The following is a 57671-nucleotide window of genomic DNA, read 5'->3' as shown; positions in this document are numbered from 1 at the left end:
AGATCGTCGACGGTCGCCGCGAGTGGTATCACGTCACTCGCCACTTCAACCGGGACGAGATGGTCGCCCAGGCGAAACTGGCCTACGACCTGAAATGGTACTTCCCGGCGATCCGCACCATCAGCCAGGCCAAGTATTGGGACGACCTGGATATTCGCTTCCCAATGGCCTACCGCGACACCCTGGTGCGTGAAGCCAAGGTTCGCGGCCTGCATTCAAGCTGGGTGTTCGCCATCACTCGACAGGAAAGTGCCTTCATGGAAGATGCGCGCTCCGGTGTTGGCGCCAGCGGCCTGATGCAGTTGATGCCGGCCACCGCCAAGGAAACCGCGCGCAAGTTCAACATCCCGCTGGCCTCGCCCAAGCAAGTGCTGAACCCGGACAAGAACATCCAACTGGGCGCGGCGTACCTGAGCCAGGTTCACAGCCAGTTCAACGGCAACCGCGTCCTGGCCTCCGCCGCCTACAACGCCGGCCCTGGTCGGGTGCGCCAGTGGCTGCGCGGTGCCGACCACCTGAGCTTCGATGTCTGGGTCGAAAGCATCCCCTTCGACGAAACCCGGCAATACGTACAGAACGTGTTGTCGTACTCGGTGATCTACGGCCAGAAACTCAACTCGCCGCAACCGCTGGTGGACTGGCATGAGCGCTATTTTGATGATCAGTGAGTGGGCAGCAGCAAGCCATAGGCTTCAAGCGGCAAGTTGTTCCTGAAAAAATGCCCGCATCTTTCGATGCGGGCATTTTTTTGCTCGGTTGCAGACCCTGTGGGAGCGAGCCTGCTCGCGATAGCGGAGTGACAGTCGACCTCATGGTTACCTATCTGCCCCTATCCCGAGCAGGCTCGCTCCCACATTGGTTTCGGCTCAGCAGGCTCACGGAACAGAATCACCCTGCTGATTGAACTGCAACGCTGCCAATCGCGCATACAACGCGTTACTGGCCACCAGTTCCTGATGGGTGCCCACGGCGACTACTTTGCCCTGATCCATCACCGCGATCCGGTCGGCATTTTTCACCGTGGCCAGGCGGTGGGCGATGACCAGGGTGGTGCGATTTTTCATCAGGCTGGGCAGCGCTTGCTGGATCAAGTGTTCGCTTTGCGCGTCGAGGGCGCTGGTGGCTTCGTCCAATAGCAGGATCGGTGCGTCCACCAACAGCGCTCGGGCGATGGCCAGACGCTGGCGTTGACCGCCGGATAACCCCAGACCGCCGTCACCCAGGTGGGTCTGGTAACCCTCCGGCATTTTTTCGATGAAATCGTGGGCATGGGCGATCTGCGCGGCTTCGCGCACCTGCTCGGACGTCGCCTCGGGGTTGCCGTAGCGGATGTTCTCTTCAACCGTGCCGAAAAACAGCGCCGGGTTCTGCGAAACCAGGGCGAAATGGCGACGCAGGTCCAGTGGATCGAGCTGGGTCAGCGGCACATCATCGATGAGAATCCGCCCTTGCGTCGGGTCGTAGAAGCGCAGGAGCAAGTCATACACCGTGGATTTCCCGGCACCGGACGGCCCGACCAGGGCCAGGGTCTCGCCAGCCTGGACACTCAGGTCCAGGCCGTCGACCGCATAGCTGTCCGGCCGGGACGGATATGAGAAGCGCACGCCTTCGAGACGTAAATCACCCCGTACCCGCTCAGGCAGAGTCACCAGGCCAGAAACCGGCGGCTGGATGATGTTTTCCGAGCGCAGCAATTCGGCAATGCGCTCAGCCGCACCAGCCGCCCGCTGCAACTCGCCGATGACTTCGCTCAGGGTGCCGAAAGCGCTGCCGACGATCAGGCTGTAGAACACAAACGCCGCCAGCTCACCGCCGGAAATCCGCCCGGCGATCACGTCCATGCCCCCGACCCAGAGCATCACCCCCACCGCCCCCAGCACCAGCACGATCACCAGTGTGATCAGCCAGGCCCGCTGGGCGATGCGCTTGCGGGCGGTGTCGAAGGCCTGCTCCACGGTCACGGCAAAGCGCCGTTCATCCTGGACCTGATGGTTGTAGGCCTGCACGGTTTTGATCTGGCCGAGAGTCTCGGAGACGTAGCTGCCGACATCGGCAATGCGGTCCTGGCTCTGGCGCGACAGGCTGCGCACCCGCCGCCCGAATATCAGGATCGGCGCCAAGACCAACGGCAGCGCGATCACCACGATACTGGTGAGTTTGGGGTTGGTGATGAACAACAACACAATGCCGCCGACCACCATCAAGGCGTTGCGCAAGAATAGCGACAACGACGAGCCGATCACTGACTGCAACAAGGTCGTATCGGCGGTCAGGCGCGACTGGATTTCCGAGCTGCGGTTGTTTTCGTAAAAGCCCGGGTGCAGGTACACCAGATGGTTGAAGACCTGCCGGCGGATATCGGCTACCACTCGCTCGCCAATCCAGGACACCAGGTAGAAACGGGAAAAAGTGCCGATCGCCAATCCCACTACAAGCACCATGAACAGGCCAATGGACTGGTTGAGCAGGTGCGGGGAGCGCGTCATGAAGCCCTGGTCCACCAGCAACCGGATGCCTTGCCCCATGGACAAGGTGATTGCGGCGGTGACGATAAGGGCCAATAAGGCGCCAGCAACCTGCTTGCGATAAGGAGCAATGAAGCCACTGGCCAGGCGTATGGCACGGCGTTGTTGGGAAGAGAGCATCAGAAGCATCCGATAATGCAGCAGGAAATGGACCGCCCGGCGACACCGAAGCGCAGCGGAACTTGGTTGAATCAGAATGAGTCAGGTTAAATATGACCGTAGCGACTAGAGGCTAGATGTTATCGGTCTAAAGTCTGGCTGGAAACGCGACCGTGTTTCTGATTGAGTGGAGCTGTCGCCATGAACCTACAAGGAGTGTCATGGCTCGGTCACCTGGCGACACTAAAATAGGCACACAACCTGATGAGGAGACAGGCCATGTCCTTGCAACACAGCAGCGACGACAAGATTCAAGTGATCCGCACGCAACCGGACCAGTCTCTGGGCTGCTCGTTCATCGACGCCCAAGGGCGCGAAGTACCGATCACCGAAGACATGATCCAGAAAGCCTGCAGCGAGCTGGAAAAACGACTGGTCAAGCCTGCCGAACAAAAGTGATACAGCCCGTCTTCATTGAACCCGACCATGATGTCGGGTTTTTTATGCCCGCGCCTTTGCGGGCTCCTGTGACCTGGAGCAAGCTCCCTCGCCACAAAAGCGATCCACGATTAAAGGCTGGTGGCGCCCAGAGCGCTCAAGATCTGTTGCAACGCCGGCGACTGCCCCTCGATGCGAACCTTCAGGCTGTCGATCTCCCGACGCGGCGGATAATGCTTGCGCAGGGCATCGAAAGCGCTGCGTTGGTCGCTGACCGTTCCCACCAGGCTGCGACGAAAATCCGCGTCGTCACGACGTGGGTCATACACGCCACGGCACAACATCGCCAGCGCCCAGGCCGGATCAGTGTCAGCGTCCAGCGTGATGCCGCCCAGCCATGGCCGGGGCAGCAGATCGCTCAACCGGACCGCAACCGGTTGCTCGAGGAATGCGCACAAGGATTCGTAGATCTGCGCCGTACCACGCTGGCGACCATCGAGGCTGTAGCCGGCAATGTGCGGGGTGGCGATCACGCACAGGTCGGCCAGATCCGCATCCACGCTCGGCTCATGCTCCCAGACATCCAGCACCGCTTGCAGGTCTTCGCGCTCCAGCAGCACCTCGCGCAGCGCTGTGTTGTCGATCACCGGTCCACGGGCTGCGTTGATCAGCCAGGTACCGGGCTGGAGCCGGCGCAGGCGCTGCTCATCGAACAGGTGCCAGGTCGGTTGCGCGCCGTCGCGAGTCAACGGTGTGTGCAGGCTGATCACATCGCACTGCTCGATGATCTGTTCCAGACTCACGTAGTCGCCGCCTTCGGCAGCCTGACGGGGTGGATCGCAGACTTTCACCGTCCAACCCAGGCCCTTGAGCACCTCAACCAACCGCCCGCCCACCTGCCCGGCACCGACCACGCCAAAGGTGCGTTGCTTGAGGTCCGCGCCTTCGATTTCAGCCAGGGTCATCAGGCTGCCCAGCACGTAGTCCACCACGCCACGGGCGTTGCAACCCGGTGCGCTGGCCCAACGAATACCGGCCTCGGCGAAATAATCCAGATCCAGGTGATCGGTGCCGATGGTGCAGGTGCCGACGAACTTCACCTTGCTGCCTTCCAGCAGCGTGCGGTTGACCTGGGTGACGGAGCGCACCAGCAACACATCGGCCTGCTCGACCATTGTCCGGTCAATCCCCCGGCCCGGAACCCGGCGGATCTCGCCAAACCCTTGGAAAAACGCATCGAGCAGGGGAATATTTTCGTCGGCGACGATCAGCATGGCAGAGCTCCTTTGGCGGGATGGGCAGTGTAGGCGTTCCTCGAGTCGATGGGCCAGCCCATTACTTCAGTGATTGATGTTGTGGCGAGGGAGCAAGCTCCCTCGCCACAACAGCATTCGCATGGCTAAGCGAGCGATTACAAATCCACAACACAGGTTTTTTCCTGACCACTGCGTCAAGGCGTAGAATGCGCCGCCTCGCGCTTATTTTTTCGGACGTTTCGCCTGTGAATCCTGTGATCGACCACGCCACCACCCTCTCCCGCCCGGCCCGGGTTCGCCTGGAGCTCAAGACGCTCCTGGCCCTGGCATTGCCGATCATGGTGGCGCAGCTGGCGACCACTGCCATGGGCTTTGTCGACGCGGTGATGGCCGGCCGGGTCGGACCACGGGACCTGGCGGCGGTGGCACTGGGCAATTCGATCTGGGTGCCGGTGTTCCTGTTGATGACCGGCACACTGTTGGCCACCACGCCGAAAGTCGCCCAGCGCTTCGGCGCCGGCACGTTCGACGAGATTGGTCCGCTGGTGCGCCAGGCGTTGTGGCTGGCGCTGGTGGTGGGGTTGATTGCCACGCTGGCGCTGCTCGGCGCCGAACCGATCCTGCACATCATGAACGTGGACCCCGAACTGATCGGTCCTTGCATGGAGTACCTGCAAGGCATCGCCACCGGCCTGCCGGCGGTGGCGCTGTATCACGTGCTTCGCTGCTTCAGCGACGGCCTGGGCCGAACGCGACCGGCGATGGTCCTGGGTTTGTGCGGGCTGGCGCTGAACATCCCGCTCAATTACATCTTCATTTACGGGCATCTGGGCCTGCCCGCCATGGGCGGCGTCGGTTGCGGCTGGGCCACGGCCCTGGTGATGTGGTTCATGGCCCTGGGCATGGCCGGTTGGGCGCGCTGGGCGCCGGCCTACCAGTCGAGCCGGCTATTCAACCGCTTCGACTGGCCACAATGGACCGTCATCAAGCGCCTGCTGGGTATCGGCCTGCCGATTGGCATCGCGGTATTTGCCGAATCGAGCATTTTTGCAGTGATTGCCCTGCTGATCGGCAGCCTCGGCGCCACCGTGGTGGCCGGGCACCAGATCGCCCTGAACTTCAGCTCTCTGGTGTTCATGATTCCCTATTCGTTGGGCATGGCTGTGACGGTGCGGGTCGGCCAGGCCCTGGGCCGGCGCCAGCCGCGCGAAGCGCGCTTCGCCGCCGGAGTCGGCATGGGTACGGCGCTGGCGTATGCCTGCCTGTCGGCGAGCCTGATGTTCTGGCTGCGCGGGCCCATCGCGGCGATCTATACCGGCGATCCGGTGGTGATCGAAGTGGCGTCGATGTTGATCGTCTATGCGGCGTTGTTTCAGTTTTCCGACGCGATCCAGGTCACGGCGGCGGGCGCGTTGCGCGGCTACCAGGACACCCGGGTGACGATGATCCTGACGCTGTTCGCCTACTGGGGCATTGGCCTGCCCGTGGGTTACATCCTGGGCCTGACCGACTGGCTCGGCACCGCCAGCGGTCCGAGCGGGTTGTGGCAGGGCCTGATCGTGGGCTTGAGCTGCGCAGCGCTGATGCTGTCGATCCGCCTGACACGCAGCGCACGCAAGCAGATCCGCATCAGTCGTTCGGCGGACTAAGCGAGCTTCTTGCGGATCCAGTAGCGGTAGGTGCCATCGACCTCGTCCTGGGCCACCAGTTCGTGGTCGAGGAACACACAGAACTTGGGAATGTCGCGACGGGTCGAGGGGTCGGTGGCAATCACCTTCAACAGCCCGCCGGGCATCAGGTCGCGGATGTGCTGGTGCAGCATCATCACCGGCTCCGGGCAATTGAGGCCGGTGGCATCCAGCGTGCCGTCGACCGGCGTATCGTTCATTTCACTCATGTTCTACTCCTGAAACTGGCGGGCATTGTCGCGCAATGTCGGTGCAAGGTCACCTCTGGCTTAACACTGCCCCCTGTGGGAGCGAGCCTGCTCGCGATAGCGTCGGGCCACCCAACATCGATGTCCACTGATGCACCGATATCGCGAGCAGGCTCGCTCCCACAGGGATTTCATTGCCTTTCAAGCGCTAGCGGGACTTGGGCTTTTTGGCGTCCAGCCGCCGCAGATGGCACGTCACTTCCTCACGGTCGTGGTACAGCTGCTTGCAGCCGATCTCGACCTTGATGCCCCGGGCCTTGAAGCCGTCGGCGATACGTTCGAGCAGGCGCTTCACTTCGGCGTAACGCTGCTTCATCGGCAGCTTGAGGTTGACCACCGCCTCGCGGCAGTGCCCTTCGCCGATCCACTCTTCCAGCATCGCCGCATTACGCGCCGGCTTCTCGACGATGTCGCAGACCATCCAGTCCACCGGCTGCTTGGGCTTGAACGTAAAGCCGTCCGCCATCAGATGCTGCACCAGGCCAGTGTCCATCAGGCTTTCGGCCATCGGCCCGTTGTCGATGGCCGTCACCAGCATGCCGCGGTTGACCAGTTGCCAGGTCCAGCCGCCCGGCGCGGCGCCTAGGTCCACACCGGTCATGTCGCTGTGCAGGCGCTCGTCCCACTGATCCCGAGGAATAAAGTGGTGCCAGGCCTCTTCAAGCTTGAGGGTGGACCGGCTCGGCGCCTCCCGAGGAAATTTCAGGCGTGGAATGCCCATCGGCCACATGGCCGAATTATCGGCCTGCGCCAGGCCCAGGAAGACTTCGCGACCGCTCTTGAAGGTCAACAGCAGGCGTGGCTTGTACGGGTCATCCACCAGTTTGCCGGCGCCGGTCAGCGCCTTGCGCAGCGGCCCTTCGAATTTCTTGCAGAAGTTCGACAGCTCTTTACCGTCATTGGTGTCCACCACCTCCAGCCACAAGCTGCCGCAGGTCGGGAAGGCGCTCATGTGGGCCAGGATGACACTGATGCGGTCGGTTTCCGGCAGATCGATGAAGCTGCCACGCGCCCACTGGCGCGGAAAAATCAGCTCGGCGAAACGCTGGCCGCGCATCAGTCGCTCGGCGCCGTCGTCTTCGGTACAGACAAATTCGGCGCAGGCGCTGGCCGGCTTGGCCTTGGCGTAGCCGGCCACGTTCAGCCGTGCGGCGTGTTCGGCGATCTCGGAACAGACCTCGCCTTCGAAGCCTGGTCGGCAGTGCATGAAAAGCGTGTTCATTGAAACTCCGTAGCAAAGCCTGTCACGAAAACCGGCGCATGATAGCGGAGTTCGGAACCCCAAACCCGCTCGTAGAGTCCAGTGATTAGTCATACGCTCAAAACAGGGCTAGGTTAAAGGCTCTGTCCGTCCCGTCAGTCCGTAGCCGTGCGGACTCAAAGGAGTCATTTCAATGCCGTCCCTCGATAGCCTGAAAACCCTTAAAACGCTGCAAGTCGACGCCAGGATTTACCACTATTTCAGCCTGCCCGACGCTGCCCGAAGCCTGGGAGACCTGGACCGGTTGCCCATGTCCCTCAAAGTGCTGCTGGAGAACCTGCTGCGCTGGGAAGATGAAAAAACGGTCACCGGCACCGATCTCAAGGCCCTCGCCGGCTGGCTGAAGGAGCGTCGTTCCGACCGGGAAATTCAATACCGTCCTGCTCGGGTACTGATGCAAGACTTCACCGGCGTCCCGGCCGTGGTCGATCTGGCCGCCATGCGCGCCGCCATGGAAAAGGCCGGTGGCGATCCGCAGCGGATCAACCCGCTGTCACCCGTGGACCTGGTGATCGACCACTCGGTGATGGTGGACAATTTCGCCAGCAGCCAGGCGTTCGAACAGAACGTCGACATCGAAATGCAGCGCAACGGAGAGCGCTACGCCTTCCTGCGTTGGGGCCAGAGCGCCTTCGACAATTTTAGCGTGGTGCCGCCGGGCACCGGCATCTGCCACCAGGTCAACCTCGAATACCTGGGCCGCACCGTGTGGACCAAAGAGGAAGACGGACGGACCTATGCGTTCCCGGACACCTTGGTGGGCACCGATTCCCACACCACCATGATCAACGGCCTCGGTGTACTGGGCTGGGGCGTCGGCGGGATTGAGGCCGAAGCGGCCATGCTCGGCCAGCCGGTGTCGATGCTGATTCCAGAAGTCATCGGTTTCAAACTCATCGGCAAGCTGCGCGAAGGCATCACCGCCACCGACCTGGTGCTGACGGTCACCCAAATGCTGCGCAAGAAAGGTGTGGTGGGCAAATTCGTCGAGTTCTATGGCGACGGCCTTGCCGACCTGCCGCTGGCCGACCGCGCCACCATCGCCAACATGGCCCCGGAATACGGCGCCACCTGCGGTTTCTTCCCGGTGGACGACGTGACCCTGGACTACCTGCGCCTGTCCGGACGTCCGACCGAAACCGTGAAGCTGGTGGAAGCCTACTGCAAGGCTCAGGGCCTGTGGCGGCTGCCCGGCCAGGAACCGGTATTCACCGACACGCTGGAACTGGACATGGGGAGTGTCGAGGCCAGTCTCGCCGGGCCCAAGCGTCCTCAAGACCGGGTCTCACTGCCGAATGTCGGCCAGGCTTTCAGCGACTTCCTGGGCCTGAACGTCAAACCCACCAGCAAGGAAGAAGGCCGCCTGGAAAGCGAAGGCGGCGGTGGGGTCGCGGTAGGCAACGCCGATCAGGTGGGGGAAAGCGAATACGAGTTCGAGGGCCGGACCCATCGCCTGAAAAACGGCGCAGTGGTGATTGCGGCCATTACCTCTTGCACCAACACCTCCAACCCCAGCGTGATGATGGCCGCCGGGCTGCTGGCGAAAAAAGCCGTGGAGAAAGGCCTGACCCGTAAGCCGTGGGTCAAGAGTTCCCTGGCGCCAGGTTCGAAGGTGGTCACCGATTACTACAAGGCCGCCGGGCTGACCGAGTACCTGGACAAACTGGGTTTCGATCTGGTGGGTTACGGTTGCACGACCTGTATCGGCAACTCGGGGCCGTTGCCCGAGCCGATCGAAAAAGCCATCCAGAGCGCCGACCTGACGGTGGCCTCGGTGCTGTCGGGTAATCGTAACTTCGAAGGCCGCGTGCACCCGTTGGTAAAAACCAACTGGCTGGCGTCGCCGCCCCTGGTGGTCGCCTATGCCCTGGCCGGCACGGTGCGCATCGACATCAGCAGTGAACCGCTGGGCAACGACCGCGACGGCAACCCGGTGTACCTGCGCGATATCTGGCCCAGCAGCCAGGAAGTCGCCAACGCGGTGGCCCAGGTCAACACCAGCATGTTCCACAAGGAATACGCCGCCGTGTTTGCCGGTGATGAGCAATGGCAGGCTATCGAGGTGCCGCAAGCCGCGACTTACGTCTGGCAATCGGACTCAACCTACATCCAGCACCCGCCGTTCTTCGAGAACATCAGTGGGCCGCCACCGGCCATCAACAATGTCGAAGGCGCACGAATCCTGGCTTTGCTCGGCGACTCGGTGACCACCGACCACATCTCTCCGGCCGGCAATATCAAGACCGACAGCCCGGCCGGCCGTTATCTGCGCGAACAGGGCGTGGAGCCCCGGGACTTCAACTCCTACGGTTCAAGACGCGGCAACCATCAGGTCATGATGCGCGGCACCTTCGCCAATATCCGGATCCGCAACGAAATGCTCGGCGGCGAAGAAGGCGGCAATACGATCTACATCCCCAGTGGCGAGAAAATGCCGATCTACGACGCCGCCATGTCGTATCAGGCCATGGGCACGCCCCTGGTGGTGATCGCCGGACAGGAATATGGCACCGGCTCGAGTCGGGACTGGGCCGCCAAGGGCACCAATCTGTTGGGGGTCAAAGCGGTGATCGCCGAGAGCTTCGAGCGCATCCATCGCTCCAACCTGGTGGGCATGGGCGTGCTGCCGTTGCAGTTCAAGCTCGATCAGAATCGCAAGAGCCTGAACCTCACCGGCAAGGAAACCCTGGACATCCTGGGCCTGAGCGACGTCGAACTGACGCCACGCATGAACCTGCCACTGATCATCACCCGCGAGGACGGCCGCCAGGAGCGGATTGAAGTGTTGTGCCGGATCGACACCTTGAATGAAGTGGAATATTTCAAGGCTGGGGGGATTTTGCACTACGTCCTACGGCAATTGATTTCAGAATAAAAAGAAGCGTCTTACGAAAACACCGCCTGTTAATAGGCGGTGTTTTCGTATGGGTCTGCCTATAATCCCGCCGGTCCTGCCATCACCATCGCCACAAACGGTTCTTCAGTCTCAAAGGATGTGATATGCCTGCCCTGCCCTGGCCATACCTGGCCTTCCTTTCCATCGGCTATGCCTTGGCCCTGGCCTTCGGCCATCTGGCCTGGACTGCTGCGATCTCGGTCGCGCTGCTGCTGTTCGCCGGGTATGCGGTGCGCCAGCAGCAGACACCGGTCGGGCAGTTTCTCGGCCACGCCCTATTTGTGGTGATGGCCCTGGCGTTGGCCTTGCACTGGATGCCGGGTTTTTTCAATGGCCGGGCAATCGCGCCGCAACGTTTTACCGACGATGCCGTGCCGTTTGCCATGTACCTGAACCAGGACAAGCCACTGATCGGCTTCTGGTTACTGCTGGCGTGTCCCTGGATCGTCGGCAGGCGCTCGTTTCGCCTGTCGCTACAGGCCACGGCCCTGGGGCTGACCCTGAGCGCCGTGCTGGCGCTGGGCGGGGCGATGCTGCTGGGAATGATCCATTGGGCACCGAAGTGGCCGGAGTCGGCCTGGATATGGGTACTCAATAATCTTTTATTGGTGACGTTGGTGGAGGAAGCGCTGTTTCGTGGCTACATTCAGGGTGGCCTGAGCCGACGCTTCAAACATCTGAACTATGGCGACAATCTGGCATTGGTCCTGGCCTCGCTGCTGTTCGGCCTGGTGCATGCCGGGGCGGGATGGCAATGGGTGTTGCTGTCGGGCATGGCGGGGGTCGGTTATGGCCTGGCTTATCGCTTTGGTGGGCTGGGCGCGGCGATTGCCGCCCACTTTGGCCTCAATCTGCTTCATTTCGCCCTATTTACCTACCCGATGCTGGCGTGATACCGACCGGAAAAATAACTTCAATAAAAACCTGACGGCGCCGACAACCTTTCAAAGCCTTGCGGATCTACACACCATGCGTAACAACCAGCCCGTCACACAACGCGAAAGGACCTTCCCGGCCCAACAACGTCTGATTTCCACTACCGATGCCAAAGGTGTGATCACCTATTGCAACGACGCGTTCGTTGAAATCAGCGGGTTTTCCAAGGAGGAACTGATCCGCTCGCCCCACAACCTGGTACGCCATCCCGATGTGCCGTCGGCCGTGTTCGCCCATATGTGGAACACGCTCAAACAAGGCTTGCCATGGATGGGTATCGTCAAGAATCGCTGCAAGAGCGGTGACCATTACTGGGTCAACGCCTATGTCACCCCCGTGTTCGAAGGTAACCAGGTGATCGGCTACGAGTCGGTGCGGGTCAAGCCCAGCGCCGAGCAGATCAGCCGGGCCGAAGCGCTCTATCAACGCATCAATCAGGGCAAGCCGGCGATCCCGCGCAGCGACAAATGGTTGCCGATCCTGCAGGACTGGCTGCCGTTTATCCTGGTCAGCCAGTTGAGCTTCGTGGTTGGTGCGTTTCTCAATTCCTCCTGGGGCTTTGCCCTGGCTGCCGTGCTCTCGGTGCCCCTGGGCCTGATGGGCCTGCAATGGCAACAGCGCGGGATCAAGCGCCTGCTGCGTCTGGCCGAGCAAACCACCTCCGACCCGTTGATCGCCCGGATGTACACCGACAGCCGGGGCGTCCAGGCGCGCCTGGAGATGTCGATCCTCAGCCAGGAAGCTCGCCTGAAAACCTGCCTGACCCGGTTGCAGGACACTGCCGAACACCTCAACGAGCAGGCGCGGCAGTCGAACTCGCTGGCCCATAACAGCTCCAGTGGGCTGGAACGCCAACGAGTGGAGACCGAACAGGTGGCCACCGCCGTCAACGAGATGGCCGCGACGACCCAGGAAGTCGCCAGCCACGTGCAACGCACCGCCGACGCCACCCAGGAAGCCAATCGTCTGACCAGTCGTGGACGCGACATCGCCGGGGAAACCCGTGAAGCCATCGAACGTTTGTCGGTGGTGGTGGGCGAGACCGGGCAGACCGTGACCCAGCTGGCCAAGGACAGCGACGAGATTGGTGGCGTGGTGGACGTGATCAAAGGCATTGCCGACCAGACCAACCTGCTGGCCCTCAACGCCGCCATCGAAGCGGCCCGCGCCGGAGAGATGGGTCGCGGCTTTGCCGTGGTGGCGGACGAAGTGCGCCAACTGGCGCAACGTACCAGTGAATCCACCGGGCAGATCCACGCCCTGATCGCCAAGCTCCAGCAAACCGCCACCAATGCCGTGCAGACCATGGATGCCGGCCACCGCCAGGCTGAAGAAGGCGTGGCTCGGGTCATGGAGGCGGACGCGGCGCTGGTGGGCATCAGTGAAGCGGTGGCCAACATCACCGACATGACCACCCAGATCGCTGCCGCTACCGAAGAGCAGAGTTCGGTGGCCGAAGAGATCAGCCGCAACATCAGCAACATCTCGGAACTGGCCGACCAGACCTCGGGCCAGGCCCACAGCTCGGCGCTACTGAGCGAAGAACTGACCCGCACCGCCAATACGCAGTATTCGCTGGTGGAGCGGTTCAACCGCTGATAGAGGCCTGCCTCATGAAAAACCCGGACAGCGCAAGCTTCCGGGTTTTTTGTTGCCTGACAGGCCGCTATCGCGAGCAGGCTCGCTCCCACAGGGGGCCAAGGTTGCTCATTCAAAGGCATTCCAATTGTGGGAGCAGGCTTACTCCCTCAGGGGGTCAAGGTTGCTCATTCAAAGGCATTCCAATTGTGGGAGCAGGCTTACTCCCTCAGAGGGTCAAGGTTGCTCATTCAAAGGCATTCCAATTGTGGGAGCAGGCTTACTCCCTCAGAGGGTCAAGGTTGCTCATTCAAAGGCATTCCAATTGTGGGAGCAGGCTTACTCCCTCAGAGGGTCAAGGTTGCTCATTCAAAGGCATTCCAATTGTGGGAGCAGGCTTACTCCCTCAGAGGGTCAAGGTTGCTCATTCAAAGGCATTCCAATTGTGGGAGCAGGCTTACTCCCTCAGAGGGTCAAGGTTGCTCATTCAAAGGCATTCCAATTGTGGGAGCAGGCTTACTCCCTCAGAGGGTCAAGGTTGCTCATTCAAAGGCATTCCAATTGTGGGAGCAGGCTTACTCCCTCAGAGGGTCAAGGTTGCTCATTCAAAGGCATTCCAATTGTGGGAGCAGGCTTACTCCCTCAGAGGGTCAAGGTTGCTCATTCAAAGGCATTCCAATTGTGGGAGCAGGCTTACTCCCTCAGAGGGTCAAGGTTGCTCATTCAAAGGCATTCCAATTGTGGGAGCGAGCCTGCTCGCGATGAGGCCTTGATAGCCAGCAAGGAACCTACTGAAGAAACCCGGCCACCCTGCCCGCCGCCGCCTCCAAATGCTGCTCGTGACTAAACCCCGAGGCCTTCAGCGGTTTCAGATCATGATCCCCCGCCACCAGCCACATCACCTCGATACTCGGTGACAGCACGTAACCCTGCACCGCCTCGCGGTTACCCAAGGCATCGCGCTCGCCCTGGACGATCAAGGTCCGGGTCTTCAAGGCTGCCAAGTGCTCGACCCGCGGCTTCTCCGGTTTGCCCACCGCGTAGAAGGGATACCCCAGGCACACCAGGGCATCAGCTTTCAGCTCATCGGCCAGCAAACTCGCCATGCGCCCGCCCATGGACTTGCCGCCAATGGCCAACCGCCCAGCGACATAAGGCCGCACCGTGGCGTACACCTCACGCCAGCATTCCAGCAACTTGGGAGCCGGGTTCGGCGGACGTTTACCGCCGTCCAGGCGTCGTTGAGCCATGTAGGGAAACTCAAAACGCAACACGTTGATGCCATGCCCGGCAAGGCGCGCGGCCATTTCGTTCATGAACCCGCTGTCCATCGGCGCGCCGGCGCCATGGGCCAGGATCAGGGTCGGTGGCTCGGCGCTGACACCCGTTTGCGCCGCCGTCCATAGCCAACCGTGTTCGGCCACACATCGCGCCCATTGATCCCCGTCAATACTGGCCTTGTGCTGTTTGTCCATGCTTGCCTCGCTTTTAGTCTGCCTATAACTCCAGGCGAAGAATGCCGCGCTGCCTTGCGCAAGCGCTCACTTCGGCTGAACCGTGGATGGGGAACCATGAACACATCTATCAGTACCGCCTACAACTACAAGGTGGTCCGCCAATTCGCCATTATGACGGTGGTGTGGGGCATCGTCGGCATGGGGCTCGGGGTTTTTCTCGCGGCCCAATTGGTCTGGCCACAGCTCAACTTCGATTTGCCGTGGACCAGCTTCGGCCGCCTGCGCCCGTTGCATACCAACGCGGTGATCTTCGCCTTCGGCGGCTGCGCCCTGTTCGCCAGTTCGTTCTACTCGGTGCAACGCACCTGTCAGACACAGCTGTTCGCGCCGAAAATCGCCGCGTTCTGCTTCTGGGGCTGGCAATTGGTGATCCTGCTGGCGGCCATCAGCCTGCCGCTGGGCTACACCAGCTCCAAGGAATACGCCGAACTGGAATGGCCGATCGACATTCTGATCACCATCGTCTGGGTCGCCTACGCCATCGTGTTCTTCGGCACCGTGGCCAAGCGCAACACCAAACACATCTATGTCGGTAACTGGTTCTTCGGCGGGTTCATCCTGACCGTGGCGATCCTGCATATCGTCAACAACCTGGAATTGCCGGTGAGCTTCACCAAATCCTACTCGGTGTATGCCGGGGCCACCGATGCGATGGTGCAATGGTGGTACGGCCACAACGCCGTAGGCTTTTTCCTCACCGCCGGCTTTTTGGGGATGATGTACTACTTCGTGCCGAAGCAGGCCGAGCGTCCGGTGTACTCCTATCGGTTGTCCATCGTGCACTTCTGGGCGCTGATCACCCTGTACATCTGGGCCGGCCCGCACCACCTGCACTACACCGCACTGCCGGACTGGGCGCAGTCCCTGGGCATGGTGATGTCGCTGATCCTGCTAGCGCCAAGCTGGGGCGGCATGATCAACGGCATGATGACCCTGTCGGGTGCCTGGCATAAATTGCGCAGCGACCCGATCCTGCGGTTCCTGGTGGTGTCCCTGGCGTTCTACGGCATGTCGACCTTCGAAGGTCCGATGATGGCCATCAAGACCGTCAACGCCCTCTCCCACTACACCGACTGGACCATCGGTCACGTTCACGCCGGTGCCTTGGGCTGGGTGGCGATGATTTCCATCGGCGCGCTGTATCACATGATCCCGAAAGTCTTCGGCCGCCCCCAGATGCACAGCATCGGCCTGATCAACGCGCACTTCTGGCTCGCAACCATCGGCACCGTGCTGTACATCGCCTCGATGTGGGTCAACGGCATCGCCCAGGGCCTGATGTGGCGTGCGGTGAACGAGGACGGCACCCTGACCTACTCCTTCGTCGAAACCCTGGTGGCCAGCCACCCTGGCTTCATCGTACGGCTGGCGGGCGGGGCGATCTTCCTCCTCGGCATGCTGCTGATGGCCTACAACACCTGGCGCACCGTGCGGGCCTACCAGCCTGCCGAAGCCGCCGCTGCCGCGCAGATGGCTTGAGGAGTCCGCCATGAAACACGAAACAATCGAAAAAAACGTCGGCCTGCTGATGCTGCTGATGGTTCTGGCCGTGAGCATTGGCGGCCTGACCCAGATCGTGCCGCTGTTCTTCCAGGACGTGACCAACAAACCGGTGGACGGCATGAAGCCCTACACCGCCCTGCAACTGGAAGGTCGCGACATCTATATCCGCGAAGGCTGCGTCGGCTGCCATTCGCAGATGATCCGTCCGTTCCGCGCCGAGACCGAGCGCTACGGCCACTACTCGGTGGCCGGTGAAAGCGTCTGGGACCACCCGTTCCTGTGGGGCTCCAAGCGCACCGGGCCGGACCTGGCCCGGGTCGGCGCGCGCTACTCCGATGACTGGCATCGCGCCCACCTGTACAACCCGCGCAACGTCGTGCCTGAGTCGAAGATGCCGGCCTATCCGTGGCTGGTGACCCAAACGGTGGACAGCAGCCACACCGAAGGCAAGCTGCGCGCCATGCGCACCCTGGGCGTGCCGTACACCGACGACGACATCGCCGGCAGCGTGGCCTCGCTCAAGGACAAGACCGAGATGGACGCGCTGGTGGCCTACCTGCAAGTGCTCGGCACTGCCATCAAGAGCAAGAGGTGAGCCTATGTTTCTTGAAATGAGCACTGGAATGATCCGCGGCCTGGGCACGGTCGTGGTGTTCGTGGCCTTCATCGGCCTGACCCTGTGGGTATTCAGCAGCAAGCGCAACTCGGAGTTCGCCCAGGCGCGCCTGCTGCCATTCGCCGACGAGCCATCCGCCGACATCGCCAACCCCCAAGACCCTGCAACAAGGAGCACCCGGCCATGACCACCTTCTGGAGTACGTGGATCAGCGTACTGACCATCGGCAGCCTGATCGGTCTGACCTGGCTGCTGATCGGCACCCGCAAGGGCGAGACCAAGGGCAGCGTCGACCAGACCATGGGCCACAGCTTCGACGGCATCGAGGAGTACGACAACCCGCTGCCGCAGTGGTGGTTCCTGTTGTTCGCCGGCACTTTGGTGTTTTCCGTCGGCTACCTGGTTCTCTACCCGGGCCTGGGCAACTGGAAAGGCATCCTGCCCGGCTACGAAAATGGCTGGACCGGCGCCCATGAATGGGAAAAGGAAATGGCCAGGGCCGACGCCAAGTTCGGGCCGATCTTCGCCAAATTCGCCGCCATGCCGGTGGAAGAAGTCGCCAAGGACCCACAGGCCTTGAAGATGGGTGGCCGCTTGTTCGCCTCCAACTGCTCGGTCTGCCACGGCTCGGACGCCAAGGGTGCCTTCGGCTTCCCGAACCTGGCCGACAGCCACTGGCGCTGGGGCGGCAGTGCCGAAACCATCAAGGCCACCATCATGGGCGGTCGCATGGCCGCGATGCCGGCCTGGGGCGAAGTGCTGGGCGAAGCCGGCGTCAAGAACGTGGCCGCGTATGTGCGCCATGATCTGGCGGGCCTGCCGCTGCCGGCAGACAGCGGCGCCGACCTGCAAGCAGGCCAGCAAGCGTTCAACACCACTTGCGTTGCCTGCCACGGTGCCAACGGTAAAGGCACCGAAGCCATGGGCGCGCCAGACCTGACCTTGCCGGCCGGCTTCATCTACGGCACCAGCCTGGCGCAACTGCAACAGACCATCCGTCATGGCCGTCAGGGCCATATGCCGGCGCAGAATGAGCTGCTCGGCAATGACAAGGTGCAACTGCTCGCGGCTTACGTCTACAGCCTGTCCCACGCGGCGGGCGCCGAGCGTCTGCAAGCTGAACGCAAAAGCGAATAAATCCTGACCACGCGAACAGCCGCATCCATCTGGATGCGGCTGTTTCGTGCCCCTGCGCGACGCATTGTCGCACCCTCCCTTCGTCTTCCTTTCGGTTCCCCGGAATCAAGTCTAAGCTTGCCTCTGCGTGCGCTGGCGACTGCCGGTTTCAGGTCGACCCGACCCGATGCGTTCGACAATCGTTCGACAAAAAGGCCGCAAAGGCAGGTGAATACCGGCTGTTGCGACAGTTGCCTGGCATCACCCGAACGCTGTGCTCGAACACACCCCGTTACAACCGACCTGCCCCCCTCGCCTCTTTCCTTCGTTGCGACATTTTACCGAGGGCCAATTTTGTCCCTACTCAGCACATGGAAAGGCCGCAGAATCTGCTTTGGAAAGCATTGACCCAGGTCATGGCGCGTTGCAATGACCCCCCGCTTTCTCCATACTTGCGACCGATTTTTATCCTAATAAAACACCCAAACCGTGGAACCTTAGAATGAGCACAGCAATCAGTCCGACTGCTTATAACTATAAGGTAGTCCGCCAGTTCGCCATCATGACGGTGGTCTGGGGGATCCTTGGCATGGGGCTCGGTGTATTCATCGCCTCGCAACTGGTCTGGCCGGAGTTGAACTTCGATCTGCCATGGACGACGTTTGGACGCCTGCGCCCGCTGCACACCAACCTGGTGATCTTCGCCTTCGGTGGTTGTGCGTTGTTTGCCACTTCCTATTACGTCGTGCAGCGAACCTGCCAAACGCGACTGATTTCCGACAGCCTCGCCGCCTTCACCTTCTGGGGTTGGCAAGCGGTCATCGTCGGTGCGATCGTGACCTTGCCGATGGGTTTCACCACCACCAAGGAATACGCAGAGCTGGAATGGCCCCTGGCTATTCTGCTGGCCATCGTCTGGGTGACCTACGGTCTGGTGTTCTTCGGCACTATCGTCAAGCGCAAGACCAAGCACATCTATGTCGGTAACTGGTTCTACGGTGCCTTCATCGTCGTGACCGCCATGCTGCACATCGTCAACCACGCGTCCCTGCCGGTCAGCTTCTTCAAGTCCTACTCGGCCTACTCGGGCGCCACCGACGCGATGATCCAGTGGTGGTACGGCCACAACGCCGTGGGCTTCTTCCTGACCACCGGCTTCCTGGGGATGATGTATTACTTCGTGCCGAAACAGGCCGAGCGTCCGATCTATTCCTATCGCCTGTCCATCGTCCACTTCTGGGCGCTGATCACCCTGTACATCTGGGCCGGCCCGCACCACCTGCACTACACCGCGCTGCCGGACTGGGCACAGTCCCTGGGCATGGCGATGTCGATCATCCTGCTGGCTCCGAGCTGGGGCGGCATGATCAACGGCATGATGACCCTCTCGGGCGCCTGGCATAAGCTGCGCACCGACCCGATCCTGCGGTTCCTGGTGGTTTCCCTGGCGTTCTACGGCATGTCGACCTTCGAAGGCCCGATGATGGCCATCAAGACCGTCAACTCCCTGAGCCACTACACCGACTGGACCATCGGTCACGTACACGCCGGGGCCTTGGGCTGGGTTGCGATGATTTCCATCGGCGCGATCTACCACATGATCCCGAAACTGTTCGGTCGTGCGCAGATGCACAGCACCGGCCTGATCAACACTCACTTCTGGCTCGCCACCATCGGCACCGTGCTCTACATCGCCTCGATGTGGGTCAACGGCATCACCCAGGGCCTGATGTGGCGTGCAATCAACGACGACGGCACCCTGACCTACTCGTTCGTTGAAGCGCTGCAAGCCAGCCACCCTGGTTTCATCGTCCGTGCCCTGGGCGGCGCGTTCTTCGCCAGCGGCATGCTGTTCATGGCCTACAACGTGTATCGCACCGTTCGTGCCTCTGACCCGGCTGAAGCTGAAGCCGCCGCCAAGATCGCCGTAGTTGGAGCTCACTGATGAAGCACGAAACAGTAGAGAAGAATATTGGCCTGCTGGCCTTCTTCATGGTCATCGCCGTCAGCATCGGCGGCCTGACCCAGATCGTTCCGCTGTTTTTCCAGGACGTGACCAACAAGCCGGTCGAAGGCATGAAGCCGCGCACCGCTCTTGAACTGGAAGGTCGCGACGTCTACATCGCCAACGGCTGCGTCGGCTGCCACTCGCAGATGATCCGTCCGTTTCGCGCCGAAACCGAACGCTATGGCCACTACTCGGTTGCCGGTGAAAGCGTCTGGGACCACCCGTTCCTGTGGGGTTCCAAGCGTACCGGCCCGGACCTGGCCCGTGTGGGCGGTCGCTACTCCGACGACTGGCAGCGTGCGCACCTGTACAACCCGCGCAACGTAGTGCCTGAGTCGAAAATGCCGGCTTACCCGTTCCTCGTAGAAAACAAGCTCGACGGCAAAGACACCGCCAAGAAAATGGAAGTCTTGCGTACCCTGGGCGTGCCTTACACCGATGAAGACATCGCCGGTGCCAAGGATGCCGTGAAGGGCAAGACTGAAATGGACGCGCTGGTGGCCTATCTGCAAGGCCTGGGCACCATCATCAAAAGCAAACGGTGATTTAGATGGATATCGGGATGATTCGTGGCCTGGGCACCGTCGTCGTGATGGTGGCCTTTATCGGTCTGGCGTTGTGGGTGTTCAGCCCCAAGCGCAAGTCGGAGTTTGACGACGCGACCTTGCTGCCGTTCGCGGATGATCCCGAAGCCATCAAGCACGTCGAGCAAGCTTCTAGGAGTAACAAAGAATGACTACGTTCTGGAGTCTGTACGTCACAGTCCTCAGTCTGGGTACGATCTTCGCCCTGACCTGGCTGCTGCTGTCGACCCGTAAGGGCCAGCGCGCCGAACAAACGGACGAGACTGTTGGTCACTCGTTCGATGGCATCGAAGAGTACGACAACCCACTGCCTAAATGGTGGTTCATGTTGTTCGTGGGCACCATTGTCTTCGCCTTGGGTTATCTGGTGCTCTACCCGGGCCTGGGCAACTGGAAAGGCCTGCTGCCAGGGTATAACTATCTGGACACCGAAAAGCAGACCCCTTTCGCCAATGGCCAGACCGGCTGGACCGGCGTTCACGAGTGGGAAAAGGAAATGGCGCGTTCGGACGCCAAGTTCGGCCCGATCTTCGCCAAGTTCGCCTCCATGCCGATTGAAGAAGTCGCCAAAGACCCGCAAGCCCTGAAGATGGGTGGCCGCCTGTTCGCCTCCAACTGCTCGGTCTGCCACGGTTCCGACGCCAAGGGTGCCTACGGCTTCCCGAACCTGACCGACGCCGACTGGCGCTGGGGTGGTGAGCCGGAAACCATCAAGACCACCATCATGGGCGGTCGTCATGCCGTGATGCCGGGCTGGGCTGCCGTGGTTGGCGAGCAAGGTGTTGCCGACGTCTCCGCCTACGTGGTGACCAGTCTGCACGGCCGTAAACTGCCGGAAGGCGCCAAGGCCGACCCGGCCAACGGCCAGAAGCTGTTCGCAGCCAACTGCGTGGCCTGCCACGGTCCAGCCGGCAAGGGCACGCCTGCCATGGGCGCACCTGACCTGACGCACCCGGCCGGCTTCATCTACGGTTCGAGCTTCGCTCAGCTGCAGCAGACCATCCGTTACGGTCGCCAGGGCCAGATGCCTGCCCAGGCCGATCTGCAGGGTAACGACAAGGTCCACCTGCTGGCTGCGTACGTCTACAGCCTGTCTCATGGGGAACCGGCGCCAGCCGCCGATGCCCAGTAAGGCACACGCCTGATGTACCAAAGGCCCCGTCAACCCATGTTGGCGGGGCCTTTTTATTGGTGGGTATCCAGGAGCGAAGCTGTTTCACTTGCTCGCCTCCCACGCCAGTAGTAACGTGCCTACATTGTAGTTTATGAGGGCACTGCCATGTCCATCACGACCATTTCCAGCCGCGAATTCAACCACGACACAAGTGGTGCCAAAAAAGCCGCCCGCCAGGGGCCAGTCATCATCACTGACCGTGGCAAGCCGGCCCACGTACTGCTAAGCATTGAGCAGTACCAGAAACTGACCGGCATTGGCACCAGCATTGTCGAGTTGCTGGTCATGCCTGACGCGCCGGATATCGATTTCGATACCGAACGTGCCGTCATCACTCCCCGGCCAGTGGACCTGTCCTGATGTTTCTACTCGACACCAATGTCATTTCGGAACTGCGCAAGCCGCATGCAGATAAAAACGTACAGGCCTGGGCACGGAGCGTGTCCGCCCCCAACCTGTACGTCTCGGCAATCACCGTATTGGAGCTGGAAACTGGTGTAATGCGCTTCGAACGCAAGGATCCGGTGCAAGGCAGCCGCCTGCGCGCGTGGCTGGATAACCACGTCCTGCCCGCATTTTCCGGCAGGATCCTGGCGGTCGACCGCACCGTCGCGCTGCGCTGCGCTCGCCTGCATGTACCGGATCGCAACAATGAATGCGATGCACTGATTGCCGCCACGGCGCTGGTCCATGGCCTGACCGTGGTCACCCGCAATGTGAGTGATTTTCAAAGCAGCGGCGTGGCCTTGCTCAATCCATGGTCAAGCTAATATAACGTCGCGACGGACCATCAATTACCGCCAAGGAGATAGGCGCAATGGGCATCGAAACACTTCAGCGCGCAACGATGAGCCCCCAGCATGTCTGACGCGCTCTGGGCCGCTCGCCTGGGCGATGCACTGAACCACACCTCCATGATGGCCGACATTCTCGGCGGCGTGCTGGAAGTGGCGGCCAACATCGCCATCACCGCCCTGGCGACGGCAGCGGTGGTGGCCGCCACCGGCATCACCGTCGCCACGGGTGGCTTGGGTTGTTTCCTGCTCGGTGCGGTGGTGGGGGCGGTCGTGGGCATTGCCATGAGCAAGACCGGGGCCGACGAAGGCCTGAGCAATATCTGCGAAGGCATCGGCAACGCGCTCTTCCCGCCCACGGTGCAGGCCAACATCCTCACCGGCTCCAAGGACACCTTTACCAACAACATCCCCTCGGCCCGCGCCGCCGGAGCGGTTGTTTCCCATGTCGCGCCGGCCGGCACCGAACTGGACATGCCCGAGCCGGAAGAAGAAGCCGAGCCCAGTTACCTGGACATGGCCGGCAACTTCTTCTCGCAGATGTGGCGCCCCACCGTCGCCTCGCCCGCCCCCGGCACAGAGACTCGGCCGGAAGACCTGGTGATCTGCACCAAGCACCCACCGATGCCGCCGCAGTTCATGGCTGAAGGCTCGGACAAAGTCACCATCAATGGCCAGCCCGCCGTGCGCAGCGGCGACCGCAGCACCTGCGATGCGACGGTGGTCTCGGCCGGGTTGATTTCCCCGGACGTGACCATCGGCGGCGGCTCAGTGGTGGTGCGTGAGATTCGCAGCGGCAAGACCCCGGGCGTGGGGCTGGCGGTCACCGCGTTGCTGATGCTCAAGGGGGGCAAGGGCAAGTTCTTCAGCAAACTGCCGTGCATGCTGGCCGGTGGCGCGGCGTCGATGGCGGTCAGCAGCGCCATGGGCGCCGCGGCCAACGCCGCCATGGGTTCGTCGAACCCGGTGCATGCCGCCACCGGCGCCAAGGTGCTGGGCCGCGATGAAGAGCTGGACTTCGTTTTGCCCGGTGTTCTGCCAATCGACTGGCAACGCTTCTACAACAGCCGCGACGAGCGCCGCGAAGGTATGTTCGGTGCGGGCTGGAGCGTGGTCTACGAGGTGCAGGTGGAGATCCTGGCCCATCCCGAGGGCGGCGAGACCCTGCTCTACACCGACGAACAGGCCCGGCCCATCGACATGGGTTCGATCCCGTTGGGCGGCGCGGTGTTCAGTGCTGGCGAAGGCCTGGCCGTGCGACGTCATCTCAACGGGCAGTTGCTGATCGAAAGCGACGACGGTGTGTATCGCCTGTTCGAACCCACGCCGGGCCACACATCCCTGCTGCGCCTGAGCCAACTCGGTGACCGCAACGACAATCGCATCTTCCTCGACTACGACGCCGCCGGACGACTGATACGCCTGCGCGACACCTTCGATCTGGTGCAAGTCGAGCTGATCCGCGAGCGCGAACGCGTCACCCAGATAGAACGCCTCTACCCCGACCAACAGCGCGAAGTGCTGGTCAGCTACGCCTACGACACAGCGAACAACCTGAGCGAAGTACGCGACGCCACCGGCCAGGTGCAACGGCGTTTCAGCTACGACGCCGGCCAGCGAATGCTGGAACACCAACTGCCCACTGGGCTGCGTTGCTTCTACGAATGGGCCTTGGTCGAAGACCAGGAATGGCGCGTGGTCCGGCACTGGACCGACGAGGGCGACACCTACCAGTTCGACTATGACCTCAAGGCCGGTGTAACCCGCATTACCGACGGTTTGCAGCGCGTCAGCACGCGCCACTGGAACAGCCAACACCAGATCACCCGATACAGCGACAACCTCGGCCAGACCTGGCTGTTCGAGTGGAACGACGAACGCCAACTGCTCAGCGCCACCGACCCACAGGGCGGGCGCTATGAATACAGCTATGACGAGGCCGGTAACCTGATCGGCGAAACCGATCCGTTGGGCCGCAGTGATTCGACGTTATGGCTCGAGCACTGGGCGCTGCCGCTGGTGGACACCAATGCCGCCGGCCACAGCTGGAAATACCGCTACGATCAACGCGGCAACTGCACCGCCGAAACCGATCCCCTGGGCCACGTCACCCGCTACCGCTATGACGCCCACGGTCAGGTCATCGAAATCATCGACGCCACCGGCAAGCTTAAAAAGCTGCGCTGGAATCCGTTCGGGCAGTTGGTGGAGCACATCGATTGCTCGGGTTACCCGACACGGTTCAGCTACGACCAGCGCGGCTACCTGCAGACCATCACCGACGCCCTCGGCGAGCGCACCCAGTTCAGCTACGACGCCCAAGGCCGTTTGCTCAGCAGCCAATTGCCGGATGGCCGCACCGAACAGTACCAGCGCGACCTCGCCGGGCAGTTGACCGGCTACACCGACCCGGCCGGGCACACCACGCTCTACCAGCACAACCGTCGCGGTCAGGTCCGCCAACGCACCGACGCCCACGGCCGGCAGGTACAATTCGCGTACGACAGCTACGGGCGGCTGCAGGCGCTGACCAATGAGAATGGCGAGAGCTACCGGTTTGCCTGGGATGCGGGGGATCGGTTGGCCGAACAGCGCAACCTTGATGGCAGCGCCAAAGGCTACACGTACGACGTCCTCAACAACGTAAAACGAGTCGAAACCATCGCAGCGCCGCGAGGTGATCATCAGCCCAGTGAAAGGACCATTGTTCATCATCTCGAACGTGATGCCATTGGCCGGCTGACCACCCGAATCACACCTGATGGACAGTCCCGGTACAGCTATAGCCCGTTGAATCAGTTAATCGAAGCCACCGTCATCGCTAACGACGGCAACGAACAACGACTGGGCTTTGCTTATGACGCGCTGGGTTATCTGATTGAGGAGCAGAGTTCAGCGGGCGTTCTGAAGCATCACTACGACGAACTCGGCAACCTGATCCAGACCCACCTACCCGACGGCCGTTGGGTCAGCCGCCTGTACTATGGCAGTGGTCATCTGCACCAAATCAACCTCGACGGCCACGTCATCAGCGACTTCGAACGCGACCGGCTGCATCGAGAGGTGCTGCGCACCCAAGGCCAAATCAGCACACGGAGTGAATATGACCGTAGCGGGCGCTTACGCAGCCGCCAACGCCGGCATACCAGCCAGCCGTCGTTGATGCCTGCCGCAGATCAAACCCATTTTGAGTTTGATCCTGGCGACCACCTGGTGGCGCGCCTTGAACGGCAGCCAAAAGGTCAACAACGCCAATTGCTGCACTACGATGTGACCGGCCGCATCCTGGCAAGCCAGGGCACTCGACAAGGCCAGAATGAAACATTTTCCTTCGATGCCGCCGCCAATCTCCTCGACAGTTCACCTGGTACAGGTGGGCGGGTTACGCACAACCAACTCAAGCGCTATCAGGATAAGCACTATCGCTACGATGATTTTGGCCGAATGATTGAAAAGCGCAGTGGGCGACATGGCCTGCAGCGCTTCAGTTACGACTCGGATCACCGGCTGGTTGAAGTTCGAACCCAGAAATCCGACGGTGGAAACGTCGTCAGGATGCGCTACGACCCGTTGGGCCGAAGGATTGAGAAAACCGAACATGACGACAACGGGCGTCTCATCGCCCGCACGCGTTTCGACTGGGATGGCCTGCAATTACTCAAGGAACATAAAAATAGCCTGACCAGCCTGTACCTCTATATTGGCGACAGTCACGAGCCCTTGGCCCGGGTCGACGGCATCGGTGAACATCAACGCATCCGCTATTACCACAACGACCCCAATGGTCAGCCACAGGCCTTGACGGAAAGTGACGGCCATCCGCTATGGCACGCTCACTACCAGGTATGGGGCAATACCACTGATGAAGTCCGTGAGCCGTACTACATCGAAGAACAGAACCTGCGTTTTCAGGGGCAATACCTGGACCGGGAAACAGGCCTGCACTACAACACCTTCCGCTTCTATGATCCCGACATAGGCCGCTTTACCACGCCCGACCCCTTGGGCCTGGCCGCAAGCCTGAATCTTTATCGCTACGCACCGAATCCATTTACCTGGATCGACCCGCTGGGGCTTAAAGAGAATGAGATTATCCGGTACATGGGCGAGAGCGAAACCGTCTCGTCCAAGGCCGCCAACGGAGGCAAAGGCGGCTTGGTTCCGAATATCCGAGGAGAGAAAGCGGTCTGGGTCAACCAGGACAGTAACCCTGGATTCAACCCAGGCAATGAGAAGTATCGGGTAGTGGCCACCGTCAATAACGAAGGGGTCAGCATGCTCAATAACCACAAGGACATCTCTACCGTTGACTATAAAGAGACGGGCCTGAAAGATGGCGTGCTGTCCAAGACGAATGAGCCCAAGGCCAGAGGCATCGGTTTCCGATTATTGGATAAATTCAATAAAACCATTACGTCATTTCGTGTCGAGAAGAAAGGCCCGAACGGAAAATGGAAGACCTGCGGATAAAGCCAGATGGACATATTCGATCTTCTCTCATACAAGCTTGAAAATTTCCTGAACGTCCGGCCGTATCCGAAGGCGTTGGGTGCTGTTTTTTACAAAGAAGACGAGCCTTCGCTACTGAACGTCGTCGCGAAAAAACACAATGGCGCTCCCTTCAGCGTTAGCCGCTGGCGGGACTTGTTTTCCACCAGCGCTTTCGAAAAAGCCATGCTGAAGAACGGCTTCACGGAACCCGACTGCTACGCCCTCCTCCTGGTCCTGTCGCGCTTTGGCTACCTGCTTGAAATCGACAACCGTCAACGAACCAACAAGGAATATTTTATTTTCTTCTACCTGATCCAACTGATCAGCTTGAAGAACAGCACCCTGGATGCGGATGCGCGCCTCAGGAACTACATGCTTAGGTTCCTCCTCTTCGAATTGAGCATCGATGACGAGGCGTATCGTCGGTTCAGCATCGAGGGCAATCAGTTGATGATGGCGACCGATGGGCTGGGGTCCGTGGCTTTTCTGGATGTGATTGATGTGGTTTACAAAGCGATCAAGGCCGACAGCAGGAAAGAGCATCAACTGCTGAGTACGTTGAAAACGTTTCAAACAAGCACAGTCAGATTACTCAGCGAGCCCGACGATACCCATTACCGCTGCGCGATCAATGATCGTCACAGCGAGCTTATGTACCCCGACGTTTTTTTGCCCACCTATGCTCAGGACAGGCAAAAAATATTTGATGCTTTGATCGACGCGGTCAATCCGCTTCAGTCAACGGCAAACCTGTTCGTCTCCAATATGGTTGTGATGAATTACGCCTTTCACGTCCTGAAAGACAAGCCTCACGAAATTCTAAAACTGAAAAAACACGTCCGTGATGAAGCGCTGTTCGGCCAATTGCTGGAGGTGATCATCATGCGTCGGATGGCAGTCAACAAAGCTCTGTTCGAAAAAATTCCCACGGGGCACGATCTGTCCTTGATCAAGGATGAGCAAACCGCGTTCTACAACATTTTGTACCGCCGGTAGAAACTTGATGCATTTGTGCGCCTGACGCTTCTCTTTGCAGCGCACAAAAATAATCAGAGCCGGGATTCGGCTGTGCTCAAGAAAACCCTGGCGGCTAGATCAAATTGGGAAACAAGCAGTTCGATCTGGCGCTTGCGAACAAATGACCAGGCGCAGGTTAAGCGCAAATCCCCGTGGCGAGGGAACTTACCCCCGCTGGGCGGCGGAGCCGCCAAAAATAGTGGCACAAAACAATCAGGAGGGGCTGTCGAACGAGTCGGCAGGCCCTTGGTTTTTTCGCCAACGCCATGGAATGTCTATAGTCAATTGATCTGGGTCATGACTTGTTACATCCGCTACACCATTCTATGCAGAGTCCCAACGCGACCAAAGGTCGCACCCTTGAGCTAGACCTACAGGCGTATCATTGCACCACTGCAATACCCTTTCTGACCGTGGTCGGCACGTACTGATCCCGGCACTTTTCCACTGCCGTGGGATGCATTTTGATGAGTAACCAGATTCCGGTACATGACGTCACCCCGCCTGCCAAGGACGCGAACCAAAGCGTCGACCTGTATGCCTCTCGGGAAAAAATCTACACCCGTGCCTTCACCGGCCTGTTCCGCAACCTGCGGATGGTCGGCGGTGGCGTGTTGTTCCTGCTGTATTTCGGTACGGTCTGGCTGAACTGGGGCGGGCATCAGGCCGTCTGGTGGAACCTGCCCGAACGCAAATTCTTCATTTTCGGTGCGACCTTCTGGCCGCAGGACTTCATCCTCCTGTCCGGACTGCTGATCATTGCCGCCTTCGGCCTGTTTTTCATTACGGTCTATGCCGGGCGGGTCTGGTGCGGCTACACCTGTCCGCAAAGCGTGTGGACCTGGATTTTCATGTGGTGCGAGAAGGTCACCGAAGGCGACCGCAACCAACGCATCAAGCTCGACAAGGCGCCCATGAGCGGGAACAAGTTCCTGCGCAAGTTGGCCAAGCACAGCCTGTGGCTGCTGATCGGTTTTGTGACCGGCATGACCTTCGTCGGTTATTTCACGCCGATTCGCGAACTGGTGTTCGAATTCTTTACCGGCCAGGCCGATGGCTGGTCGTATTTCTGGGTCGGCTTCTTTACCCTCGCCACCTACGGCAACGCCGGCTGGCTGCGCGAGCAGGTGTGCATCTACATGTGCCCTTACGCCCGTTTCCAGAGCGTGATGTTCGACAAGGACACCCTGATCGTTTCCTACGACCCGCGTCGGGGCGAAAGCCGTGGCCCGCGCAAGAAGGGCGTTGACTACAAGGCCCTGGGCCTGGGGGACTGCATCGACTGCACCATGTGCGTCCAGGTCTGCCCCACCGGTATCGACATTCGCGATGGCCTGCAGATTGAATGTATCGGCTGCGCGGCGTGCATCGACGCCTGCGACAACATCATGGACAAGATGGATTATCCGCGCGGGCTGATCAGTTACACCACCGAACATAACCTCTCGGGGCAGAAAACCCATAAACTGCGCCCACGCCTGATCGGTTATGCCCTGGTGCTGCTGGCAATGATCAGCCTGCTGGTGACCGCGTTCTTCATGCGTTCGCTGGTCGGTTTCGACGTCAGCAAGGACCGCGTGCTGTACCGCGAGAACGCCGAAGGCCGGATCGAGAACGTCTACAGCCTCAAGATCATGAACAAGGACCAGCACGACCATACGTACGTGCTGGAGGCCTCCGGCCTGCCGGATCTCAAGCTCCAGGGACGCCGGGAAATCAAGGTCGCGGCCGGTGAGATCTTCACCCAGCCGGTAGAACTGTCCAGTGCACCGGACCAACTGCCGTCGAGCACCAACGAGGTGACGTTCATCCTCAAGGATGCCGATGACGACAGCGTTCATGTTGAAGCCAAGAGCCGGTTCATCGGCCCACAAATTCGTTGAGAGAACTGAACATGCCTGCAGCAACCGCCACCAGCCCCTGGTACAAGCATCTCTGGCCGTGGATCATCATTGCGATCCTGGCCTGCTCGGTGACGCTGAGTCTGACCATGGTGACCATCGCCGTGAACAACCCGGACAACCTGGTCAACGACAACTACTACGAAGCCGGCAAGGGCATCAACCGCTCCCTGGAGCGCGAACTGCTGGGCCAGACCCTGCAACTGCATGCCAACGTGCAACTGGATGACGTCACCGGCGAAGTGAACCTGCGCCTGAGCGGCGACAGCCGGCCCCAGACCCTGGAACTGAGCCTGATCTCGCCCACCCAGCCGGAGAAGGATCGCAAGATCGTCCTGACGCGCAACGACAGCGAGCCGGGACGGTATGTCGGTCAATTGACGGACAAGATCGAAGGCCGGCGCTTTGTCGAATTGCTGGGTGTGGAGAACGACAAGACCTGGCGCCTGTTCGAAGAAGAGCAGATCAACCATGACCAGGCCATCCTGCTCGGCGATGAACCGCTGCAAGGTGCTGAAGACCTGAAGAAATAGACGGCTGCGCTGCGCGCAATCGCGAGCAGGCTCGCTCCCACATTGAGGTGTCGTTAGGTTCAATTCACAACGACGCAGACCTGTGGGAGCGAGCCTGCTCGCGAAAAGGCCTTCAGATGCCAGAAAGTTTCGATATGTGAATACCTCATGACCACCCCACTGCCTTGCTACCACTGCGCCCTGCCCGTCCCCCCAGGCAGTCGCTTCACCGCCGTTGTCCTGGGTGAAACCCGTGAGCTGTGCTGCCCGGGCTGCCAGGCGGTGGCCGAGGCCATTGTCGCTGGTGGTTTGGAAAGCTATTACCAGCATCGCAGCGAAGCGTCGGCCAACCCCGAAACCCTGCCGGTCCAGTTGATCGATGAGCTGGCGCTGTACGACCGCCCGGACGTGCAGCAGTCGTTCGTGCGCCATGAAGGCGAGCTGGCCGAAACCACGCTGCTGATCGAAGGCATCAGTTGCGCCGCCTGCGGCTGGCTGATCGAAAAACAACTGCGCAGCCTGCCGGCCGTGGCCGAGGCGCGGCTGAACCTGTCCAATCACCGCCTGCACGTGAGCTGGGCCGACGCTCAATTGCCGCTGAGCACCTTGCTGGCCGAACTGCGCCAGATCGGCTACGTCGCCCATCCCTACCAGGCCGATCAGGCCAGCGAACAACTGGCCGCGCAAAACCGCCTGGCCCTGCGCCAATTGGGCGTAGCCGGTTTGCTCTGGTTCCAGGCGATGATGGCGACCATGGCCACCTGGCCGGAATTCAACATCGACCTGAGCCCGGAGATGCACACCATCCTGCGCTGGGTCGCGCTGTTCCTCACCACACCTATCGTGTTCTATAGCTGCGCGCCGTTCTTCAAGGGCGCGATGCGCGACCTGCGCACCCGACACCTGACCATGGACGTTTCGGTGTCCCTGGCCATTGGCGGTGCCTACGTGGCCGGGATCTGGACGTCCGTCACCGGGGTGGGCGAGCTGTATTTCGATGCCGTGGGCATGTTCGCGTTGTTCCTTCTGGCCGGTCGCTACCTGGAACGCCGTGCCCGGGAGCGCACCGCTGCCGCCACCGCACAACTGGTCAATCTGCTGCCGGCCTCGTGCCTGCGCCTGGAGGATAACGGCCAGAGCGAACGAATCCTGCTCAGCGAATTGCGCACCGGCGACCGGGTCCTGGTGCATCCCGGCGCGGTCCTGCCGGCCGACGGCAGAATCCTCGACGGCCAGTCCAGCGTGGACGAATCACTGCTGACCGGCGAATACCTGCCACAACCTCGCCAAGTGGGCGACACGGTGACGGCCGGCACCCTTAACGTGGAAGGCGCCTTGACGGTCCAGGTGTTGGCACTGGGGCAAGACACCCGGCTGTCGGCCATCGTCCGGTTGCTGGAACGAGCCCAGGCCGAGAAGCCGCGGCTGGCGGAAATCGCCGACCGCGCCGCGCAATGGTTCCTGCTGTTCTCCCTGGTCGCTGCGGCGGCCATCGGTGTGCTGTGGTGGCAACTGGATGCCTCTCGCGCCTTCTGGATTGTGCTGGCGATGCTGGTCGCCACCTGCCCTTGCGCACTGTCCCTGGCCACGCCAACCGCTCTTACCGCCGCCACCGGCACGCTGCACAAGCTTGGCCTGCTGCTGACTCGCGGCCATGTGCTGGAGGGCCTGAACCAGATCGACACGGTGATTTTCGACAAGACCGGCACTCTCACCGAAGGGCGTCTGGCGTTGCGCGCCATTCGAACGCTGACGGCCCTGGACAGTGATCAATGCCTGGGCCTGGCCGCGGCCCTGGAAAATCGCTCCGAACACCCCATCGCCCGTGCCTTTGGCCGCGCGCCACTGGCCGCCGAGCATGTGCAAAGCACCCCGGGGCTGGGTCTGGAAGGGCTGGTGGGTGACCAGCGCCTGCGCATCGGCCAACCCGGTTTTGTCTGCGAACTCAGTGGCGCAGCGGTGCCGGTGATGCCGGATGAGCCCGGACAATGGTTGCTGCTGGGTGATGACATCGGTCCGTTGGCCTGGTTCGTCCTCGACGACCGCTTGCGTACCGACGCCCCGGCATTGCTGGCCGCCTGCAAAGCGCGGGGCTGGCGCACACTGTTGCTGTCGGGCGACAGTTCGCCCATGGTTGCCAGTGTCGCCGCCGAACTGGGCATCGATGAGGCCCGCGGCGGTTTGCGCCCGGACGACAAACTGGCCGTGTTGCAACAGTTGCACCAGCAGGGCCGCAAGGTGCTGATGCTCGGCGACGGGGTGAACGACGTGCCGGTGCTGGCGGCGGCGGACATCAGTGTCGCCATGGGCTCGGCCACCGATCTTGCCAAGACCAGCGCCGATGCGGTGCTGCTGTCCAACCGTCTCGACGCCCTGATCCACGCCTTCAGCCTGGCCCGGCGCACGCGGCGGGTGATCATCGAGAACCTGGTGTGGGCGGCACTGTACAATGGCCTCATGTTGCCGTTCGCCGCCCTCGGCTGGATTACGCCGGTGTGGGCCGCGATCGGCATGTCCATCAGTTCGCTGACCGTGGTGTTGAATGCGCTGAGGCTGACTCGCCAGCCCAAGATGCAGGTTTTCGATGCCTCGCCCGATACCCGCCCGCTGCCGGCCTGAGCCGCGCGGGCATGGAGTTCCGACATGCCAGCTCTTTACGTGATGATCCCGGCCGCACTGCTGATCGTGGCCATTGCCGTCTACATCTTCTTCTGGGCCGTGGACAGCGGGCAGTACGACGACCTCGACGGTCCGGCCCACAGCATTCTGTTCGACGATCAGGACCCGAACCACAAGGCAGCGGTGGACGAAGCCAGCGGCGAGCCCCGCAAGCCGGACGACAAGGCCCCGCCCCATGCTTGATCTGGCGCCATTGTTGGTCTCGGCGCTCATCCTGGGTTTATTGGGCGGCGGCCATTGCCTGGGGATGTGCGGCGGCCTGATGGGCGCCCTGACCCTGGCAATCCCCAAGGAACAGCGCAGCCGGCGCTTTCGATTGCTGCTGGCCTACAACGTTGGGCGGATTCTGAGCTACGCCAGCGCAGGGTTGCTGATCGGCCTGGCTGGTTGGGCCGTGGCCAATAGTCCGGCGGCGATGGTCATGCGCGTGTTGGCCGGCCTGCTGTTGATCGCCATGGGCCTGTACCTGGCGGGCTGGTGGAGCGGCCTGACCCGCATCGAAGGCGTCGGTCGTGGCCTGTGGCGGCATATCCAGCCCGTCGCCAACCGCTTGCTGCCGGTGTCGAGCCTGCCCAGGGCCTTGCTGCTCGGCGCGCTCTGGGGCTGGCTGCCGTGCGGGTTGGTCTACAGCACCCTGCTCTGGTCGGCCAGCCAGGGCGATGCGCTGGACAGTGCGTTGCTGATGCTCGCCTTCGGCCTCGGCACCTGGCCGGTGTTGCTCGCCACCGGCATGGCCGCAGAACGCATCACCGCCCTGTTGCGCAAACGCAGCGTGCGCATGGCCGGCGGGCTGTTGGTGATTGTCTTTGGTATCTGGACCCTGCCAGGGCCGCATCAGCATTGGCTCATGGGGCATTGACCGAGTCGCCGCCATCGCGAGCAGGCTCGCTCGCACACTGGATCGCGGCTGACCCAAACCTCATGAACACCGCAAATCCCTGTGGGAGCGAGCCTGCTCGCGATTGGCCCTCGCCCAGACTCCACCCCCCGTTGACGCAAATCAAAACCGCCCCGCGCCCTCCCTCTTAAACTCTCGCCCATGCCAGCCTATCCGGGAAACGCCCGCATGCTCGACGCCATTCGTTGGGACTCAAACCTGATCCACCGTTACGACCTGGCGGGGCCCCGCTACACCTCGTATCCGACCGCGGCGCAATTCGGCAGCCAGGTGGGGACCTTCGACCTGCTCCACGCCCTGCGCGACAGCCGCAAAGCCTTGAGGCCACTGTCGTTGTATGTGCATGTGCCGTTCTGCGCGAACATTTGCTACTACTGCGCCTGCAACAAAGTCATCACCAAGGACCGTGGCCGCGCCCATGCCTATCTGCAACGCCTGGAACAGGAAATCCAGCTGATCGGCTGCCACCTCGACCCGGCCCAGCGCGTAGAACAGTTGCACCTGGGCGGCGGCACCCCGACGTTCCTCAACCATGACGAACTGCGCCAGTTGATGGCCAGGTTGCGCCAACACTTCAACCTGCTGGAGGACGATTCCGGCGACTACGGTATCGAAATCGATCCCCGGGAAGCCGACTGGTCCACCATGGGCCTGTTGCGGGAACTGGGTTTTAACCGCGTCAGCATCGGCCTGCAGGACCTTGACCCGGCCGTGCAGCGCGCCGTCAACCGCCTGCAAAGCCTGGAAGAAACCCGCGCGGTGATCGAAGCCGCCCGGACCTTGCAGTTCCGTTCGATCAACATCGACCTGATCTACGGGCTGCCCAAACAGACCCCGGAAAATTTCGCCCGCACGGTCCAGGAAGTCATCCAGCTGCAGCCGGACCGGCTTTCGGTGTTCAACTACGCCCACTTGCCGGAACGCTTCATGCCCCAACGCCGCATCAACAGCCAGGACCTGCCCAACCCGGCGCAGAAACTGGCGATGCTGCAAGGCACCATCGAACAACTGACCGCGGCGGGTTATCGCTATATCGGCATGGACCACTTCGCCCTGCCCGACGACGAACTGGCGATTGCCCAGGAAGACGCTACCCTGCAACGCAACTTCCAGGGCTATACCACCCATGGTCACTGCGACCTGATCGGCCTTGGCGTGTCAGCCATTAGCCAGATCGGCGATTTGTACTGCCAGAACAGCAGTGACCTGAACCATTACCAGAACACCCTGGCCGACGGTCAACTGGCGACCAGTCGCGGGCTGCTGTGCAATGCCGACGATCGGCTGCGGCGCGCGGTGATCCAGCAGTTGATCTGCCATTTCAATCTGCTATTCACCGACATCGAACAAACGTTCAACATCGATTTTCGCGGTTACTTCGCACCGTTGTGGCCACAACTGCAAGAGATGGCCGCGGACGGCCTGATCGAATTGGACAGCAGCCACATCAAGGTACTGCCCGCCGGGCGCCTGCTGGTGCGCTCGGTGTGCATGGTCTTTGATGCCTATCTGGAAGGACACAACCGACAGCGCTTCTCCCGAGTCATCTGAGCGCGACAATTTGACGATGAAAGCCCACTGGCCGGAGTACCTGCGCTGAGTTACCCTTACGGCTTATGTGTGTTTCCCACAAGGATTTAAGAAATGTCCGAGCCAGTCAAACTGCGCGCCCACAACCAGGCCCATTGCAAGGATTGCAGCCTGGCTCCGCTCTGCCTGCCACTTTCATTGAATCTGGAGGATATGGACGCGCTGGACGACATCGTTAAACGGGGCCGACCGTTGAAAAAAGGTGAATTCCTGTTTCGCCAGGGCGACACCTTCGATTCCGTCTATGCCGTGCGCTCGGGCGCCTTGAAAACCTTCAATCTGAGCGATGGCGGCGAAGAACAGCTCACCGGCTTCCACCTGCCCAGCGAGCTGGTGGGTCTGTCGGGCATGGACACCGAAACCCATCCGGTCTCGGCCCAGGCGCTGGAAACCACCTCTGTGTGCGAGATCCCCTTCGATCGCCTGGACGAACTGGCCTTGCAACTGCCGCAACTGCGTCGTCAGTTGATGCGGGTCATGAGCCGGGAGATCCGCGACGATCAGCAAATGATGCTGCTGCTCTCGAAGAAAACCGCCGACGAACGCATCGCCACGTTCCTGGTCAACCTCTCGGCACGTTTCCGCGCTCGCGGGTTTTCGGCCAACCAGTTCCGCCTGAGCATGTCGCGTAACGAAATCGGCAATTACCTGGGCTTGGCGGTGGAAACCGTATCCCGAGTATTCACCCGTTTCCAACAGAACGAGTTGATCGCCGCCGAAGGCAAGGAGATTCATATTCTCGACCCGATCCAGCTCTGCGCCCTGGCGGGTGGCTCGATCGACGGCTGATGAGCATGCGCGCGGCCCAGGTTCGCCTTGCCGCGCTATACTCCGGCGTTTGCAGCCTGCCAGGACACCTAGACGATGGTCTTCGACTCCTTCGATATCAAATCCCTGATCCGCCCCGTGATCGATTTCCCCAAGCCGGGCGTGATCTTTCGCGACATTACCCCACTGTTCCAGTCCCCCACCGCGTTGCGGCTGGTGATGGACAGCTTCGCCCATCGTTATGTCGAGGCCGAGTTCACCCACATCGGGGCGATGGATGCGCGAGGCTTCCTGATCGGCTCAATCCTGGCTTATCAGTTGAACAAGCCCTTGGTGCTTTTTCGCAAGCAAGGCAAGCTGCCGGCGGATGTGCTGGCCGAGGGTTACCAGACCGAATACGGCGAAGCCTTCCTTGAAGTTCACGCCGACAGCCTGTGCGAGGGTGATTCGGTGGTGATGTTCGATGACCTGATCGCCACCGGCGGCACGCTGATCGCCGCCGCCAACCTGATCCGCCGCATGGGCGCCAAGGTCCACGAGGCCGCGGCGATCATCGACCTGCCGGAGTTGCTTGGCTCGCAGCGCCTGGAAGACATGGGGATACCGACGTTCTGCCTGACGCAGTTTTCGTTGAGCGAAAGGTAACGCCCGTCAATAGCACACACACCCCATGTGGGAGCGAGCCTGCTCGCGATAGCGGCGTGTCAGCCAACATCGATGGCGACTGACACACCGCTATCGCGAGCAAGCTCGCTCCCACAGGGTTATTCGTGGCAGTTATAAAGCGATCGGTTTGCGCCCGGCAAACGAATGCGCCAGCGTCCCGCCGTCCACCAGTTCCAGCTCGCCGCCCAGCGGCACGCCATGAGCGATGCGTGAGGCGATCAGGCCCTTGTTGTTGAGCAATTGCGCGATGTAGTGGGCGGTGGCTTCGCCTTCGACCGTCGGGTTGGTGGCGAGGATGACTTCGGTGAAAGTCCCGGCCTCTTCGATCCGCGCCATCAGTTGCGGAATGCCGATGGCTTCCGGTCCCAGGCCGTCGAGCGGAGACAAATGCCCCTTGAGCACGAAATAACGGCCGCGAAAACCGGTCTGCTCCACGGCGTACACATCCATGGGTCCTTCCACGACGCATAGCAGGCTGTCGTCCCGACGCGGGTCGGCGCATTGCGGGCAGAGGTCGTCTTCAGTGAGGGTGCGGCATAAGCGGCAATGCCCTACCCCTTCCATGGCCTGGCTCAGGGCCAGAGCCAGACGCGAACCGCCGCTGCGATCACGCTCAAGCAATTGCAACGCCATGCGCTGGGCAGTTTTCTGACCCACACCCGGCAAAGTTCGCAGGGCGTCGATCAGTTGGCGAATCAAAGGGCTGAAGCTCATGGAGGAAATGTCCGACATAACAACGAGACGCGGTTTATACCCGCGCCTCCGATTAGCGTCAAATACTCAATCCTGCGCCACCCGCACCACCAGCTTTCCGAAGTTGCGCCCTTCCAGCAGGCCGATAAAGGCCTGTGGGGCATTCTCAAGGCCATCGACCACGTCTTCGCGGAACTTGACCTTGCCGTCACGCACCCAAGGCGCCATGGCGCTGATGAACTCCGGCTGACGACCACTGAAATCGTCGAACACGATAAACCCCTGGATCCGCACGCGCTTGGTCAGCAAGGTGCGCTGCAATTGCGGCAAGCGATCCGGGCCAGTGGGAGCTTCATGCTCGTTGTAGGACGCGATCAGGCCACAGAGGGGAATCCGCGCCTTGGGGTTGAGCAGCGGCACCACGGCGTCGAACACCTTGCCACCGACGTTTTCGTAATAGATGTCGATGCCCTTGTCGCAAGCCCGGGCCAGTGCCTCGGCAAAGTCATCGCGCTTGTGATCGACACAGGCGTCGAACCCCAACTCGTCGACCACGTACTTGCATTTCTCGGGGCCGCCGGCCACACCGACCACCCGCAGGCCCTTGATCTTCGCCACCTGGCCGACCACCGAGCCGACTGCGCCCGAGGCCGCCGCGACCACCAGGGTTTCCCCGGCCTTGGGCTGACCGATCTCCATCAAGCCCATGTACGCGGTCATGCCCGGCATGCCCAGCACACCCAGCGCCATCGACGGGCTGGGCAGCCCGGATGGGATCGGAATGACATTGCGGCCATCGCTGACAGTGTGGCTCTGCCACCCCGTAGCGCCCACTACCAGATCCCCCTCCTGAAACTTCGGATGCATAGAACGCTCGACCCGGCTGACAGCACCACCGGTCATCACCTCATCGATTTCCACCGGCGCGGCGTAGGAAGGTGCGTCGCTCATCCGTCCGCGCATGTAAGGGTCCAATGAGAGAAACAGCGTCTTGAGCAGGATCTGCCCCTCCTGCAGCTCCGGCAACGTCACCTGCTCCAGACGGAAGTTGTCCGGGGTGGGAGCACCTGTGGGGCGGGAGGCGAGGACGATGCGCTGGTGGGTGGTCGATGCTTGTGACATGGAAGCGTCTCCTTGATCGTTGAGTGGCACTTACAGGAAGCAGACCATTGCCGGCGGGGCGGCGTTCGATGTTTGTTCAGTGGGTACTGGTGGGAGCAAGGCTTGCCCGCGATGCAGACGCCTCGGTTCGTCGCAGCGGCGCGTCATCGTTCATCGCGGGCAAGCCTTGCTCCCACAGGTAAAGTTTCTAGCGCACTCGCCTTGTGACACAAACAAAAATGCCAGGCGCGATGCCTGGCATTGTATGTAGCCCATCCCGACCGGGATGGCGAGTCAGAACGGCAGTTTCATGCCCGGCGGCAGTTGCATGCCAGCGGTCATGCCGGACATTTTGTCCTGGCTGTTGGCTTCGATCTTGCGCACTGCGTCATTGACGGCGGCGGCGAACAGGGCTTCGAGCATTTCCTTGTCGTCTTCGCTCAGGCCTTCGACCACGCTCGGGTCGATGCTGACACGCTTGATGTCATGGCGACCGGTCATGACCACGGTCACCATGTCGCCGCCGGACTTGCCGGTGACTTCGGCGTTGGCCAGTTCTTCCTGCATCTTGGCCATTTTTTCCTGCATCTGCTGCGCCTGCTTCATCAGGCCGGCCATGCCACCTTTCATCATGGGAATCACCTCGAAAGTACTTGGATAAACACCGCGCCCGGCCCGTTCGGCCTGACGCTTTCAGTTATGAGCCCTGGGTCACCGGGGCCTCGACAGGTTCGATAGTATCGTGACGGACCACGGCACCGAACTGTTGCATCATTTGCTGGATGAACGGATCACCGTGGATCGACTCCTCGGCTTCGCGCTGACGGTCGGCACGGCGGCGGGACGCGGCCTGGGCCGGCGTCTCCTGCTCAGGCTTGATCAGCTCGATGCTCAGCGTCAGCGTGCGCTGGTGATACTGGTTCAGTGCATCGTTGAGACGGCGCTGCTGCGTGGCGTTGAACAGCGCGCTGTGGGCCGGGTCCAGGTGCAGCAGCCAGTGGTCGCCCTCCACGGAGATCAGCGTGCAGTTGGCGGCAATGCTGCCGGTCATGCCGGTAATCGGCAGTTTCGGGAACAGCTCCAGCCATTGCAGGGCCAGCCCGGTAGCCGGCATCGCCGCCGGTTCAGGCTCGGGCTCCGGGGCCGGCTCGGCGGCGTGCTCGCTGGCCAGTTCATCCAGATAGCTGTAGGCCGAATCCATGTCCGGCTCGATGTAATCCTCGTCCAGTGGCGGCTCATCATCCAGGTCCATGCCTGGCGTGGCGACATCAACGTCCGCCACCGTGGGCTCAGGCACCGGTGCAGCCACCCACTCGGGCGCGTCGGGTACCACGCTGTCGGGCGTGGGCATAGGCATCGGTGGCAACTCGGGTTGCTCGGCGACGGTTTCCAGCACCGGTTCCACGGCAGGCTGCTGGACGACCTGAGCCTCGACCGGGTCGTTCCAGGGCAGGTCGACCACTTCTTCAGCGACCGGCTGCGGCAACGCCTCGACGACAGGCTCGGGCTCGGGCTCAGGCGCTGCGACGACAGGCACCGGGGCCGGTTGCTCAACCGCTGCCGGGGCAGAGGCCACTGCCGGCGCAACGACGGGCGCGGCAGCCACTGGCTTGGCGGAATCAGCTGTGGCCTGGCTGATCCCCACTGGCTTTAGCGGTTGCCTCGGGGAGTTGTCCGTGTCGGCTGGCCGGAACGCGAGCATTCGCAGCAGCACCATTTCGAAACCACCGCGCGGATCCGGCGCCAGGGGTAGGTCGCGCCGACCGATCAGCCCCATCTGGTAGTAGAACTGCACGTCTTCGGCCGGCAGCGCCTGAGCCAATGCCAGCACCCGATCGCGGTCGCCATGACCGTTGTCGACCCCCTCGGGCAAGGCCTGGGCGATGGCGACACGGTGCAACACGTTGAGAATCTCCGAAAGCACGCCATTCCAGTCCGGCCCCTGCTCGGCCAGGTGACGCACCGCTTCGAGCAACGCCTTGGCGTCACCGTCGATCAGCGCATGCAACACGTCGTAGACCTGGCCGTGGTCGAGGGTGCCAAGCATGGCCCGCACATCGGCAGCCATGACCTTGCCTTCACCAAAGGCAATGGCCTGGTCGGTCAGGCTCATGGCGTCACGCATCGAACCATCGGCGGCGCGACCCAGCAGCCACAGCGCATCGTCTTCGAACGGTACGTTCTCGACACCCAACACGTGGGTCAGATGCTCGACCACCCGCTCCGGGGTCATGTTCTTAAGGGAGAACTGCAGGCAGCGGGACAAAATCGTTGCAGGAAGCTTCTGCGGGTCGGTGGTCGCCAGGATGAACTTGACGTAGGGCGGCGGCTCTTCGAGGGTCTTGAGCAGCGCATTGAAGGAATGGCTGGAAAGCATGTGCACTTCGTCGATCAGGTAGACCTTGAAGCGCCCACGGCTTGGCGCGTACTGCACGTTGTCGAGCAGTTCACGGGTGTCTTCGACCTTGGTGCGGCTGGCGGCGTCGATCTCGATCAGGTCGACGAAACGGCCTTCGTCGATTTCCCGGCATACCGAGCACTCGCCACACGGCGTCGAGGTAATACCGGTTTCACAATTCAGGCACTTGGCGATGATCCGCGCGATGGTCGTCTTGCCGACGCCGCGCGTGCCGGTGAACAGGTAGGCGTGATGCAGCCGCTGGCTGTCCAAGGCATTGATCAGGGCCTTGAGCACATGGGTCTGGCCGACCATTTCGCGGAACGAGCGCGGACGCCATTTGCGTGCAAGAACCTGATAACTCATCGAAAACCATCGCCACTGGAAAGCAGAAGCGGCTAATGCTAGCGGAGCAGGGGCGAAATTGCATCCGGTGTGCTCGTCTAATCTGTCTAAGCTTGGGTCAGGGGCCTGGTTGCCGACAGGATTTTGCACCATCAGGAGAGTTTATGCGTTCGGCCATGGGGGCTTTGCTGTTATTGGGTTCAGGGTGTTTTGCTGGCGAAATCCCGTTGCGTTTCGCCATTACCGACAGTTGGGCCATGCCCATGGTGCAGACTGAAGAAGGTCGCCCGATCCAGGGTATCATCCCCGACGTAATGACCCGCCTGGCGGCCCAGGTGGGGATGCCGGCGCAGTTTCATGTGCTGGCCCGCGCCCGGTTGGACAATGCCATGAACCACGGCGAAGTCGACGTACGGTGTTATGTCACCCCCGAGTGGGTAAAGGATACGGGTGGCAATTACCTGTGGAGCGTCCCGCTGTTTTTCCAGCGCGACGTGCTGGTGGGCACGGCCAGCTCCCCCAAGGTGGTGACGCCCGCCACCCTGCCCCACCAGCCGGTCGGAACCGTCCTCAGCTATACCTACCCGACCTTGCAGCCGTTATTCGACGGCGGGCATCTGCGACGTGACGATGCACGCAGCCAGGAACAAGTCCTGGCCAAGCTTCTGGCCGGGCGCTATCGCTACGCGGTGAGCAATCAATGGGCGCTGGACTGGTTCAATCAACGACATCCCCCAGACCGGCAACTGCGTGCCGTGGCGGTTCTCCAGGAGCGCGTGCTGGGCTGTTATGTGCGCGATGATCAAAACATTCCGGCCCAACGCATTCTGCGCACCTTATTGAAGATGAAAACGTCGGGGGAAATCGACGCGATCATCCAGTCCTACACCGGACATAAAGAGTCGCCGCAAGCCGGATCCGATTCGCCCTGAACGTCCGACTGATGCTGCCATTGCGGCGGCGAAATAAATCCTTTCACCCAGCCAGGCACCTGGTCGGGTGGCATGGGCCGGGCGATGAAATAGCCTTGGGCCACTTCGCAGCCCAGGCGCAGCAGCAATTGACCATGCTCCAGGCTGTCCAGCCCCTCCGCCACTACCTGGCGCCCAAACGCCCTGGCCAAACCGATGACCGCTTCGGTCAGCGCCAGATCATCGCGGTCATTGAGTATGTCGCGGACAAAGGTCTTGTCGATCTTGATGGTCTGCGTGCGCAGGTGTTTGAGGTCATTGAGCGAACAGTATCCCGTGCCGAAACCGCCCAGGGAAAACCCCACGCCCAAGGCCTGGCACGCCTGGAGACAGGCGCTGACGTGGGCAAGGTTTTCCACCGCCAAGGATTCAACGATCTGCAGATCCAGCATGCGCGGCGACACCGCCGGGTGCCGTTGCAGCACCTGCCGCAACCGCTCGACGAAATCTGCCCGCTGGAAATGCCGCGCCGAGATATTGATGCTCACCGGCCAGACTTGCCCCGCGTGCTGCCATTGCTGCAACTGAATCAGCACCTGCTCCATGACCCACTCACCGATCTCGACGATCAGGTCGGTTTCCTCCACCAGCGGCAGGAACTCCCGGGGCGGCACCAGGCCCCGTTGGGGGTGTTTCCAGCGCAGCAGCGCTTCGAGCCCCACCACCGTGCCATGGCGCATGTTGACCTTGGGCTGAAAATGCAGGCGCAATTCGTTGCCGGCCATGGCCTGCCGCACCCGCTCGACGGTCTGGTAAGTGGCCCGCACTTCCTGGTCCCGGGACACGTCGAACAAATGAAAGCGATTGCGGCCGCTCTGCTTGGCCACGTACATCGCCTGGTCGGCGTGGCGCAACAAGGTATCGGCGTCTTCGTTGTCACCGGGAAACAGGGTGACGCCAATGCTGGCGAAAACCTTGATGGCCTTGCCATCAATGGCATACGGCATGGAGACGGCAATCAGCACCCGGTTCAACGCGGCATGCAATTCCTCAAGCCCGCATACATGGCGCAGTACCAGCACAAACTCATCGCCGGCCAACCGCGCCACCACATCCTCCCCGCGCACGATGCTGCGCAGACGCCGGGCGACCTCCACCAGCAACTGGTCACCACTGGCATGGCCGTGGCCGTCGTTCACAGCCTTGAAGCCATCCAGGTCAAGCATGCACACCGCCAGGGGCAAGCTCTGCGCCCTGGAAAATTCCAGGGCCTGATCCAGCAGGTCGGACAGGTAGGTGCGGTTGGGCAACCCGGTCAACACGTCGTGACCGACCCGCCATTGCAGCGAATGCAACAACTGACGCTTCTCGCTGACATCAAAACGAATCGCCAGATAGCGCTCGATCTGACCGGTCGCATCGTCGATCACCGGCACCAGAGTGGTATCGACCCAATGCAGCGTACCGTCCTTGGCCCGGTTGCAGATCTCACCCTTCCAGACCTGCCCCAGGGCGATGGTGCGCCACATGGCGCTGAAGAACTCGTCCGGGTGCTGGCCGGAGTTGATCACGCGATGGTTAGCCCCCAACAGCTCATCGCGCGGGTAGCCAAAAAGCTTACAGAACTGGTCGTTGACGTAGGTAATGCGCCCGCTCAGATCGGTTTCAGAAAAAATCGCGGCGGCGTCAACGGCTCTGCGGTACTTCTTATCCATCGAAGCAGTCATCCATGAGTCAGGCTCATTTGTCGCGCGCGGTTGCACCGCCCCAGGACAGGCGAAAAATCAACTAGGCTCAAACACCTTGAGATACGCTGGAGCGCGGGCCGTGGCGGTGCTACCTGAAGGCGCCAAGCGTCGCCTTGTGTACAACAAGAAAACGCAAGGCTCGCCTTTTTCGCACATCCAGGCTTCTGAAGCAGGTCACCAAATGCCCGTGCCAAAGGCCGATTCTACGAAACACATCACATTTTGCAAAGCAAGGTGATGGATCATGCGGTTGCCTAATGCAAAAATCTATCGTTAAGTTCTTGATTCTAAATGGGAATTAAGCGATGCAAATTTCAAGTTTGGGTCCGGCCATCAGACGCTATCGCAAAGTAGCGGGGCTTACTCAGGCTGAACTTGGCGAAAAAACCGGTTTTGACCCCAAAACCATCAGCCGCTTCGAAACCGGCACCTACACCCCGAGCATGGAAGCCTTGGTCTTGCTTGCCGACAAACTGGATGTGCAGCTCAAAGCATTTTTTGCCGACATGGACGATGAGGACGAACAGCGAGCGTACCTGTTTGGTGTCATACACAGAGCCACCGCAAAGGATCTGGGGAAGCTGATTGCGGCGGTAGACCAGGCACTGTCGAAGCCTTGAAGCAGACATGAAAAAAGAGGAGTCCGGGCTGTCGGTGTGCGACGGATCGGGTTCCTCTTTGGCTTTTTTGCTTGTTCGCTGTCCGGCTCTATTGAAAGGCTACTGTCACAAATTCCGAAGTGTATCCATCCGATCATGCAAGACACGAATCACCGCAATCCCATAAGCCGTGATCCGAAAGTAAATCATGTGTCGTTCGACACTACGTCGGCGATAACCAGTTCGAACATGGTCACAGGCTGGAGCTATCTTAGGCTGCTGCACCAGTTCAGAAAACGCCGCAATGATGGTATCAACGTATCGATTGGCCTGCGCCACGCCCCATCGTTGGGCGGTATAGGTCCAGACAATTTCAAGATCACGCTCGGCGGCAGGTGTAAGGCGGTATTCAGCCATGCGCTGTCAGCATTCTCTTCTTGAACGCATCGGGATCGAATGGTTGAGGTTTTCCACTGGATTCACCCTCTTTCAGGGCGGACCGGATAGCCTCAAGTTCAGCGCTACGCTCCTGCTCGCGCCGAATCAGATCGCGAATGTATTCGCTATCATTGGTGTAGTGACCCGCTTCGATCTGAGCCTTGATCCAGCCGTCTTGTTGGTCGGTGACGGTGATGGTTTTTCGAACGGTACCCATGATGAGCCTCCGGGAAAATGATCGACTCACGCAAAATTATCATACTATTGGTGCGATATCGAGAATGAGCACTGCAAAGGCCCGTACGCAAATCCTTTGCCCCCTCCAGTCAAAAAGCCCCACTGCGCAGCAACGCACTGGAGCTCTTTGCTTTCCATCAGGCAGCAGAAAATATCGACCGGTAATCGATCAACAAACAAAGTAGATAAGAAAATTCGACAAACCTTGCGAACGAAGGCCTGGGCGTTATGGAGGCAACCCCACCAGCCACACCCCGGCACACAATGTTCCCGCTGTGGCTGCTTCCTTCCGGATCTGACCAGGTTCACGGGTAATCGTTGCGGGGGGACCGATGGGGTCACCATAACGACGCCCGCCTGACGGCGAGCCGCGCCATTGTACCTATCTGACGAGAAGTTACAACCGTTCGCGCCGGATTAAAAAACTGAAGATGTTCAAGCACTTGCCTGTGAGAACAAAGCTTGCTCCCACAAGTCGGCGGTTACAGCAGCACCTCGTCAGCCCGGCCGCCCTCCTCCTGAATCACCAGATGGATGAAATGCAGCTTGGTGATCACCGCGGCGGGTACGACGAACGGGTAGAAATCCGGTTGGCCCATGCTGCGCGACAGTTCGTTGAGCATGCCGGCCAGTTCGATCCAGGCGTTGACGAACGAAAGAAAGGCCACGCCCCCCGTATGTTCAGGGTCGAACAAGGTCTCGGGCGGGAACGGCTGGTAGTCGAAATCCATTTCCCCGGCGCTCATGCCAAAACCCAGGGCCGTGTCCACCGCGTCCATCATATGCAGGTAATGCGCCCAGGTTTCCGCCCAGTCTTCCCAAGGATGCATGGTGGCGTAGGCGCTGACGTAGTGGGTTTGCCAGTCCAGCGGCGCGCCTTGCTGATAGTGACGTTCCAGGGCATCGCAATAGCTGGCCCGCTCGTCACCAAACTGCTCGCGAAATGCATCGAGCCAATGGCTGTTGGCGATCAACCGGTCCCAGTAGTAGTGCCCCACCTCATGACGAAAGTGCCCGAGCAAAGTGCGATACGGCTCGCGCATCTGCTGGCGCACATGCTCGCGGTGGGCATCGTCGGCCTCTTTGATGTCAAGCGTGACCAACCCGCTGGCGTGGCCGGTGGTCGGAGGCGTGCCATCGAGGTCGACGCCGATGAAATCGAAGGCCAGCCCCTCACTTTCACTGACGGTTTTTGGGATGACAGGCAAACCGAGGGTGATCAATTGCGCCACCAGCCGCCGCTTGGCGGTTTCGACCTTGCACCAGCGTTCGGGGTTTTCCGGGATCGACAGGTCGGGAATGGTGCGATTCAAGCTGCAGGCGATGCACAAGGTGTCGTGCCCATTGGCCGGCAGCAGCCAATTGCAGGCCGCCGGCGTGTCGAGGTTGGCGCAACGGCGAAACAACCCGGCTTGTGGGTCGGCATCCAGGGTCCAGGTGCCAGGCTGCTCGCCGGGTTGCAGGGACGACAAACGGCTTTGCTCGGGCTGATAGCCCAACACCGCCTGGCAGGCCAGGCACTGGCTGTTGCGAAAAAACAGCGACTGGCCGCAGCGACACGGCCAGATCTTGCTGTTACGCGAGCGATCGCCCGTAAAGGGCGCGGCGATGCGTGAACTCAGTTGCTCGAAGAAGCGGTACATGGTGATCTCCGGGGGCCTGCAAGACTAGATCCCCTCCTGTGCGTGATCGTTCCCAGGAGCGTGCGAATCATCCGAAGATTGTGAGCATTGTGTAGGACGCTGCCGGGCCGGGCTACCCCGCCTTGCGCCATTGCCTACAACTGCGCCAGAATCCGCCGGCTTGTGCGCCTATGGGCCGGACTTTATCGTTTCCGGGTCGCTGACGAATCAGCGATCGGGTTTAGCGACCCGGATCATTCTAGGTGCATAAGCGGCCCATGCTTCGTTGCAGGTCTAACTGCAATGACGTTATGGCGGCTGTATGTGGGAGACCTTCGAGTCTGCCGGGTGCCTATGACCGGTTCGCTAACCTGCGTGCAGCCGCCACCATTTCTGTTTAGCGACAGGCCTTGGTGGCTCCATCCCATAGGAGCGTCACCATGTTCAAAGCAACCCCCAACCCACCGGACACCGATCCAACATCCCCGCACAAAACCGCCGCCGCTAAAAAACTCGACGAAGCCGCCGAGCGCGCCCTCGACTTCTACCTGAAGCCAAAACCGGAAACGCCGGAAGCTGATCCCGCACCCGCTCAGCTCTTCACCGTGATCAACGGCATCGACACCGAATGCCTGCTCGCCAACCTCAGTGAAACCCTGGCTTCAGCCGATGCCATGATCAGCGATCTGGCGTTCGAGCTGGAGGGTTCGCGGCGGCATGTTGCGCTGGGTATTCAGCAGTTGATCGAGCTGGGAGGGTTGCTGGCGAATCGGGCGCTGGATAACGTCGACCCGCGCTAGCCGACTCGCCACATAACCCTGTGGCGAGGGGATTTATCCCCGCTGGGCCGCGCAGCGGCCCCAATCCTGTCGACTCAATCAGCCAGACAGACCGAGATGGCAGATTTTAGGGCTGCTGCGCAGCCTAGCGGGGATAAATCCCCTCGCCACAATGGGTCCGAGTTTCCTGGCGACATGACTAAACCGTAATGCCGTGCTGACTCAAGAACGCCACAAACGCTTCTTCATCCAGCACCTTGAGCCCCAGCTCATTGGCCTTGGTCAGTTTCGACCCGGCCCCAGGCCCGGCGACGACGCAATGGGTTTTCGCCGACACGGAACCGGCCACCTTGGCCCCCAGGCTTTCCAGTTTGTCCTTGGCGACATCGCGACTCATCAACTCCAGCGATCCGGTCAGCACCCAGGTGTGCCCGGCTTCGGGCAAACCTTCGACGACTTTTTTCTCGCTCTGCCAGTGCATGCCGAAGGCCTGTAGTTGCTTCTCGGCGGCTTCGGCCTGTTGGCGGTTGGCGGCGATGGCGAAGAACTCGCGCACGGCGTTGGCCTGTTTTTCCGGCAGGGCCTGGCGCATGTCCAGCCAGTCGGCATTCATCACCGCTTCGAGCGAGCCGAACTTGTCCGCCAGTTTCTGTGCCCCGCCAGGCCCGACCGAAGGAATGTTCAGCTTGTCCAGGAAACCGCCCAGGGTGGTGCTGGCGGAGAACTCGGCGCCCAGTTCGCCCTGGTCCTGGATATCCAGGCCATGGCGCAGCAAGCCCTCGATCACCTGGCGGTTGTGCGAGTCTTCGAAGAAGCTGTGGATCTCGTGGGCCACTTCCAGGCCGACGTCCGGCAAGTACGTGAGCACTTGCGGCAAGGCCGCCTGCACACGCTCCAGTGAACCGAGGGAGCGGGCCAGGACCTTGGCGGTTTCCTCGCCCACGTCGGGGATGCCGAGGGCGTAGATGAAGCGCGCCAGGCTCGGCTTCTTGCTGTCGACGATGGCCGCCAACAGGTTCTTGCTCGACAGTTCGGCGAAGCCTTCCAAGTCGACCACTTGCTCGAAGGTCAGGGCATACAGATCGGCAGGCGAGCCCACCAGCCCTTCGTCCACCAACTGCTCGACACTCTTCTCGCCCAGGCCTTCGATGTCCATGGCCCGGCGCGACACGAAATGAATGATTGCCTGCTTGAGCTGCGCACCACAGGCCAGACGACCAACGCAGCGGTACACCGCGCCTTCGCTGATGGTTTCACGACCCTTGCTGCGCTTGACCAACTGCGTACGCTCCACATGGGAGCCACACACCGGGCACTGTTGCGGGATTTCAACGGGACGGGCGTTTTCCGGGCGACGCTCGGTGACCACTTGCACCACTTGCGGGATCACGTCACCGGCGCGGCGGATAATCACCGTGTCGCCGATCATCAGGCCCAGGCGCGCCACTTCGTCCATGTTGTGCAGCGTGGCGTTGGCTACGGTCACACCGGCTACCTTGACCGGCTTGAGTCGCGCCACGGGTGTCACGGCGCCGGTGCGGCCGACCTGGAACTCGACGTCCAACAGTTCGGTGAGTTCTTCGCTGGCCGGGAATTTATGGGCGATGGCCCAGCGCGGTTCCCGGGCGCGGAAACCCAGTTCGCGCTGGGAGGCGATGCTGTTGACCTTGAACACCACGCCATCGATTTCGTATGGCAGCGCGTTACGCCGCTCGCCGATGTCACGGTAGTAGTCCAGGCACTCGTCGATGCCGTGGGCCAGTTTCAGTTCGCGACTGATGGGCAAGCCCCAGGCCTTGAGCTGCTTGAGATTGCCGATGTGGGTGTCGGCAATGTCCGCCGTCACCTGGCCGATGCCGTAACAGCAGAATTCCAGCGGACGATTGGCGGTGATCTTCGAATCCAGCTGGCGCAGGCTGCCCGCGGCCGCGTTGCGCGGGTTGGCGAAGGTCTTACCGCCCGCCTCCAGTTGCGTGGCGTTGAGACGCTCGAAGCCGGCCTTGGACATGTATACCTCGCCGCGCACTTCCAGCACCGGCGGCCAGCCACTGCCCTGCAACTTGAGGGGGATGTTGCGCACCGTGCGCACGTTAACGCTGATGTCTTCGCCGGTGGTGCCGTCGCCGCGCGTGGCGCCGCGCACCAGCAGGCCGTCCTGGTACAGCAGGCTGACCGCCAGGCCGTCGAGCTTCGGCTCACAGCTGTACTCCACCGCCGCGCCACCGCCCAGCAAGTCGCCCATGGGCAGGTCGAGGCCTTCGGTCACCCGGCGGTCGAATTCACGCATGGTGGTTTCGTCGAAGGCATTGCCCAGGCTGAGCATCGGGATTTCGTGGCGGACCTGGCTGAAGGCCGACAGTGCAACACTGCCGACACGCTGGGTCGGGGAGTCGCTGGTCACCAGCTCCGGATGCTGCTCTTCCAGGGCCTTGAGCTCATGGAACAGGCGGTCGTACTCGGCGTCCGGGATGCTCGGTTCGTCGAGGACGTGGTAGCGGTAGTTGTGCTGATCCAGCTCGGTACGCAACTGTTGGATGCGGGTTTGGACGGCAGTCATGGATGTTCTCTCATAAAGCAAAAGAGCAGCCTAGGCTGCTCAATTTTTTGAAATCATCGGCAGTCGGACCTGAGCCCGCCGAACATACAACCTGTGGCGAGGGGATTTATCCCCGCTGGGCTGCGAAGCAGTCCCAAAGCTAACGACTCAACTAGCTGATAAGGCCAAGGCGCCAGGATTTAGGGCTGCTGCGCAGCCCAGCGGGGATAAATCCCCTCGCCACAAAAGCCCTTCAGCCAGAAAAATTCTGCCGACTTTAGCGCTTCTGGGTCAGCGCCCGGCGTTCGAATTCGACGATGCGCTGGCGGTAGTGTTCGATGGTCTGGGCGGTCAGCACGCTGCGCTGGTCGTCCTTCAGCTCACCGTTGAGTTCCTGGGACAGCTTGCGCGCCGCGGCCACCATCACGTCAAAGGCCTGCTTGGGATGACGCGGGCCGGGCAGGCCGAGGAAGAAGCTCACCGCCGGGGTGCTGAAATGGTCGATGTCGTCCAGGTCGAACACGCCTGGCTTGACCGCGTTGGCCATGGAGAACAGCACCTCGCCGTTGCCGGCCATGCTTTCATGGCGGTGGAAAATGTCCATCTCGCCAAAACGCAGGCCGCTCTCCAGGATGTTCTGCAACAGCGCCGGGCCCTTGAAGCCGGCCGGATCGCGGCAGATCACGCTGATCACCAGCACTTCCTCGGCCTGGGCCTGGTCCTTGTCGCCGCGCACGGGTTTGTTCTCGTCCGGGAAGTCGTCGTCGCGGCTGCTGAAGCTCGGGCCGCCGTCCAGGTCAAGATTGAGGTTCAGGTCGCCCTGGGACGGTTCGCTGTTGCGCTTGCCGCGCTTGGAACCCGTTTCCCGTGGCTCGCGCACTGGCGCGCTCATCGACGGCAGGTCATGCTCATCCAGTTGCGGCTCCTTATGGGTATCCAGCACCCGGGGCGGGCCCAACAGCTCGGCATTGCCATCGTCATCCGGCAGGTTCGACAGGCTGCGGTCGAGACGAAACTTGAGTTTCCCCTTGCCGCCGCGCATGCGGCGCCAGCCGTCGAAAAGAATACCGGCAATGACAATAATGCCGATGACGATCAGCCACTCGCGCAGACCGATTTCCATGTAATCCCGTGCCTCTATAAAAATGCTGAAAAATAAGGGGCTTAGCTATGTGCAAACCGCTTTAAAACGTGGCGCCAACTCTATGTTCTGAATGGCGTTTTGCCCACGCATACGAAAAATTGACATTAAACTAGCACGACCAAAGATAACTTTACACCGTCTGTCGCGTAGGCTTGCGCCATTCTGTGAATTGAACGACAAGCCCAAGGCTCAAAAAAATCCTACAGCATCCTAAATAGATGCCCTACAAGCAGTGTTTCACGCGTCCACCATCGCCATCGCCTCCTCCACATCCACGGCCACCAGACGCGAGCAACCCGGCTCATGCATGGTCACGCCCATCAACTGGTCGGCCATTTCCATGGCGATCTTGTTGTGGGTGATGTAGATGAACTGCACAGTCTCAGACATCTCTTTTACCAGCCGCGCATAACGCCCCACGTTGGCGTCGTCCAGCGGCGCGTCCACCTCATCGAGCATGCAGAACGGCGCCGGGTTCAATTTGAAAATGGCAAAAACCAGGGCCAATGCCGTCAGCGCTTTTTCACCCCCGGAGAGCAAATGGATGGTGCTGTTCTTCTTGCCCGGGGGACGCGCCATGATGGTCACCCCTGTATCGAGTAAATCTTCGCCCGTCAGTTCCAAGTAAGCGCTGCCGCCACCGAAAACTTTCGGGAAAAGTGCCTGCAAACCGCCGTTGATCTGATCAAAGGTATCCTTGAAGCGATTACGGGTTTCCTTGTCGATCTTGCGGATGACGTTTTCCAGGGTCTGCAACGCTTCCACCAGATCGTCGTTCTGGGCATCCAGATAGCGCTTGCGCTCGGACTGCTGCTGGTACTCGTCGATGGCCGCCAGGTTGATAGCGCCCAGACGCTGAATGCGCGCGGCGATGCGTTCCAGCTCTTCTTCGGCGTCTTTCTCGTTGGCCCCGGCCACCAACGTGGCGAGCACGCCGTCGAGGTCGTAGCCGTCTTCCAGCAATTGGTCCTGCAAGGCTTTGCGGCGCACCGTCAGGGCCTGCCATTCCATGCGTTGCTGTTCCATCTGGCTGCGGATCAGCTGGGATTGCTGTTCGGCCTGGCTACGACGCTTTTCGGCGTCGCGCAGTTCGCGGTCGGCATCTTCCAGGGCAATTTGCGCAGTCTTGAGTTCTTCATCAACGCTCATGCGCTTGTCGAGCAACTCTTCGAGTTTGAGGCGCAACTCTTCCAGCGGCGCTTCGCCCTCCTCCAGGTTCAGGCTCAATTGCTCGCGCTTTTCGGTCAGGCGTTCGGACTGCATTTCCAGACGCTCCAACGCCTGGCGCGTGGAATCGTACTGGGCCTTGAGCGAGCCCAGGCGCACCGCCAACTGATGGGCGTGATCCTTATGCTGGCGGGCATCCTGGCGCACCCGATCGAGGCGTTCGCGCAGACTGTCGCGCTGAGCCAGCAGCAACTCGCGCTGCTCGGTGTCCACGGCCATGGCATCGAGGGCTTCCTGCAGTTGCAGGCGCGCTTCACCGATCTGCTCATGCTCCAGCGCCCGTTGTTCGCCCAGCTCGGCGATTTCTTCCTCAAGGCGCGTGCGGCGCAAGGCCAGCTGTTCAACCTTGGCCTTGCCGGCGGACAGCTGCGCTTTGAGTTCGCCTTGCTGGCGTGCTTCGTCCTGCAACAGCCGACGCAAGTGTTCGCGACCATTTTCCTGCTGACGCTGTTGCGCCCGCAGATTCTGTAATTCGGTTTCCAGGGCTTCGACGCTCGCTTCGCGTTCTTCACGCTCAGCGCTCAGGCGCTGGATTTCCTGGCCCCGGGCAAGCATGCCGCTCTCGGCTTCGCTGGCCCGGCGCACCCGCAGGAAATGCCGACCGACCCAATAGCCGTCCCGGCTGATCAGGCTTTCCCCGGCCGCCAGTTGTCCGCGCAGGGCCAAGGCCTGTTCAAGGCTGTCCACCGGTTTCACCTGCCCCAACCAGGGAGACAGGTCGACCTGGGCCTCGACTTTATCCAGCAAGCTGCCCGGCATCCGCACGCCATCGCCAGGCGGGCTGAGCAGGCGCAGATCGCCCTGAGTGAAGCCCGACAGATCGAAACCTGCGAAGTCATCCACCAGCACCGCTTGCAGATCGGCGCCCAGCACGGTTTCCACCGCCAGCTCCCAACCGGCATCGACCTTCAGGCCTTCGGCCAGTCGCGGACGCTCGGCCAAATGCTGGTCGCGCAGCCATTCGGCAGCGCCGGTGCCGGGGTCCAGCGCCGCTTGCTGCAAGGCCTCCAGCGAAGCCAGACGGCCATTGAGGCGCTGCAATTCGCCCTGGGCCTGCTGCTGATTCTGCAGAGCCAGTTGCAAGGCCTGGCGCAGTTGCTCGAGCCGTTCGACCTGGGCATCTTCGCTGGCTTGCAAGTCTTCAAGGGTGGCTTCGCTGGCAGCCAGTTGTTCGCTCAGATCGACAATCGCCGCGTCTTCAGGGTCCGCCGCGAGCAAGGCGCGCTCTTCGGCCAAACGGCGCTGACGCTCGGCTAGGCGTTCCATGCTGGCTTCCAGTTGCTGGATGCGCGACTGCTGGACTTCGGCCTGACGCCGCGGCTCGGCAGAGCTCAGGTTGAAACTGTCCCACTGCTCTTGCCAGCCATGCATGCTCAGCTCGGCTTCTTCCAGGGCGGCGGCAGCCTCTTCGGCGGCGGCGCTGGTGAGTTCCTGCTCGGGCGTGAGCCGGTCCAGTTCTTCGCCCAGGGTCAGCAGCAACGTGCGGTCGTGGCCCAGGTGGGATTCGGTTTCCAGGCGCGCGCGCTCGGCCTCTTTCAAATCATCCTGCAGCTGGCGCAGCCGTTGCTGACCGTGCTGGATGCTCTGCTCGACCCGGGCGATGTCGCCACCCACCGAATAGAAGCGCCCTTGCACCAGGTTGAAGCGTTCGGACAGGTCGTGGTGGCCGTCACGCAGGCGCTCGATGGCGGCGTCGGCATTGCGCTGCTCGGCCACCAGGGCTTCGAAGCTGACTTCCTGATTGCCAATGATCGCCTCGCGCTGGCCGACCTGCTCGTTCAGCGCCTGCCAGCGCAGGGCCGAAAGCTGGGCCTTGAGCTGACGTTCTTCGCCTTTGTATTCCTGATATTTCTTGGCGGCTTCGGCCTGGCGGTGCAAGCGCTCGAGCTGGCGTTCGAGTTCTTCGCGCAGGTCGGTCAGGCGGGCCAGGTTTTCGTGGGTGCGACGGATGCGGTTTTCGGTCTCGCGGCGCCGCTCCTTGTACTTGGAAATGCCGGCGGCTTCTTCGATGAAGTTGCGCAGGTCTTCGGGCTTGGCCTCGATCAGCTTGGAGATCATGCCCTGCTCGATGATCGAATAGCTGCGCGGGCCGAGGCCGGTGCCGAGGAAAATATCGGTGATATCGCGACGTCGGCACTTGGCGCCGTTGAGGAAATAACTGTTCTGGCTGTCGCGGGTCACTTTGCGGCGAATGGAGATTTCCGCGTAGGCCGCGTACTCGCCAATCAGGGTGCCGTCGGAATTGTCGAACACCAGCTCGATGCTCGCCTGGCTCACCGGTTTGCGACTGGTGGAGCCGTTGAAGATGACGTCGGTCATCGACTCGCCGCGCAGGTTCTTGGCCGAGCTCTCGCCCATCACCCAGCGTACGGCGTCGATGATGTTCGACTTGCCGCAACCGTTGGGCCCGACCACCGCCGCCATGTTACTGGGGAAGTTCACCGTGGTCGGGTCGACGAAGGATTTGAACCCCGCCAGTTTGATGCATTTGAGCCGCACGTTCAGGCCGCCGTCAGGGCAGAAACCACCAGATCGCAACTGCGCTGGGCATAAGCCGTCAGCACGATGCGGATCTGCGGCAAATCACGGGCCAGCACGGCGGTCAGCAAGCGCTGGAACAGGTCGAGGAATTCGCTCATCTCGGCCTTGCGTTGTTCCAGGGCCAGGAAGTAGGCGCGGCTCATGGCCGGTTGCAGGTTCTCGACGGTTTCCTGCAAGTACGGGTTGTTGGCGAAGGGATACGCGGCGCGCATCACGCTGAAACTTTCATCGACGAAGGTGCGGATGTCCTGGCGCGCGAAGGCGTCCTGAAGACGCTGCTGGATCTCGATGAACGGCGCCATGTCGGCCTGTTCCTGCCAGCCATGAGCCACGGCATTGCCCAGCAGGATGTACAGCTCGCTCATCAGCGCACAGAGGCTGCGCACCTTGTGTTCGCTCAATTCGGTGACGTGTGCACCACGGCGCGGCAGGATCGCGATCAGATGCCGGCGCTCCAGTATCAGCAAAGCCTCACGGACCGAACCGCGACTCACGTTGAGCGCCAGCGTGACCTTCTGCTCCTGGATGCGCTCGCCCGGCTTCATTTCACCACGAATGATGCGCTCGGCCAGGTGATGGGCGATTTGCTCGGCGAGGCTGTCCGGGGCCTTGAACGTCATGGTTGTCCTTCAAACTCTTCGATTTGCACAAGCGGCGCAGTGTAGCGCACTCAATACGTCATGGCGCAGGGCCTGCAGCGGGTTTTTGGCACGATCCAAGCAAAAAAGTTTGAGCCCTCATCCTGAAACAGAATCTGTGGAAGAACCTGTGGGAGCCGAGCTTACTCGCGATAGCGGTCTGTCAGCATGCATCCATACTGAATGTACCGCCGTCATCGCGAGCAAGCTCGGCTCCCACAGGGTTCTACAGTGTCTATAGACCGTTGTTCATCGACCAAGCGGATTTTCTTGACCTTTAAGTCAGAAAATCGTTGACCGCAAAGTCAGACCTGCTAAATTCAGCCCAAGTCGATACAACAATAATGAGTCTGCGAGGCCTTCCGTGATCCAGTTTTTACTCAACCAGGAACTCCGTAGCGAGCACGCCCTGGACCCGAACCTGACCGTGCTCAACTATTTGCGCGAACACCTCGGCAAATCCGGCACCAAAGAAGGCTGCGCCAGCGGCGACTGTGGTGCGTGCACCGTGGTGGTGGGCGAGTTGCAGACCGACGAGGACGGCCGTGAACGCATTCGTTATCGCAGCCTCAATTCGTGCCTGACCTTCGTCTCGTCCCTGCACGGCAAGCAGTTGATCAGCGTCGAAGACCTCAAGCACCAGGGCCAGTTGCACAGCGTCCAACAGGCGATGGTCGATTGCCACGGTTCGCAATGCGGCTTCTGCACACCGGGCTTCGTGATGTCCCTGTTCGCCCTGCAAAAGAACAGCGAACAGCCCGACGCCCATAAGGCCCACGAAGCCTTGGCCGGCAATCTGTGCCGCTGCACCGGCTACCGGCCGATTCTGGCGGCCGCCGAGCAGGTCTGCTGCGCCAGGCAAGCGGACCAGTTCGACGCCCGCGAAGCCGAGACCATCACTCGCCTCAAAGCCATCGCACCGACTGACACGGGTGAACTCAACAGCGGCGACAAACGCTGCCTGGTGCCGTTGACCGTGGCCGACCTGGCCGATCTTTATGACGCGTATCCCCAGGCGCGCCTGCTGGCCGGTGGCACGGACCTGGCCCTGGAGGTCACCCAGTTCCATCGCACCCTGCCGGTGATGATCTACGTGGGCAACGTCGCTGAGCTCAAGCGTATCGAGCGTTTCGCCGATCGCCTGGAGATTGGCGCCGCCACCGCACTCTCCGACTGCTACGAAGCCTTGCAGGCTGAATACCCGGACTTCGGCGAACTGCTGCAGCGCTTCGCTTCGTTGCAGATCCGCAACCAGGGCACCTTGGGCGGCAACATCGGCAACGCCTCGCCGATTGGCGACTCGCCGCCCTTGCTGATCGCCCTCGGCGCGCAGATCGTCTTGTGCAAGGGCCAGACCCGTCGCACCCTGGCGCTGGAAGACTATTTCATCGATTACCGGGTGACCGCCCGCCAGGAAAGCGAATTCATCGAGAAGATCATCGTGCCCCGGGCCAGCGCCGAGCAGGCGTTCCGCGCCTATAAGGTCTCCAAGCGCCTGGACGATGACATTTCCGCCGTATGCGCGGCGTTCAACCTGCGTATCGAGCATGGCGTGGTCCAGGACGCCCGGATGGCCTTCGGTGGCATGGCCGCGACGCCCAAGCGCGCCAAGCATTGTGAAGCCGCGTTGATCGGTGCCGCGTGGAACGACAACACCGTCGAACGTGCCTGCGCCGCACTGGCCGAGGACTTCACACCGCTGTCGGACTTCCGCGCCAGCAAGGAATACCGCCTGCTCAGCGCCCGCAACCTGCTGCGCAAATACTTCATCGAACTGCAAACGCCGCACATCGAGACTCGGGTGACCGCTTATGTCTAACCATCACGCCGTAGAGAAGACTCAAGCCGAGCTGGCCGAACTGTTCGCCCGCGACCTGACCACCGGCGTGGGCCGCAGCGTCAAGCATGACAGCGCCGCCAAGCATGTATCCGGCGAAGCCCAGTACATCGACGAT

48 protein-coding genes and 1 other RNA gene (2 of these 49 running past the window's edge) are annotated in these 57671 nt (G+C 61.2%); 31 read left to right on the top strand and 18 right to left on the bottom strand.

Annotation, left to right across the window (positions count from 1 at the left end; genetic code table 11):
- Positions 1–668: the 3' end of a transglycosylase SLT domain-containing protein gene (locus tag AC3I65_RS08660; protein ID WP_076385604.1), read on the top strand. The gene continues 1261 nt to the left of window position 1, outside the view; only the last 668 of its 1929 coding nucleotides appear in the window; the start codon falls outside the window, past its left edge; its stop codon occupies positions 666–668.
- 207 nt (positions 669–875) lie between these two features.
- Here the strand turns inward: AC3I65_RS08660 and AC3I65_RS08655 are convergent, their stop codons facing one another.
- Positions 876–2654 (bottom strand): ABC transporter transmembrane domain-containing protein, encoded by a 1779-nt coding sequence (locus AC3I65_RS08655; protein ID WP_488523630.1) that lies wholly within the window; start codon positions 2652–2654, stop codon positions 876–878.
- A 249-nt stretch (positions 2655–2903) separates the two neighbouring features.
- Here AC3I65_RS08655 and AC3I65_RS08650 point away from each other — a divergent pair, with 249 nt between their 5' ends.
- A complete protein-coding gene (locus AC3I65_RS08650) occupies positions 2904–3083 on the top strand; it encodes a PA1571 family protein (RefSeq protein ID WP_003199629.1) in 180 nt (59 codons plus the stop codon).
- A gap of 110 nt (positions 3084–3193) precedes the next feature.
- On the opposite strand, the gene pdxB is transcribed toward AC3I65_RS08650, so the two are convergent.
- Entirely contained in the window at positions 3194–4336 is a 1143-nt protein-coding gene (gene pdxB / locus AC3I65_RS08645; protein ID WP_488523629.1) for a 4-phosphoerythronate dehydrogenase PdxB, read from the bottom strand.
- Positions 4337–4563: 227 nt separating this feature from the next.
- Here pdxB and AC3I65_RS08640 point away from each other — a divergent pair, with 227 nt between their 5' ends.
- Positions 4564–5967 carry an MATE family efflux transporter gene (locus AC3I65_RS08640; RefSeq protein ID WP_160892046.1) on the top strand — a complete coding sequence of 468 codons (1404 nt, stop codon included), beginning with the start codon at positions 4564–4566 and terminating at the stop codon, positions 5965–5967.
- On the opposite strand, the gene tusA is transcribed toward AC3I65_RS08640, so the two are convergent.
- Complete coding sequence (gene tusA / locus AC3I65_RS08635) at positions 5964–6215, bottom strand: sulfurtransferase TusA (RefSeq protein WP_047227197.1); 252 nt, start codon at positions 6213–6215, stop codon at positions 5964–5966. The genes AC3I65_RS08640 and tusA overlap by 4 nt on opposite strands.
- Before the next feature lie 187 nt (positions 6216–6402).
- Positions 6403–7476 carry a 23S rRNA (cytidine(2498)-2'-O)-methyltransferase RlmM gene (gene rlmM, locus AC3I65_RS08630; protein ID WP_076385610.1) on the bottom strand — a complete coding sequence of 358 codons (1074 nt, stop codon included), beginning with the start codon at positions 7474–7476 and terminating at the stop codon, positions 6403–6405.
- Positions 7477–7648: 172 nt separating this feature from the next.
- Between rlmM and acnA the strand changes: the two genes are divergently transcribed.
- The 3 genes from acnA (at position 7649) to AC3I65_RS08615 (ending at position 12946) form a co-directional block, all read left to right on the top strand.
- On the top strand, positions 7649–10390 hold the full coding sequence (gene acnA, locus AC3I65_RS08625; protein ID WP_047227195.1) for an aconitate hydratase AcnA: 2742 nt from the start codon (positions 7649–7651) through the stop codon (positions 10388–10390).
- Between the two features lie 125 nt (positions 10391–10515).
- Positions 10516–11304: a CPBP family intramembrane glutamic endopeptidase gene (locus tag AC3I65_RS08620; protein WP_288916380.1), complete on the top strand. Its 789-nt coding sequence runs from the start codon at positions 10516–10518 to the stop codon at positions 11302–11304.
- A gap of 76 nt (positions 11305–11380) precedes the next feature.
- Positions 11381–12946, top strand: coding sequence for a methyl-accepting chemotaxis protein (locus tag AC3I65_RS08615; RefSeq protein WP_076385612.1), 1566 nt, complete (start codon positions 11381–11383; stop codon positions 12944–12946).
- 767 nt (positions 12947–13713) lie between these two features.
- On the opposite strand, the gene AC3I65_RS08610 is transcribed toward AC3I65_RS08615, so the two are convergent.
- On the bottom strand, positions 13714–14400 hold the full coding sequence (locus tag AC3I65_RS08610; protein ID WP_047227192.1) for an alpha/beta family hydrolase: 687 nt from the start codon (positions 14398–14400) through the stop codon (positions 13714–13716).
- A 96-nt stretch (positions 14401–14496) separates the two neighbouring features.
- Between AC3I65_RS08610 and ccoN (AC3I65_RS08605) the strand changes: the two genes are divergently transcribed.
- From ccoN (AC3I65_RS08605) to AC3I65_RS08510, 20 genes are all read left to right on the top strand, one after another.
- Positions 14497–15921, top strand: coding sequence for a cytochrome-c oxidase, cbb3-type subunit I (gene ccoN, locus AC3I65_RS08605; RefSeq protein WP_047227191.1), 1425 nt, complete (start codon positions 14497–14499; stop codon positions 15919–15921).
- Between the two features lie 10 nt (positions 15922–15931).
- The gene (ccoO, locus tag AC3I65_RS08600) at positions 15932–16540 is read left to right on the top strand and encodes a cytochrome-c oxidase, cbb3-type subunit II (protein WP_047227190.1); all 609 of its coding nucleotides are present in this window, start codon (positions 15932–15934) and stop codon (positions 16538–16540) included.
- A 4-nt stretch (positions 16541–16544) separates the two neighbouring features.
- A complete protein-coding gene (locus tag AC3I65_RS08595) occupies positions 16545–16748 on the top strand; it encodes a cbb3-type cytochrome oxidase subunit 3 (protein ID WP_047227189.1) in 204 nt (67 codons plus the stop codon).
- On the top strand, positions 16745–17698 hold the full coding sequence (gene ccoP, locus AC3I65_RS08590) for a cytochrome-c oxidase, cbb3-type subunit III (protein ID WP_047227188.1): 954 nt from the start codon (positions 16745–16747) through the stop codon (positions 17696–17698). The genes AC3I65_RS08595 and ccoP (AC3I65_RS08590) overlap by 4 nt, the downstream gene beginning before the upstream one ends.
- A 481-nt stretch (positions 17699–18179) precedes the next feature.
- Positions 18180–19622, top strand: a complete 1443-nt coding sequence (ccoN, locus tag AC3I65_RS08585; protein WP_047227187.1) for a cytochrome-c oxidase, cbb3-type subunit I — start codon at positions 18180–18182, stop codon at positions 19620–19622.
- A complete protein-coding gene (ccoO, locus tag AC3I65_RS08580) occupies positions 19622–20230 on the top strand; it encodes a cytochrome-c oxidase, cbb3-type subunit II (RefSeq protein ID WP_014339380.1) in 609 nt (202 codons plus the stop codon). The genes ccoN (AC3I65_RS08585) and ccoO (AC3I65_RS08580) overlap by 1 nt, the downstream gene beginning before the upstream one ends.
- A gap of 5 nt (positions 20231–20235) precedes the next feature.
- Positions 20236–20421, top strand: a complete 186-nt coding sequence (locus AC3I65_RS08575) for a CcoQ/FixQ family Cbb3-type cytochrome c oxidase assembly chaperone (RefSeq protein ID WP_003183474.1) — start codon at positions 20236–20238, stop codon at positions 20419–20421.
- Complete coding sequence (gene ccoP / locus AC3I65_RS08570; protein ID WP_076385618.1) at positions 20418–21401, top strand: cytochrome-c oxidase, cbb3-type subunit III; 984 nt, start codon at positions 20418–20420, stop codon at positions 21399–21401. Before AC3I65_RS08575 ends, ccoP (AC3I65_RS08570) begins: the two co-directional genes overlap by 4 nt.
- Before the next feature lie 147 nt (positions 21402–21548).
- The gene (locus AC3I65_RS08565) at positions 21549–21803 is read left to right on the top strand and encodes a type II toxin-antitoxin system Phd/YefM family antitoxin (RefSeq protein ID WP_047227185.1); all 255 of its coding nucleotides are present in this window, start codon (positions 21549–21551) and stop codon (positions 21801–21803) included.
- On the top strand, positions 21803–22213 hold the full coding sequence (locus AC3I65_RS08560; protein ID WP_188252457.1) for a type II toxin-antitoxin system VapC family toxin: 411 nt from the start codon (positions 21803–21805) through the stop codon (positions 22211–22213). The genes AC3I65_RS08565 and AC3I65_RS08560 overlap by 1 nt, the downstream gene beginning before the upstream one ends.
- Positions 22214–22303: 90 nt before the next feature.
- Entirely contained in the window at positions 22304–26707 is a 4404-nt protein-coding gene (locus AC3I65_RS08555; protein ID WP_488523628.1) for an RHS repeat-associated core domain-containing protein, read from the top strand.
- A gap of 6 nt (positions 26708–26713) precedes the next feature.
- A complete protein-coding gene (locus AC3I65_RS08550; RefSeq protein ID WP_488523627.1) occupies positions 26714–27724 on the top strand; it encodes a hypothetical protein in 1011 nt (336 codons plus the stop codon).
- Positions 27725–28212: 488 nt separating this feature from the next.
- A complete protein-coding gene (gene ccoG / locus AC3I65_RS08545) occupies positions 28213–29628 on the top strand; it encodes a cytochrome c oxidase accessory protein CcoG (RefSeq protein ID WP_047227182.1) in 1416 nt (471 codons plus the stop codon).
- An 11-nt stretch (positions 29629–29639) separates the two neighbouring features.
- A complete protein-coding gene (locus AC3I65_RS08540) occupies positions 29640–30179 on the top strand; it encodes a FixH family protein (protein WP_047227181.1) in 540 nt (179 codons plus the stop codon).
- Positions 30180–30326: 147 nt separating this feature from the next.
- The gene (locus tag AC3I65_RS08535; RefSeq protein WP_305467925.1) at positions 30327–32777 is read left to right on the top strand and encodes a heavy metal translocating P-type ATPase; all 2451 of its coding nucleotides are present in this window, start codon (positions 30327–30329) and stop codon (positions 32775–32777) included.
- Between the two features lie 24 nt (positions 32778–32801).
- Positions 32802–33020, top strand: coding sequence for a cbb3-type cytochrome oxidase assembly protein CcoS (gene ccoS / locus AC3I65_RS08530; protein ID WP_047227179.1), 219 nt, complete (start codon positions 32802–32804; stop codon positions 33018–33020).
- Positions 33013–33696 carry a sulfite exporter TauE/SafE family protein gene (locus AC3I65_RS08525; protein WP_076385628.1) on the top strand — a complete coding sequence of 228 codons (684 nt, stop codon included), beginning with the start codon at positions 33013–33015 and terminating at the stop codon, positions 33694–33696. Before ccoS ends, AC3I65_RS08525 begins: the two co-directional genes overlap by 8 nt.
- Before the next feature lie 207 nt (positions 33697–33903).
- Complete coding sequence (gene hemN / locus AC3I65_RS08520; RefSeq protein WP_047227177.1) at positions 33904–35286, top strand: oxygen-independent coproporphyrinogen III oxidase; 1383 nt, start codon at positions 33904–33906, stop codon at positions 35284–35286.
- Between the two features lie 93 nt (positions 35287–35379).
- The gene (gene fnr, locus AC3I65_RS08515; RefSeq protein ID WP_047227176.1) at positions 35380–36114 is read left to right on the top strand and encodes a fumarate/nitrate reduction transcriptional regulator Fnr; all 735 of its coding nucleotides are present in this window, start codon (positions 35380–35382) and stop codon (positions 36112–36114) included.
- A gap of 75 nt (positions 36115–36189) precedes the next feature.
- The gene (locus AC3I65_RS08510) at positions 36190–36738 is read left to right on the top strand and encodes an adenine phosphoribosyltransferase (protein WP_041020481.1); all 549 of its coding nucleotides are present in this window, start codon (positions 36190–36192) and stop codon (positions 36736–36738) included.
- 132 nt (positions 36739–36870) lie between these two features.
- On the opposite strand, the gene recR is transcribed toward AC3I65_RS08510, so the two are convergent.
- From recR to dnaX, 4 genes are all read right to left on the bottom strand, one after another.
- Positions 36871–37473, bottom strand: a complete 603-nt coding sequence (gene recR, locus AC3I65_RS08505) for a recombination mediator RecR (RefSeq protein ID WP_047227281.1) — start codon at positions 37471–37473, stop codon at positions 36871–36873.
- A 66-nt stretch (positions 37474–37539) separates the two neighbouring features.
- Entirely contained in the window at positions 37540–38574 is a 1035-nt protein-coding gene (locus tag AC3I65_RS08500; RefSeq protein WP_488523626.1) for an NADP-dependent oxidoreductase, read from the bottom strand.
- A 273-nt stretch (positions 38575–38847) separates the two neighbouring features.
- Complete coding sequence (locus AC3I65_RS08495) at positions 38848–39186, bottom strand: YbaB/EbfC family nucleoid-associated protein (protein ID WP_003183512.1); 339 nt, start codon at positions 39184–39186, stop codon at positions 38848–38850.
- A 64-nt stretch (positions 39187–39250) separates the two neighbouring features.
- On the bottom strand, positions 39251–41317 hold the full coding sequence (dnaX, locus tag AC3I65_RS08490) for a DNA polymerase III subunit gamma/tau (RefSeq protein ID WP_173407151.1): 2067 nt from the start codon (positions 41315–41317) through the stop codon (positions 39251–39253).
- A 143-nt stretch (positions 41318–41460) separates the two neighbouring features.
- On the opposite strand from dnaX, the gene AC3I65_RS08485 reads away from it, so the two are divergent.
- Complete coding sequence (locus AC3I65_RS08485) at positions 41461–42228, top strand: substrate-binding periplasmic protein (RefSeq protein WP_047227173.1); 768 nt, start codon at positions 41461–41463, stop codon at positions 42226–42228.
- Here AC3I65_RS08485 and AC3I65_RS08480 read toward each other — a convergent pair.
- On the bottom strand, positions 42180–43922 hold the full coding sequence (locus AC3I65_RS08480) for a putative bifunctional diguanylate cyclase/phosphodiesterase (RefSeq protein WP_488523625.1): 1743 nt from the start codon (positions 43920–43922) through the stop codon (positions 42180–42182). The genes AC3I65_RS08485 and AC3I65_RS08480 overlap by 49 nt on opposite strands.
- A 338-nt stretch (positions 43923–44260) precedes the next feature.
- Here AC3I65_RS08480 and AC3I65_RS08475 point away from each other — a divergent pair, with 338 nt between their 5' ends.
- Positions 44261–44575: a helix-turn-helix domain-containing protein gene (locus tag AC3I65_RS08475; protein ID WP_047227171.1), complete on the top strand. Its 315-nt coding sequence runs from the start codon at positions 44261–44263 to the stop codon at positions 44573–44575.
- A 105-nt stretch (positions 44576–44680) separates the two neighbouring features.
- On the opposite strand, the gene AC3I65_RS08470 is transcribed toward AC3I65_RS08475, so the two are convergent.
- The 4 genes from AC3I65_RS08470 to AC3I65_RS08455 form a co-directional block, all read right to left on the bottom strand.
- Entirely contained in the window at positions 44681–44971 is a 291-nt protein-coding gene (locus AC3I65_RS08470) for a type II toxin-antitoxin system RelE/ParE family toxin (protein WP_488523624.1), read from the bottom strand.
- A complete protein-coding gene (locus AC3I65_RS08465; protein WP_047227170.1) occupies positions 44964–45209 on the bottom strand; it encodes a type II toxin-antitoxin system ParD family antitoxin in 246 nt (81 codons plus the stop codon). The genes AC3I65_RS08470 and AC3I65_RS08465 overlap by 8 nt, the downstream gene beginning before the upstream one ends.
- A 258-nt stretch (positions 45210–45467) precedes the next feature.
- Positions 45468–45564, bottom strand: an RNA gene (ffs, locus tag AC3I65_RS08460) — signal recognition particle sRNA small type.
- 147 nt (positions 45565–45711) lie between these two features.
- Positions 45712–46872: a zinc-binding metallopeptidase family protein gene (locus tag AC3I65_RS08455; protein ID WP_047227169.1), complete on the bottom strand. Its 1161-nt coding sequence runs from the start codon at positions 46870–46872 to the stop codon at positions 45712–45714.
- 419 nt (positions 46873–47291) lie between these two features.
- Between AC3I65_RS08455 and AC3I65_RS08450 the strand changes: the two genes are divergently transcribed.
- Positions 47292–47651, top strand: coding sequence for a DUF6124 family protein (locus AC3I65_RS08450; protein WP_160891993.1), 360 nt, complete (start codon positions 47292–47294; stop codon positions 47649–47651).
- Between the two features lie 178 nt (positions 47652–47829).
- Here the strand turns inward: AC3I65_RS08450 and ligA are convergent, their stop codons facing one another.
- The 4 genes from ligA to AC3I65_RS08430 form a co-directional block, all read right to left on the bottom strand.
- A complete protein-coding gene (ligA, locus tag AC3I65_RS08445; RefSeq protein WP_076385642.1) occupies positions 47830–50187 on the bottom strand; it encodes an NAD-dependent DNA ligase LigA in 2358 nt (785 codons plus the stop codon).
- Between the two features lie 256 nt (positions 50188–50443).
- Positions 50444–51289, bottom strand: a complete 846-nt coding sequence (gene zipA, locus AC3I65_RS08440) for a cell division protein ZipA (protein ID WP_047227166.1) — start codon at positions 51287–51289, stop codon at positions 50444–50446.
- Between the two features lie 258 nt (positions 51290–51547).
- Positions 51548–55036, bottom strand: a complete 3489-nt coding sequence (gene smc, locus AC3I65_RS08435) for a chromosome segregation protein SMC (protein ID WP_047227165.1) — start codon at positions 55034–55036, stop codon at positions 51548–51550.
- A gap of 2 nt (positions 55037–55038) precedes the next feature.
- The gene (locus AC3I65_RS08430; protein WP_047227164.1) at positions 55039–55698 is read right to left on the bottom strand and encodes a GntR family transcriptional regulator; all 660 of its coding nucleotides are present in this window, start codon (positions 55696–55698) and stop codon (positions 55039–55041) included.
- 382 nt (positions 55699–56080) lie between these two features.
- Here AC3I65_RS08430 and xdhA point away from each other — a divergent pair, with 382 nt between their 5' ends.
- Together xdhA and xdhB are read left to right on the top strand one after the other, a co-directional pair.
- Positions 56081–57535, top strand: coding sequence for a xanthine dehydrogenase small subunit (xdhA, locus tag AC3I65_RS08425; RefSeq protein ID WP_173407155.1), 1455 nt, complete (start codon positions 56081–56083; stop codon positions 57533–57535).
- Positions 57528–57671, top strand: the 5' end (the start) of a protein-coding gene (gene xdhB / locus AC3I65_RS08420) for a xanthine dehydrogenase molybdopterin binding subunit (RefSeq protein WP_419417326.1). The gene runs 2250 nt beyond the window's last position; 144 of the gene's 2394 nt are visible here — the first part of the coding sequence; its start codon is at positions 57528–57530; the stop codon falls past the right edge of the window. Before xdhA ends, xdhB begins: the two co-directional genes overlap by 8 nt.

Source organism: Pseudomonas sp. N-1-13, assembly GCF_057787095.1.
This window is presented reverse-complemented; position numbering and strand designations above follow the sequence as displayed.

Coding starts and splice junctions, on each gene's coding strand:
- ccoP (WP_047227188.1), top strand. CDS start 16,745: ATGACCACCTTCTGGAGTACGTGGATCAGCGTACTGACCATCGGCAGC.
- ccoN (WP_047227187.1), top strand. CDS start 18,180: ATGAGCACAGCAATCAGTCCGACTGCTTATAACTATAAGGTAGTCCGC.
- AC3I65_RS08535 (WP_305467925.1), top strand. CDS start 30,327: ATGACCACCCCACTGCCTTGCTACCACTGCGCCCTGCCCGTCCCCCCA.
- rlmM (WP_076385610.1), bottom strand. CDS start 7,476: ATGAACACGCTTTTCATGCACTGCCGACCAGGCTTCGAAGGCGAGGTC.
- ccoO (WP_014339380.1), top strand. CDS start 19,622: ATGAAGCACGAAACAGTAGAGAAGAATATTGGCCTGCTGGCCTTCTTC.
- AC3I65_RS08495 (WP_003183512.1), bottom strand. CDS start 39,186: ATGATGAAAGGTGGCATGGCCGGCCTGATGAAGCAGGCGCAGCAGATG.
- AC3I65_RS08430 (WP_047227164.1), bottom strand. CDS start 55,698: ATGACGTTCAAGGCCCCGGACAGCCTCGCCGAGCAAATCGCCCATCAC.
- dnaX (WP_173407151.1), bottom strand. CDS start 41,317: ATGAGTTATCAGGTTCTTGCACGCAAATGGCGTCCGCGCTCGTTCCGC.
- acnA (WP_047227195.1), top strand. CDS start 7,649: ATGCCGTCCCTCGATAGCCTGAAAACCCTTAAAACGCTGCAAGTCGAC.
- ligA (WP_076385642.1), bottom strand. CDS start 50,187: ATGACTGCCGTCCAAACCCGCATCCAACAGTTGCGTACCGAGCTGGAT.
- fnr (WP_047227176.1), top strand. CDS start 35,380: ATGTCCGAGCCAGTCAAACTGCGCGCCCACAACCAGGCCCATTGCAAG.
- AC3I65_RS08525 (WP_076385628.1), top strand. CDS start 33,013: ATGCTTGATCTGGCGCCATTGTTGGTCTCGGCGCTCATCCTGGGTTTA.
- AC3I65_RS08450 (WP_160891993.1), top strand. CDS start 47,292: ATGTTCAAAGCAACCCCCAACCCACCGGACACCGATCCAACATCCCCG.
- AC3I65_RS08565 (WP_047227185.1), top strand. CDS start 21,549: ATGTCCATCACGACCATTTCCAGCCGCGAATTCAACCACGACACAAGT.
- AC3I65_RS08485 (WP_047227173.1), top strand. CDS start 41,461: ATGCGTTCGGCCATGGGGGCTTTGCTGTTATTGGGTTCAGGGTGTTTT.
- AC3I65_RS08575 (WP_003183474.1), top strand. CDS start 20,236: ATGGATATCGGGATGATTCGTGGCCTGGGCACCGTCGTCGTGATGGTG.
- ccoS (WP_047227179.1), top strand. CDS start 32,802: ATGCCAGCTCTTTACGTGATGATCCCGGCCGCACTGCTGATCGTGGCC.
- AC3I65_RS08610 (WP_047227192.1), bottom strand. CDS start 14,400: ATGGACAAACAGCACAAGGCCAGTATTGACGGGGATCAATGGGCGCGA.
- AC3I65_RS08615 (WP_076385612.1), top strand. CDS start 11,381: ATGCGTAACAACCAGCCCGTCACACAACGCGAAAGGACCTTCCCGGCC.
- ccoG (WP_047227182.1), top strand. CDS start 28,213: ATGAGTAACCAGATTCCGGTACATGACGTCACCCCGCCTGCCAAGGAC.
- AC3I65_RS08550 (WP_488523627.1), top strand. CDS start 26,714: ATGGACATATTCGATCTTCTCTCATACAAGCTTGAAAATTTCCTGAAC.
- recR (WP_047227281.1), bottom strand. CDS start 37,473: ATGAGCTTCAGCCCTTTGATTCGCCAACTGATCGACGCCCTGCGAACT.
- AC3I65_RS08620 (WP_288916380.1), top strand. CDS start 10,516: ATGCCTGCCCTGCCCTGGCCATACCTGGCCTTCCTTTCCATCGGCTAT.
- AC3I65_RS08555 (WP_488523628.1), top strand. CDS start 22,304: ATGTCTGACGCGCTCTGGGCCGCTCGCCTGGGCGATGCACTGAACCAC.
- ccoP (WP_076385618.1), top strand. CDS start 20,418: ATGACTACGTTCTGGAGTCTGTACGTCACAGTCCTCAGTCTGGGTACG.
- AC3I65_RS08595 (WP_047227189.1), top strand. CDS start 16,545: ATGTTTCTTGAAATGAGCACTGGAATGATCCGCGGCCTGGGCACGGTC.
- ccoN (WP_047227191.1), top strand. CDS start 14,497: ATGAACACATCTATCAGTACCGCCTACAACTACAAGGTGGTCCGCCAA.
- AC3I65_RS08510 (WP_041020481.1), top strand. CDS start 36,190: ATGGTCTTCGACTCCTTCGATATCAAATCCCTGATCCGCCCCGTGATC.
- AC3I65_RS08480 (WP_488523625.1), bottom strand. CDS start 43,922: ATGGATAAGAAGTACCGCAGAGCCGTTGACGCCGCCGCGATTTTTTCT.
- AC3I65_RS08655 (WP_488523630.1), bottom strand. CDS start 2,654: ATGCTTCTGATGCTCTCTTCCCAACAACGCCGTGCCATACGCCTGGCC.
- AC3I65_RS08475 (WP_047227171.1), top strand. CDS start 44,261: ATGCAAATTTCAAGTTTGGGTCCGGCCATCAGACGCTATCGCAAAGTA.
- AC3I65_RS08470 (WP_488523624.1), bottom strand. CDS start 44,971: ATGGCTGAATACCGCCTTACACCTGCCGCCGAGCGTGATCTTGAAATT.
- AC3I65_RS08465 (WP_047227170.1), bottom strand. CDS start 45,209: ATGGGTACCGTTCGAAAAACCATCACCGTCACCGACCAACAAGACGGC.
- AC3I65_RS08540 (WP_047227181.1), top strand. CDS start 29,640: ATGCCTGCAGCAACCGCCACCAGCCCCTGGTACAAGCATCTCTGGCCG.
- ccoO (WP_047227190.1), top strand. CDS start 15,932: ATGAAACACGAAACAATCGAAAAAAACGTCGGCCTGCTGATGCTGCTG.
- pdxB (WP_488523629.1), bottom strand. CDS start 4,336: ATGCTGATCGTCGCCGACGAAAATATTCCCCTGCTCGATGCGTTTTTC.
- hemN (WP_047227177.1), top strand. CDS start 33,904: ATGCTCGACGCCATTCGTTGGGACTCAAACCTGATCCACCGTTACGAC.
- AC3I65_RS08500 (WP_488523626.1), bottom strand. CDS start 38,574: ATGTCACAAGCATCGACCACCCACCAGCGCATCGTCCTCGCCTCCCGC.
- AC3I65_RS08650 (WP_003199629.1), top strand. CDS start 2,904: ATGTCCTTGCAACACAGCAGCGACGACAAGATTCAAGTGATCCGCACG.
- AC3I65_RS08455 (WP_047227169.1), bottom strand. CDS start 46,872: ATGTACCGCTTCTTCGAGCAACTGAGTTCACGCATCGCCGCGCCCTTT.
- AC3I65_RS08560 (WP_188252457.1), top strand. CDS start 21,803: ATGTTTCTACTCGACACCAATGTCATTTCGGAACTGCGCAAGCCGCAT.
- tusA (WP_047227197.1), bottom strand. CDS start 6,215: ATGAGTGAAATGAACGATACGCCGGTCGACGGCACGCTGGATGCCACC.
- zipA (WP_047227166.1), bottom strand. CDS start 51,289: ATGGAAATCGGTCTGCGCGAGTGGCTGATCGTCATCGGCATTATTGTC.